Origin of the sequence: Hyphomicrobium sp. (assembly GCF_051860585.1) — a bacterium.
Classification (GTDB): domain Bacteria; phylum Pseudomonadota; class Alphaproteobacteria; order Rhizobiales; family Hyphomicrobiaceae; genus Hyphomicrobium_C.
Map to the genome: position 1 here is coordinate 340,541 of NZ_JBHYDS010000001.1, position 56,847 is coordinate 397,387.

A 56,847-nucleotide genomic window follows, 5' to 3' on the forward strand; every position below is an offset into this window, starting at 1 on the left:
TTACTGGTGCGGACGGAGGGACTCGAACCCTCACGACGTTGCCGTCTCAGGATTTTAAGTCCTGTGTGTCTACCGATTCCACCACGTCCGCGTCCGGGCGGCGCCGCGCCGAGCGGCGGGCGGGCGGCCTTTATGCCTGTAGCCGGGGGGCAACTCAAGGCGGCTCCTCGGCTCGCAGGCACGCTGCCGTGCGTAATCCGTCGCGGCGGCCGTCTCAAGGGTGCGCGACCGCTCAGGTGGAGAGGGTTCGCGCGTCCGGCGGAGGGCTTTCAACCTCCATCGTGCGTAAGGGCGGCGCTCCATAGCGGATCATCGCGCGCAACAGCAGGTAGATGGTCAACGCATTCAGCGTGTGCCAGAGGAAATGCGTGCCGCGCAAATGGCCGCCGAGCGCGGTCAGCTCGCAGAGTTCCAGATCCAGGGTCCGGAAGGTCATCGACAGGAAAAAGACGCCGGCTGCGGCGCCCAAGGTTTTCCAGGCGGGGTGATTGACGAACGCGAGCCCAGCCGTCGTCAGCACAAGCGCCAGGAAGGCGGGAATGTAGCCGATCGTACCGTTGAGACAGCGCGCGCCGGCGCGGGCGGTGATCGGCAGCAGAGCGCCTTGTTCGCACTGCATCGTCTGGGCGTACCGATAGACCACGAAGAACGCGACAAGTCCGAGGGCGATGCCCCACCAATGCATGCGAATGAAGCGCCGCAGCAGCACGCCCAAGTAAACCAGAACGAACGTTGCGATCGGAATCATGTCGGCGAGCTGCGCCCACCGGGTTGCATAGGTGTGGAACAGGAAGCTGCCGACGGCGATGACGTACGTGATCGCAATCAGGCAAATCATGGACAGCCTGCGGCGCTCGGGCGGCACGATGTAATAATCGCGCGTCGCCGCTAAGGCCGCGAAGACGAATGCGCCGTTTGTCAGGGCGTTCAGGGGCTCAGCCCAGAAGGACGGATCCTGCCCGCGCTCGCAATAGATGAAAATCTTTGTTCCGAGGTCCATGCGGATTTTCCATGTCGAACGAGGACAGGTCGCGAGGCCGTGCGGTCAAAAATTGCCTCTACAAAGTGCGGCCTGAAATGCCGTAGGTAACAGCCGTGCGCTCGACGTCGGTCAGTTCTGGGCGCGTTTGTCCGGTGCGGCGGGCGTCGCCTTGGCTGCCTTCTGCATGAGCGTGCGCAGCTCGGCCGGGTCGTCCAGATTGATCGTATGGGGATACTCGGGGTCCTTGCCGCGCAGGTCCGTCATGACATCCCCTTCCGGCGAGTAGAAGATCGTGCGCGGTACGTACGTGCCATCGGGCGAGAAGGCGCCATTCGCGGTCGGCTCGGAGTCGACATCGACCAGGACCATCACCAGGTCGCGCGACGCGGCGACCACGCCGGGATCCTTCCAGACCTCGCGGTAGCGCTTGCACGAGGCGCACCAGGAGGCGTGGAAGACCATCACCACCGTCTTGCCCGTGCGGGTCGACTCCTGGATGCCCGGCCCGACGTTTTGCCAGGCGATTTCCGCGCCGTTCCAAAGCTCGGCCATCTTGGGAGGAGACGCGAGAGCGCCGCGGCCGGATGTCGCAGCGCACGCCAAGGCAACCAGGGCCCCGAGCAGCCGGGCGCGACCGGTCCATGAGGCGGACGGTCGTGCGGGTCCGTTGGTCATCCTGTTCGGCATCGCGGCGGTCTCCTGACCGAAACCTTTTCCCGCGTCTTGTGGGCCAGTGCAAGGCCGTCTGCCGGACGGCCGTAAATTCGGGCTGTCGAGGCGAAATGGGGTTTGCCAATGCCACCGTTCGGCCGCCTCGGCAGAATGCCCCCTCGCCCGGTCAAGACTGCGGATTTCTTCGGAGAAACAGCCCCAGCAAATGCAGCCGCCTCGGCAAGCCTCGGCTCCGATTTCGAGTGCCGGCGAGACACGTGTTTACCGTTTCCTCACCACGTCGAGGCGGGATTCCCTTAAGTTTCTGCGGGCATTGTTCGTCATCAGTCTTTTCTTGATGCCGGACGGAATCCCGTGACCGTATCGCCTTCTTTCCGAAGCTTCGCATCTCCGCAAGATGCTTCGAAAATGTCCGCACCGGCGCGGCCGTTGCGGGGGCTCACCGTCGGTTGCATCCTGATGGTCGGATTGATCGCGCTCCTCGTCGCGAGCTTCGCATTATGGTCAGCCGCCCGCAGCGACCAGCTTGTCCAGAAGCGGCTCGCACAGACCGTCGCCCTGGCACTCGCCAAGAGCGAACAGCAAATTTCCTACGATCAGGAAAGCGTCGCGTACTGGGACGATGCTGTCGTCAACACGCGCAACGCCTTCAACCTCGCATGGGTGGACGTCAATCTCGGCGTCTGGATGTACGACTATTTCAAACACGACCGCGTCTATATCGTCGACGCCAAGGAGCGCGTCACCTACGCGATGACCGACGGGCTTCGGGCGCCCTCAAACGGCGATATTCCCAACGCTGCGATCCGAAACCTCGTCGTTCAACTCCGCCAGTCAATTTCGCGCGGGTCGCTCGACGCGTTCGAAGCCGAAAAGGCTCGTATCCCGCGCGTGGAAGACCTCGGCATCATCGACGGGCGGCCGGTTATCGTCAGCGTCATGCCGCTGATCCCCCACACGAAGCAGATCGTGCAGGACCGCGGCACCGAATCCCTCATCGTCAGCGTGCGCTTTCTCGACCGCGGCTTTCTGTTCGACCTTGCGACGACGTACATGCTCGACGGTGTGCGCTATTCCAGCTCGAACGAACTCGACGCAAACGAGCAGTCGTATCCGCTGGTAAGCCGGGCCGGGGCTGTCATCGGCTATTTGGTCTGGTCGCCCAAACTTCCGGGCGCGACGATCTTGTCCGAACTGCTTCCCGCGCTCGCCGCAGGCCTATTCGGGATCGGCGCGGCGATCGCGCTGCTCATCCGCCGCCTCGGCCAGACCTATTCCGAACTCGCCACCAGCGAAGCTCAAGCCATTCACCTGGCCTTGCATGATCCGCTGACAGGGCTGCCCAACCGGACGTACTTCAACGACCGCCTCGAGGCGGCGCTGGAGGACGTGAGCGCCGGCAAATCGCAGCTCGCGCTGATGTTCCTCGATCTCGACCGTTTCAAGCAGGTCAACGACACGTTGGGCCACGCCGCGGGCGATTCCCTGATCCGCGAGGTTGCAGCGCAACTGAGCGCCACGCTGAAGCCGGGCGACATTGTCGCGCGCATGGGCGGCGACGAATTCGCGCTCGTCATGTTCGACGCCTACAGCCAGCAAGACGTCGAAGACACGTGCCGCGAGATCATCGAACAGGTCTCGAAGCCGTTCAACATCCTCGGCAACCAGGCAGTGGTCGGCGTGAGCATCGGCATCGCGATGGCGCCCGCGTGCGGGACCGAGCGCAGCGATCTGGCCCGCAAGGCCGATATCGCGCTCTATCAGGCAAAACGCGACGGCGGGCAGCGGGCGCAATTCTTCACCGGAGAGATGAGCGAGATTGCCGGGCGCCGTCACGCGCTCGAGGTCGAACTGCGCCACGCACTCGAAACCGGACACGATCTCGAGGTCGTGTATCAGCCGCTCTTTTCGACCGACGGTATGGCGATGTCGGGCGTCGAGGCGTTGGCGCGGTGGAACCATCCCACCCTCGGCGCCGTGCCGCCGCTCGTCTTCGTCTCGCTCGCCGAAGAGTGCGGTCTGATCGACAAGCTTGGCGCATGGGTGCTGGCGAAGGCCTGCGAAACGGCGCGGGCCTGGGATCTCGGCACGCTGGCGGTCAACGTTTCCGCCATTCAATTCCGCCGCCCGGGGTTCGCGAAGCGCGTTCTCGACATCCTCGAGAAGGCCGGCCTGCCACCCCAGCGCCTCGAAATCGAAATCACCGAAAGCACGCTGTTGCAGGAGCACGGCGCATCGAACGGTTGTCTCAAAATGCTCAGGTCGCGCGGCGTGCGCGTGGCGCTTGACGATTTCGGCACCGGATATTCGTCGCTCAGCATGCTTTTGAATCTCGACGTCGACCGCATCAAGATCGACCGCTCGTTCGTGCGCGATCTCGGCCAGTCGGCGCAGTCCAATTCGATCGTGCAGGCGATCGTCACGATGGCCCATGCCGTCGGCGTTTCGGTGACGGCCGAGGGCGTCGAGACGGCTGACCAGCGGGACATGCTGGTCGCCATTGGATGCGACACGCTGCAGGGCTACCTGCTGTCGACCCCGGTCTCCGCGCTTGCGCTGGTGGAGATGCTGCCGCATGTGGCGAAGCCCGACCTCGCGCCGGCCGCGGAACCCGATCGCAGCACGGCGGCGGCGTAGAGTCCGCCGGCCGCACTTGAAGCGCGGACTTCACTCAACACCCAATTCCTGCTTCACGCCCCGTGCCCTACTTCGGACAATCGACGGCAATGGTCGTTTCCGCCGATGGAATGAAGCGACGGCATTCCGTTGCGGCGGCCGCGTGATCCGTGTCGCGCGCCGCCTCCGGAACCGCGGACACAGCGACCTTCGCCGGTGGTTTCGCGACGTCTTCGCCAAGGGCCGAAAGCCTGCCGCGTGCCTTGTCCTGGGACGCGCGCGCATCGATCGACTTCGAACTGATCTCCACCGCGCGCCGATAGCTGGCGATGGCGCCCGACGTATCGCCGCGCTCCTCCTGGACCTCCCCCTTCAAGGTGTGGGCTTGCGGATAGGCCTCTTTGAGAGACATGGCCTTGTCGAGATCGGACCCTGCCGCGGCGAAATTCTTGGCACGAACGGCGAGATAGGCACGCGCATAATAGGCAACGGCCTCGTCCGGCTTGGCGGCGACGGCCTTATCCGCCTCGGTCTGCGCCGGGCCCTGCTCGCCGAGGTCGGACAGAACGATGGCGCGCATCGCCGTCGCCTTCGCGTCGGCCGGGTCGAGCGCGGTCGCGCGCTGCAATTCCGAGAAGGCGCGATCGTTCTCGCCGCGTGCGCGGAACACCTGCGCCCGGTTGCGATGCGCTTCGGCCACCTCGCCCTTCTTTTCGAGATAGAGGTCGAGATCGGCCAGCGATTGGTCGCGCGCGCCGCGTTCGTGCTGGATCACGGCGCGGCTGAAATAGGTATCGGCGTAGGCGGGGTTCGCGGCCACCGACTTGTCGAAGTCAGCGAGCGCCTTCTCGAAGTTGCCCGCATTGAAGTAGGACCAGGCGCGATTGAAGTGGCCGATGTAGACCTGTTCGCGCGGCAAGCGTCCGCTGTTCATCACGCGCGTGCAGGCGTCGGCGCTCGTCTTGCGATCGGCGGAGGTGCAGTCGGCGAGGTCCTGCGTCATGCCGGCCATGGCGGGCGTGGCCAGCAGGCCGAAACAGAGCGTGAGACGCGCATGGCGAAACAATCTCGAACGTGGGGATGGCTGCATCGGGGGTTCGCTCCATTTCGCGGGGACGACCCGCGGTTTGCACACCTTCGATCGAAGCCGCGACTGAACCTCAGCGCGGTTAACGCGGCTGTTCCCGACGGAACACGTCGCCTCAAAGATCACGTCGCGCTCAAAGACCACGCCAGAGCCCAACGACGCGGCCCGAGCGGCCGCATCCGCCCCTGGACGTGGCGGTACAGGCGCCCCACCTAAAAATGCGCTGCGACGGACTTTTTGTTTTCCCGCTTGCGCCCCTCTTGACGCGGCACGCGGTCCGTTCCATCTATGTTAATGTGATAAACATTCACATTTGAGGACCACGGCGATGCACGACATGGTTCTGAAACTCGACGACATCGGCCGGCCTGCGTGGCTGGCGCTGATGGTCATGAGCTTCATTGTCTTCTGGCCGCTGGGGCTGGCTGTCCTGGCATTTCTTTTATGGAGCGGACGCATGGGACGAGGATGGGGACGTAGTTGGGGTTGTAGCGCTCGCGATCGCGACCGGTGGAAGCAGCGCGCTGCCGCCGCCTGGGATTACGGCGGGTCGTCGGGCAACCGCGCGTTCGATGAATACCGCGACGAGACTTTGCGCCGGCTCGAAGACGAACAGCGCGAGTTCCGCTCCTTCCTGGAGCGCCTGCGTCTTGCCAAGGACAGGGCTGAGTTCGACCAGTTCATGACCGACCGTAAGAACCGGCCGGCGGATTCCGGCAACGCTGCCGGCGCGCCGCAGGCATAAAGCTCGCAAAAAACATTGCAGACAAGCGCATACGGGGCCGACTGACGAACCTGTCGGCCCCAATTTGTCGCGGCGTGGCGATTTAGCGTATACGGAATTTAGTAACCCTTTCTAATGAGACAGCCACTAGTTTCGAGTCTCGGGTTGGCAATTCAGCCGACCGTGGGGACGAATTTTCATGTTCGCGCGACGCGCGATCGCAGGCTGGGCGCTGGCCGCGGTTCTCTTGACCGCGACGGCATTGATCTGGACTGGCGATTTAATTGCGCTTTCTGACATCGCGCCAAAAGCCGTCTTTTGGGCCGTCGCGCTGGCGCTTCTCGGCGCCGGAATCGGCTGGGAGATCAAGCACCGGGCCGAGCGGGCGGAAGCCTCCAACGACGAGGCGTCGGCCGAGGCCGACATGCTCGTGCGCATGCTCGACGATGCGTTGGCGAAGGCAGAGCGAAAGCCGCCGTTGCTCGTCGAGCCGATCGACCTTACCGCGCTCATCGCGCACGCGAGCAAGCGTCACGGCAGAACGGATCTGGCCGGCAATCCAGATGCCGTGCATACGCTCGGCGAGCCAGCCGCAATCACCCAGCTGTTCCAGATCCTGATCGCCAATGCGTTGGCTTCGGGTTCGCGCGCGATCGTGCGGATCGATCACGGCACGACGCTTGTCGCCGTGCATGTCGACGACGACGGCCCTGGCGTGCCGCGCGCCGAACGCAGCCAAGTGTTCGAACAGCGCACTTATCGCCGTTTGCCCGCTTCCGAGCGCGCCGCCGAACGCGAAGCGTGCGTAACCGCCCGCCACATCGCGCGCGGCCACGGCGGCGACATTCTCATCTCCTGCTCACCGGAAGGTGGGGCGCGCTTTACTGTTCATCTGCCGCTCCACCTCGAGATGGAAACGGCGCGCCTCACGGTCATGGCGTCGTGACGACAGGCTGAGGTTCCCGCAGACGGCGCGTCTACCGGAAAGCCTTGTCGAGGTTGATCGCCTGATCGATCCCCTTGACGCTCTCGAGCCCTTTGACGCCCGCCAGGTTCGCGCCGTCGAAGTCCGCGCCGGTGACGTCCGCGCCGGCCAAATTCGCTCCCGAAAAATCGACCTTTGAAAGATCCGCTTCGGAGAGGTTGGCGCCTGTCAGATCGGCGCCGACGAGGCTCGAAAACGTCAGCACCGCGCGCGTCAAGTCGGCCCGGCGCAGGGTCGCGCCCGAGAAATTGCACGACTTCAAAACATTGCGCGCGAGCGTCACGAGCGTGCCCTGACCGGGGCGGCCCTCGAGCGGGCTGAAATTCGCCTCGGTAAGATCGGCGCCGCGAAAATCGGCGCCCGACAAATCCGCCTGGACGCGAATTCCGGTGAGATTGGCGCCAGCGAACCGCGGTGCGTCGGCGTAGCTGTTCTGCATGTCGGAATAGACGGTCGGGCGATAGATCGACGTGCCGCTCAGGTTGGCACCCGAGAGATCGGCGCGGATCAGCACGGCGCGGTCGAGGCGTGCGTTGGAGATGTCGGAGCCCTTGAGATTCGAGCCCGTCAGATCGACTCCGTAAAGATCGGAGCGGGCAAGGCTGGCCTGCTTGAAGTCGAGACCGGACAAGTCGAGGTAGGTGAGATCGCGGCCGGCATAATCGAGATGTTCGCCCGCCTTTGCCGCGAAGAGCTGCTGGGTGATCTGACGGACCGTGAAGTCGGCGTCGGGGGACACATTCTCTTGCGCGTTCTCTTGCGCTGCGCGCAGGCTTGGCTCTTGCGCTGCGCGCAGGTCTGGCTCTTGCGCTGCGCGCACGCCTGTCTCGTCGGCCGCGCGCAAGCCCGCCGAGCCACTCACGGATACCGCCAATGCCAGGGCCAAACGCCGTGCCTGCCGTAAAATGACAGCCGCCATGATGTCACGCGCTCCGCCGCAGCCCGCCAGCCGCGGCTCTCTTGCGTGTATGTTCGCTGCTCCGGATGACCAGAGCAAGCAGCGACTTTTCGCGGTGCACACGAGGCGTGGAGAGTGTGGCCTTCCGAACGCTTGGGTCTGGATTCATGCCGCCCCTGCTGTTCGATCCGTTTCCGGCATGCTTTGAAGGCATTGTAGCCTTTCGGCGATCGCTCGGGGCGAGGACTGGTGCGGCTCTCTTTTGCGCAGATGTTGGAGACGAGGGAGTTGGACACGGCGCCCCCCGACCCCATGTTCGTGATCAGCCGACGTTCACCGGGCGGCAACATTCGACTTTATCAACGGAGACTGGATCTGAGCGGACAGCGACGAGCGACAGCGTCACCCCTACTCGTTGGGTCGCTTCAAAGGAAGCTTCGGAGGCCGCTTCGGACGCCTTTCCGCGCCCTCCGTCCCGCGGCTTCGGTGTGCGCATGACCGATTTCTGCATCCAGATTCATACCGATCGCGCGCCGGACCTCGATCTGGCGGCCGTTCGCGAGGCCTGCGCCTTGCTCGCCCAGGACAAGAACCTGGTGAAATGTTTCACCGTCATCGAGAAGGGCTGCGTCGACCACTTCAACATCATGTTCAAGACGGAGCAGCCGCGCGCGTTCTGGGACGTGCTTTCGATGGCCCTGTTCAAGTGCGGCACCCACGGCGCCGCCCTGCGGAACGCGGCGATCATCATGTGCGAGGGGACGTGCGGCTGGGACGATTACCGTCTGTTGCACCATTACGACCCGGCGCAGAACCTGGATCCCGCGCCAACGTGCCAATCGCGCTCCGTTTAGTGAATCTCGTGGATCTCGTCGGTCCAGACGCGGAAATTCTTGAGCACGTTAGGGCCGAATGTCGTGGTGATGGCGACATCGGCTGCGTCGCGTCCGCGAGCGATGAGGACGCGCCCCTGCCGTGGCGTGTTGTTTCTCGGATCGAACATGTGCCACTCGCCGCCGAGAAATACCTCGAACCAAGCCGCGAAATCGCCGGGAGGATACGGCTCAGGCGTGCCGATGTCGCTCAGGTAGCCGGTGCAGTAGCGCGCCGGAATGTTGAGCGCGCGGCAAAACGCGATCGCCAAGTGCGCGTAATCACGGCACACGCCGACACGGTCGTCGTAGGCTTCGGATGCCGAGCGCGTCACGCGGGCGTTGTGGTAGCCGAATTCGATGTGACGATGCACGAAATCGCAGATGTCCTGGACGCGGCCCCAGCCTGTCGCTTTCTGTCCGAACAACTTCCAGGCAAGATCCAGAATTCGGTCACTGTCGCAAAAACGGCTCGCGAGCAGGAAGACCAGCGCATCTTCCGGTAGATTCTCGACGGGGATCTGCGCCGCGCGCGGTGCACTTGGATCCGGCGCGCCGGAATCCCGCACAACGGTATCGGTCGTGATGCGAACCGATCCGGCAGGGGCAACGATGCGGCTGCACCAGTTGCCGAACCCGTCGCGATAGCCCTCGATGGCTACGGCAGGACTGACGACAATATTGTCCGGAGCGACGAGATCGCCGGAGCGCGAATAGTGGACATTGAGCATCAAGATCATGGGGGTGGGCTGCGGAAGCTCGTACTGCAATTCGTAACCGACCCTGAGCTTCATGAATGTCCTTTTCGCCGGCAGCGCCGCAACGAGACGTTGCGATCCGTGAGGTGACGACGCTGCTATCTATAACACCGGCGCCAGGAAATAGCCTCACAAGTCTCGGCCGCCTCGGCTCGGCATACCTGCCGACCAACTCAGGCCTCGCCGACGCCGCCGCCGGTCGGGGTCGAGATCTCAATCGCGTCACCCGCCTCCAATGTCACGCTGGCGCAACCGGGCAGGTCTTCAACCGTGCCGTTCGCCCGCAGGATGGCATTGCGGCCGGCTTCCCCCGGCGCGCCGCCCTTGAGGCCGAAGGGGCGCACTTTTCGGAAGCCTGACAGGATCGCGCAGCGCATCGGCTCAAGGAAGCGCATGACGCGCAGCGTTCCGTCACCGCTGTTCCAACGGCCCTTGCCGCCCGAGCCGCGGCGGATTGCGAAGCGTTCCAGCAGCACGGGATAGCGTGTCTCCAGGATCTCGGGATCGGTCAGGCGCGTGTTGGTCATGTGCACGTGCACGGCGGCCGCGCCGTCGAAGCCCTGGCCATCCGCAGCGAAGCCCGCCGGCGCGCCCGAGCACAGCGTTTCGTAGTACTGCACGCGGTCGTTGCCGAAGGTGAGATTGTTCATCGTGCCCTGCGCCGAGCCCATGGCGCCGAGGGCCGCGAACAAGGCATTCGTGATGACCTGGCTTGTCTCGACGTTGCCCGCGACGACGGCGGCCGGAAACACCGGTTTCAACATCGAGCCCTCGGGCACGACGATCTCGATGGGCCTCAGGCATCCCGCGTTGAGGGGGATCGGCGCGTCGAGGAGAACGCGGAAGACATAAAGCACCGCGGCCCGCGCGACGGGAGCAGGCGCGTTGACGTTCGAGGGCTGCTGCGGCGAGGTGCCGGTGAAGTCCACTTTGGCGGAACGGCGTGCGCGATCGATCGTGACTCTGACCTCGATGCCCCAGCCGTCGTCGGTCTCGGCCCGGAAGTGGCCGTCGTCGAGGCGGCCGATGAGCTGGCGGACGGCCTCCTCCGCGTTGTCCTGGACGTGTCGCATGTAACTCGCGACGCCTTCGGCGCCGAATTCGGAGGCGAGGCGCATGAGTTCGCCCGCGCCACGGGTATTCGCTGCGACCTGGGCCTTGAGGTCGGCGATGTTCTGGGCCGGGTTTCGCGCCGGATAGCGAGCGCCAGTTAGGAGATCCAGTGTTTCGCGTTCGAGGAATGCGCCGCCGCGCACGAGGGGGACGCAGTCGATGTAAACCCCCTCCTCCTCGATAGACGTCGCGTCCGGGCTCATGGAGCCGGGCGCGGTGCCGCCGATGTCCGCGTGGTGGCCGCGGCTCGCAGCGTAGAACGACGGCCTGGTGCTACCTGGCAGAAATACCGGCGTGACCACCGTGATGTCAGGGAGATGCGTGCCGCCGGCGTAGGGCGCGTTCAGCATGTAGATGTCGCCCGGCGCGAAGGCGTGTCCGCGCTCGCGGATGACCGTTTCGACCGCGCTTTCCATGCTGCCGAGGTGAACAGGCACGTGCGGCGCGTTGGCGACGAGCTGGCCCGACGCATCGAAGATGGCGCACGAGAAGTCCAGGCGCTCCTTGATGTTGACGGACTGGGCGGTGGCACGGAGCGCTTCGCCCATTTCCTCCGCTAGCCCCATGAACAGGTTGCCGAACACCTCGATCAGGACGGGATCTGCGCCGGAGGCGACGGCCGTGCGCTCCCGCCGGGTGGTGCGCGTCACGATGAGATCGCGGCTGGCGGTCATCTCCGCCGACCAGCCGGGCTCTATGACGACGGTCTGGTTCGTCTCGACGACGATGGCCGAGCCGCCGATCGTCTGGCCGGCCGCGATGTCGTCGCGCTGCCACACGTCCGCCTCGTGCCAGGCGCCATTCGAGAAAAAGCGCGTCTTTGCCACCGCATCCGCCGGCGCCGCCGGCGTATCGCCGCCCGAAGTCAGCGGCTCGCGCGGCGCTTCGCTCTCGACCTCGATCATCGCGACGTGGATCTGCTTTTCCGGCGACATGAAGCCGAAGCGCTGTGCGTGTGCCGCCTCGAAGGCGCGGCGGAGATCAGCAATTTGAGAGTCGCCGCTACTTATCTCCGACTGTCCTGGATTTCCCCCCTCCCGGGCCCACGAGGGGGGAGGGAATGGTACGGGAAGCGCGACGTCCGTCGCCGCGTAACGCAGATGGAGATGGATCGCCGTGCGGTCCGTCTCGTGCGCGCCTTGCGCGGCAAGTTCGTCCGCGGTCTCCTGGATCATCGCGCCGGCAACCGTCCGCGCGGCCGCGAGGCCCGTCTCGTCGAGCGGGACCTCGAGCGTGCGTTGCCGGCTGGCGCGCACCGCCGAGTGCCCAATCCCGTAAGCCGACAGCAAACCCGAGAACGGATGGATGAGAACCTTGCTCATGCCGAGCGTGTCCGCCATCAGGCAGACGTGCTGGCCGGCCGCCGAGCCGAAACCGTTCAAGACGTAGCGGGCGACGTCGTAGCCGCGCTCGACCGAGATCTTTTTCACGGCCTTGGCCATGTTTTCGATGGCGATGCGGATGAACCCGTCGGCCACCTGCTCCGGAGACCGGCCGTCGCCCACCACATGCGCGAGATCCGTAAAGGCCTGCCGCACAAGCTCCGCGTCGATCGGCGCGTCGCCGTCCGGGCCGAATACCGATGGCAGGAACGCCGGGTCGAGTTTTCCTAGCATGACGTTGGCGTCGGTCACCGTGAGGGGGCCGCCGCGGCCGTAGCAGAGAGGACCAGGGTCGGAGCCCGCGCTTTCCGGTCCGACCTGGAAGCGGCCGGCCTCGTATTTCAGAATGGAGCCGCCGCCCGCCGCGACCGTATGGATGCGCAGCATCGGCACGCGTAAGCGTACGCCCGCGATTTCGGTTTCGAACGTACGCTCGTAGGCACCCTGCGCGTGCGAGACGTCGGTCGAGGTGCCGCCCATGTCGAAGCCGATGACGCGGTCGAAGCCGGCGCGCCGGGCGGTCTCGACGGCGCCGACGACACCGCCTGCCGGGCCGGAGAGGATCGCGTCGCGGCCGAAAAAGTGCGCGCTGGTTTTCAAGCCGCCGGACGACGCCATGAACAGAAGCCGGGTTTCAAGCTCGCCCGTGAACGCGCGCGCGACGCTCGCCGTGTAGGCGCGCAGAACGGGCGACAGGTAGGCATCGGCAACGGTGGTGTCGCCGCGCGGCACGATCTTGATGAGCGGGGCAACCGCGTGACTGACGGAGATCTGCGTGAAGCCCGCTTCGCGCGCGAGCGCTTCGGCGCGCAACTCGTGCTCGGGAAACGCGTAGGCGTGCATGAAGACGATGGCGACGCTTGCATAGCCGTCGCTCCGGGCGGCCGCGAGATCGGCGGCAAGCGCGCGCTCGTCGAGCGGCATCACGACGTGGCCGTCGGCGCGCACGCGCTCCGACGCGGAGATCACGCGGCTGTAGAGCATGTCCGGCTTGACGATGCGGCGGGCAAAAATATCCGGCCGCGCCTGCGTGCCGATTTCAAGCTGATCCTCGAGGCCGGCGGTCATCACGAGCACGGTCGGCTCGCCCTTGCGTTCGAGCAGCGCATTGGTCGCGACCGTCGTGCCGATCTTGACCGCGCGGATCTGGCCGGCCGGGATCGGCGCGGCGGGAGCAAGCCCCAAAACGCGGCGAATCCCCTCGGTTGCCGCGTCGGGGTAGAGGTGCGGGGCGTGCGACAGCAGCTTGAGCGCCGAAAGACGGCCTTCGGGCGTCACCGCGACAATGTCCGTAAAGGTCCCGCCACGGTCTATCCAGAATTGCCAGCCGACGCGCTCGCGCCCCATTCGCCCAACCGCTTTCTCACCGCCGATCAGGCGTGGCTATCGGCGCGATCAGCCAAGGTCAACCGCCGAACATGAAATTTAGTCCATGCCCTTCATCATCGGCCCAGAAGCGGGTAAGGGTTCGTCATGCCTCTCGACAGCCTACCAAATATCATCGAGCAGGAGCGGGTCCGCGGCCTACGCGCCCGCTTCGCTGATCTCGTGGACCGCTGGTGGCCCGGTCTCGGCCGCCTGCTGCGTCCGAAACCGATCCACCAGACGGCCGCCTTCTCGGCTGCCATCATCGCGCTCGCCGCCAAGATGGCGAAGGCGGACGGCGTTGCCGTGAAAGTCGAATGCCAGACATTCGAGCGGTTCTTCGAACCCGCGCCGGAGGAGGTCCCACGCATCCGCCGGCTCTACCAGCTTGCGAGCCAGGATACGGCCGGCTTCGAGCTTTACGCCGAGAGCGTGGCGCGCATGCTCAAGGACGACCACGACCTCAAGGTCAACGTGCTCGAATGCCTGCTGATGATTGCGTGCGCGGACGGCATCATGCATCCGGCCGAGGAGGCTTTCCTGCGCACGGTGGGTCATGTGTTCGGCATCTCGTGCGAGGAGTTCCGCAAGATCAAGGCGCCGTTCCTGCGCGAAATCGACAATCCGTATGACGTGCTCGGGGTCGAGCCGTCGGCGACTCCGCAAGAGGTAAGGACGCGCTACATCGATCTCGTGCAGCGGTTCCACCCGGACCGGCTGATCGCGCGCGGCGCGCAAGCGGCCCTCGTCAAGGCAGCGACGGTCAAGCTGGCCGCGATCAACGCCGCCTACGAAGCGATCGTCGCCGGGCGCCGGCTCCAAGGGGAACGGGCGTGAGTGTCTGCGTCATCGAACGGCCCGACAGCTCGCTCGTCGCCGACCTCCACCCCTCGCCGAATATCGAACCGCGCAAGCCCGGCTTCGCGCCGTCGATCGTAATCCTGCACTACACTGGACTGTTGACGGTCGACCGCGCGCTGGACGTGCTCTCGCGTCCCGATTGCAAGGTCTCGTGCCATTACGTGATCGACGAGAGCGGCCGCATCATCCAGATGGTCGCCGAGGACAAGCGCGCCTGGCATGCGGGCCTCTCCTCGTGGCACGGCGAAACGGACATCAACTCGGCTTCGATCGGCATCGAGATCCAGAACCCCGGCCACATGCACGGCTACCCGGATTTTCCCGATTCCCAGATGCGCGCGGTGGCCGCGCTTTGCCGGGATCTCGCCCTTCGCCACGACATTGCGCCGCAGCATTTCCTGGCTCACTCCGACGTCGCGCCCGGCCGCAAGATCGATCCGGGAGAGAAATTCGACTGGTCCTGGTTGTACGGACAGGGCATCGGGCATTGGGTTGTGCCGGCGCCCTTCGACGAAAACGATGCGGGCGTGGCGCCCGAGTCCCGCGGGGCGGACATCGAGCGGGCGCGGGCGCTTCTCGCCGCATACGGATATAAAATTGATCCCAATGGGCCTTTTAATCCCGACCTCAGGACGGTCGTGCGGGCCTTCCAGCTCCACTTCCGTCCGGCCTGCACGGATGGACGCCTCGACCGCTCGACCCTGGACACCCTGTCGCGCATCCAGCTCCCCGAAAGCCGCAAAGATGGCCGGTTCGTGTGATTAATCCTGACAATTGAATTCACGTCGTAAACGGCTTGGTCTGTGGCTCTCTCGTATACTTTGCAAAGCACATCTGTCGCGGCTCAGGAGACTGGCCCTGCCGCCGGTGTTTGTTGCATTGTGAACCCAAGCCCTACGAAAGTAGAAGCCGGGCACCAAGGGACTGCAAGAGGGGAACCGCCTAAATGAAGATCGTTATCGCCCCAGATTCCTTCAAAGAAAATCTGACCTCCCTCGAGGTGGCGAGCGAGCTCGAGGCGGGCCTGCGCCGCGTTTGGCCCGATGCGGAGTACGTCAAGGTCCCGATGGCCGACGGCGGCGAAGGGACGGTGCAATCACTCGTCGACGCAACCGGCGGGCGCATCGTGAAGTGCGCCGTCACCGGCCCGCTCGGCCAGAAGGTGCTGGCTTCCTACGGCCTGCTCGGAGACGGGCGCACGGCCGTCGTCGAGATGGCGGAGGCCTCGGGCCTTCCTCTCGTTCCCAAGGCTGAGCGCGATCCGCTGCGCGCCTCCACGTTCGGCACCGGCGAACTTGTGGCCGACGCCATTCATCGCGGCGTCGAAGAGGTCATCATCGGCCTCGGCGGTTCGGCCACGAACGACGGCGGCGCAGGGTTCGCCCAGGCGCTCGGCGTTAGGTTCATCGATAAGGACGGCGCGCCGATCACGGAGCCGCTCGGCGGCGGCGGCCTCGAAAACGTGGCCTCGGTCGACACGCGCTGGATCAATCCCGGCCTCGCCCGCGTCAAGGTGAGCGTGGCATGCGACGTCACCAATCCGCTGACCGGCGAGAAGGGCGCATCCGCCGTCTACGGTCCGCAGAAGGGCGCGACGCCCGAGATGGTGCAGGTGCTCGACCGCAACCTCGCGCATTTCGCCGCCATCATCAAACGCGACCTCAACATCGACATCGCCGACAGGCCGGGCGCCGGCGCCGGCGGCGGCCTGGGTGCTGGCCTGCTCGCCTTCACCGACGCGACGATGAAGCGTGGCGTTGAAGTCGTCGTGGCCGCGACCAATCTCGACGAGCACATGAAGGGCGCGTCGCTCGCGCTGACCGGCGAAGGCCGCGTCGACTTCCAGACCGCATTCGGCAAGACGCCTTCGGGCGTCGCCGCTTCCGCGCGCCGTCATGGCGTTCCCGTCGTTGCCATCGGTGGCGGCCTCGCGGACGACGCGAGCGGCGTGTTCCAGCACGGCATCGACGCCATCGAAAGCGCGACGCCGAACGCGATGCCGCTCGACGTTGCGATCAAGAAATCGCGTCAGTACCTGCAGGACGCGGCCGAGCGCGTCGCGCGCCTGATCATGATGGGACAGCGCATGGCAGCGTCCGCCGGTCAGTCCGCGTCGGTTGCGACCGTGGCGGCTGCTCCTCCGGCCGACACCGATACGGCGCCGGCCTACGTCAACGGATCGGCCGGTGCGCCGCTGCTGGCGCACCCGATCGCCCAGCGCAACAAGCCGGTGAAGCGTTTCCTGCGCGCCAAGCGCGTGCAGGGCCTGACGCGCGCCGCCGTGGAGCTGAGCCAGCGCCGCCGCCAGCGCCATCCGACTACCTAGGCCTCGTCGCCTTTGGCGTTTTCCGCCCTTGACGCGGTGCGCGATAGCGCCCTTATGTGCCCGTGTCAGCCGGCTGGACGGCCGCTGCCGCCGAAAGGCGGTGGAGGAAAGTCCGGGCTCCATGGAGACAGGGTGGCGGCTAACGGCCGCCGGGGGCGACCCCAGGGAAAGTGCCACAGAAAACAAACCGCCCGCTGGGCTTCGGCCTGGCGTGGTAAGGGTGAAACGGTGCGGTAAGAGCGCACCGCGCGACTGGCAACAGGAGCGGCACGGCAAACCCCACCCGGAGCAAGACCAAATAGGGGTGGCCACGTGCGGGGAAACCCGGCACGAAGGCGCGTCTTCACGCCAGTCACCCGGGTTGGTTGCTTGAGGCGTCCAGCAATGGGCGTCCCAGATGAATGGCCGTTCCCGACAGAACCCGGCTTACAGGCCGGCTGGCACTTTTCTCATTCGCGCGGTACGCGCCTGATCTCATTCGCGCGATGCGCGCCTGCGGCGATTGGCCAAGGCGCGTGACATTCTTTTGCCAATTCGTTGTATTTCAATGTTTTTTCAATGCTCGCCCGAAGCGCCTCAACCATTTCGCGCAACGGGCGTTAGACCCACGTCGGGACCCAATCTCAAGAGGAGTGAATGATGAAAGCGATCCTTCCTTTGGCCGCTGTGTTCGCGCTTGCCGCGACCCCTTTGATGGCCCGCGACGACAGCTTCTCCGAGCCGGTGGGCCCGCGCGGCCCCGGTCCCGGAATTTACGAGCGGATCAGCGCTCACTACGGCCCCATGGGCCGGGACGTGAAGGAGGAGTTCCGCGACGGTCCCTGCAAGATCGAGCGGGAATGGGAAAAGGACGGCGACTACTACGAGCGCATCAAGTGCAAGGGTCCCCGCCGCTGATCCGACCAGGCGACGATCCGCCCGGTAGGACTTGAGGCGCCAGTGACCTAGGCGCCCGCGTGCAAACAAAGCTTCTGCTTCGTGCACCATGAGACCGCAGTTGATTTGACAGGCCCCGTTTCCGGGACTTTGATCAGGTCAACTGCGGTTCCATTTTTGGAGCATGGTCACATGAAACGCATCGTGGCTGTTCTGGCATTGCTCACCGCCGCTGCTGCGCCTGCCCTGGCCGGCGGAGACTGGGACGGCGGCACTTACGAAGACAGCTATTACGAGCACCGTCACTGGCGCGGCGAGTACAGGGACGTCTACGGCGATCCCTACCGGTCGTCGTCGTACGGGGTCTACATTCCCTATTATGGCGCCTACTTCGCGGACGATCCGGGTTATCCCGGCCCGAACTGCGAGATCGAGCGCAAATGGCGCCACGGCCATTACCGCGAAAAGATCGAGTGCGACGAGGACGATTGAGCGGCGCTGCTGTTCGACGCGCTCAGTAGGCGCGGCCGTCCTTGTGGGCGAACGTCCACGTTCCATCAGGGGCTAGCACGGCCTTGAGATCGTCTGCCGGATAGGTGCCTTCGTCGCCTGGAGAGCGATCGCCGATTTCGAGATACGTCACGTCGGCCTCGCTCCGGTTCACCAGATGGTGGGCGATGCCCTCAGCTGGAAATCCCGCGCACATGCCGGGCGCGAGCACGATCTCTCCCTGATCGGTCACCAGGGTTGGCGTTCCCGACAGTACGTAAATGAACTCATCCTGCTGGCTGTGCCGATGCAGCAGGGCGGATTGCGCGCCCGGCTTCAGGGTCGTCAGATTCACGCCAAAGTTTTTGAGGCCGAACAGGTCGCCCAGCGGACGCTTTTCGCGCCCTGCCATGCGGCTGAAGAACGGCTCCGGATAGTTCGACGGCTTCGTTCTCAACGGTGACGAGGCAGCCTCGATAGCGATGCGTTTCACATCGTTGTCAGCACCCATTGGGGCATCTCCTCCGCGATCTGCGTCCGCGTTCAGAGCGGGCGGCCTTTGCCGGTCAGCAGCCATTTGGGATCGAACCAGCGGTCGGCGGGGCCATCGTAGGGCAAGCGCGTGATGTCCCAGTGCATGATGTATTTCGCGTAGACGTCCCACAGGACCGGTCCGCCGCCGATGAAGACGACGCGATCCTTAGCGAAGGCATCTGCCGGTCCTGAGCGTCCAGTGCGTTTAACTCATAATTCACTATGTCCGCGCACCCTGCATGATCAACGTCCCCATACGCGTGAGTTCCTCAGATGGCATTCTGGACCAAATTGGTGACCTCAATTTCGAAGGATGCGGGTCCCGTTTCGACCAAAGAGCGGCTTACGTCCGATCGCTTCCGACGCCCCCAGCGCCTCAAGGAAGGGTTCATCTGGGCTGACAGCATGATCTTGCCTCGACCATGCACCATCCGAGACCTCTCACCGCTGACGGCCGAAGTGGTTCTTTGGAACGACGACATCAAACCCGCCATTCTCAGGGGCGAACTCAAGCTCTATTCATCTGCTGACCGGAAAGAAGCAGATTGCATTGTCGCGAGCCGGGACGGAAACACCCTGTCGCTTCGCATTATGACTGCGTTTCGTCCGCCGACGCGGAACTACGCATAACGGCTCCCGCGTTTGCACCGAGCTGCCGCCAAATCACTGGTCCCGGACGACATCGCACCGGTGGCGGCATTCCTTGCCTCTGACGACGCGCGCGCGCCGATCACGGTCGCCTCACCTTCCGCGTCTGGAATAGCGGCCCTCGCATTGCTGGCTTTCAGAGCGGGCGGCCCTTGCCTGTCAGCAGCCACTTCGGATCGAACCAGCGGTCGGCGGGGCCGTCGTACGGCAGACGCGTGATGTCCCAGTGCATGATGTATTTCGCGTAGACGTCCCACAGGACCGGTCCGCCACCGATAAAGACGACGCGGTCCCTGTATTCGGCCAGCACGTCTTCGGGATTCTCGTGCGATCGCGCGGCGCGCAGGTTCATTTCCTTGGCGGCAAAATCGGGGACGGCGCCGATGGTCTTCGGCCCGGCGATCAGCACATGGCCGCGCGTGATGTCGAAAAAGCGTTCGACGTCGGCCTTGAACTCCGGCCGCGGATCGCCTTCCCAGGGAAGCTCGCCGTGCAGGCCGAGCTGGCCGCTCAGCCCAATCGCGCAAATGCAGCGGATGTCGCTCATACCGTCTCCTCGGTCGCAGTGTTCAACGGCCTTAGTTCATCTGACGCGCGGGCTCAAGTCTCTCAAGGCGCGGCCTCTCAGGGCGCGCGCGGGGCATCGGCGAATTTCTGGATCAGCCGGATCAGCTCCTGGGGCCGCTCGTGCTGGGGCAGGTGGTGGCACCCCTCCAGAACCGAGAGCTTCGCGCGCGGCAGAGCGGCGACCAGCTTGCGGCCCGCCTTGAGCGGAACGATCGGGTCTTTCCGGCACCAGACGGCGAGCACGGGGACATCGATCGCCTTGTAGCGCTTGGCGACGGCGGCGCGATCCGTTTCGGTCACGATGGCGCGGGCCGTGGCGAAGAATGCGCGCAGGGCGGCGGTCTCGCGATAGGGGGCGGCATAGCCTTCGACGTCGGCGTCGGTCACCTTGGCGTCGCCGCCCATGGCCTCGCTCAACAGCAGGCGGGCCAGAGTTTCGGGCGCCAATCCCGCCGCGAGGGTATCCGGGATCACCGGCGTCTTCACGAGGTCGAGGTAGCGCGCGGTCGATTGGGGCAAGGCCGGCGCGCCAATGACGATGATGCGTGCGATGCGGCCCGACGCTCGCAGGCTCTCGACCAGCGCCGTGCGCAGCGCGACCGTGCCGCCGAACGAATGGCCGATGAGCGTTACGTTCTCGAGGCCGCGCGCGACGATGAAGCTTGCGACGAGGGCCGCCTGGTCGTCGGCGCCGTAGGCGTCGTCGTCCGGCTTGTCGGAGCGGCCGAAGCCTTTGAGGTCGAGCGCGATGACGCGGAAGCGGGCGGCCAGCGCCGGCACGATGTCGTGCCACGTGAAGCTCGACTCGCCCAGGCCGTGCAGCAGCACAAGCGGGGGCCCGCTGCCCTGCTCCTCGAAATGCAGCGTCACGGGCTGCCCGTCCTTGAGCGTCAAGGCAATCCGCTCACCGCTCGTATTGGGGGCTGGTTCGAGAGGCTTGCCGACGGCGGTCGCTGCCGCCGCCGGATCGCACAGGCTCATGGCGGATCCGATGACGACGCAGGCCAAGGCCAGCAGGGCTGGCGCGAGGAAGACCGCGCCCCGCCTTCGCTCTCGCTGCCGTGCGCTCCTCCCGCGAGCCGTTCCTTCGCCGCTGCCGATGGCCAGATCCCCTGCGTGCCCGAGCCGTTGATCCTGTCTTACGCGCCCAGCGTAGCCCCGGCTTTTGTCATTTTTAGAGATAAGCGCGGCGCGCCGAATACGGAGCAAAACGCCATGCGAACCCCCGTAAATCCTTAACGATCCATTGACGCCCATACCGAACCATGTCATCCCATAACTGCCCGACCGCACCGGGCACGGGCCCGTGGTGTTGGCGCCTGCTTCGAGAGAGGGCCGAAGCACGAGCGACCGCCACGGCCCAGCCCCGGACGCGGGCACCCGTTTCGGGGGTCACACCCTCCGTCATCAGAAGATTTGGCAAGCGTTGGTTGGTTCGTTCGTGCTTCCCGCCGGAAAACCGGCGGCCACTTTTCCGGAAGCACTTGTTGCGTTGAAGAGCGAGGCTCGAAAAGGGGATGGATCGCTTTGTCTCGACATTCACCAACAAGATCGACGCCAAAGGGCGTGTCTCAATCCCGGCTCCCTTCCGCGCCGTTCTCGAGCGCGACGGATACAGCACCGGTGGAATCTACTGCTACCCCTCGATCGATGCTCCGGCACTCGATGCTGGCGGCGAGAGACTTGCGAAAAAGATCGACGGGCTTCTCGCGGGCTTGCCGGACTATTCGGACGAGCGAGACGAGCTCTCTGTCGCACTCTACGGCGACGTCCAGGTTCTCGGGATCGATGGGGACGGCCGTATCGTCGTTCCTGAAAGCCTTCGCCGTCATGCCGGTCTTCAAGATCAGGTCACATTTGTCGGCCTTGGCGACAAGTTTCAAATGTGGGCCCCTCAAGCCTTCGAGGACCGGCGCACACGGGCTCGAGAAAAAGCCCAAGAGCACAGAAAACTTTTCGGCGCGGGGAGCGCTCACCGCAGCGGCGGTGACGACGAGAGGGCACGGGAATGACGCCTCGGAACACCGGCGGGGAACCGGTGAGCCGGGACGTGCGGGCACACATTCCCGTGCTTCTTTCGGATGTGCTGGAGCAGCTCCAGCCGGCAGCGGACGAAACCTACATTGACGGAACGTTCGGCGCGGGAGGCTATACCCGCGCCATTCTCGAGGCCGCGCCCTGCCGGGTGATCGCCATCGAGCGCGACCCGAGCGCCTTCGCCAACGGCGCAGGCCTCGTCGCGGAGATGGCCGGGCGGCTCATTCTCGTGCCCACGACCTTCAGCGACATGGAGCAGGCCGCGGCTGACGCCGGGCATCCGGCCGTCGACGGCGTGGTGCTCGACATCGGCGTCTCCTCCATGCAGCTCGACGATCCCCAGCGCGGGTTTTCGTTCATGCGCGACGGGCCGCTCGATATGCGCATGTCGCAGTCCGGACCGTCGGCCGCCGATATCGTCAACACGGCGGACGAGGAAGACATCGCCAACATCCTCTATGAACTCGGCGACGAGCGGCGGTCGCGCGCAATCGCACGCACCATCGTCAAGGCGCGGGGCGACGCGCCGATCACCACCACCAAGGCCCTCGCCGACATCGTGGAGCGCGTGCTCGGCCGCGCGCGCGGCGACGAAAAGCATCCCGCGACGCGGACGTTCCAGGCGCTGCGGATCTACGTCAACGACGAGCTGGGGGAACTCGAGCGCGCGCTCGCCGCCGCGGAGCGCATCCTGAAGCCCGGCGGGCGCCTGCTGGTGGTCAGCTTCCATTCCACCGAGGACCGGATCGTCAAGCGCTTCCTGCAAGAGCGGTCCGGCAAGACCGAGGGCGGCTCGCGCCATGCGCCGGCCCCGATTGCCCCGTCCGAAGCCCCCAGTTTCCGAATTGTTAACACTCGCGGCATTACACCTAACAAAATGGAAACGGACGCCAATCCTCGGGCGCGTTCTGCCCGATTGCGCGTGGGAATTCGGACCGAGGCGCCCGCGTGGGACGCAAAAGACTGAATTCCGCCGTTTCCTCAGTCGAGTGAGTGAGGGGAAATCGTTCATGCATCCGGTCACTGTCTCAGCCGCGTTCCTGGCCATTTCCAGCGCGTTTTTGTTGTATGGACTCTCCTATGAGACGCGTCAGCTCGAAGCGCGCGTTAATCAAGAGCAGCGGCTGGCCGATGAAGCGCGCTCCGATATCGCCGTGCTCAAGGCCGAGCGGGCGCATCTCCTGAGACCGTCGCGCATCGAGCCTTTGGCGCGTGCGCAGGGACTGGCGCCGATCACGGACGGACAGATCGTCGAGGCCGTTCCCGGCGGGACGATCCAGACCGGAGCTATTGCCCGCTAGAGGCAGTCGGGGGCAGCGATGAGCGGCGCGAAGGGGAGGAGCAGCGCAGACAACGCCGGCGCAAGCTGGCGCGGCGCATGGCGGCGCAGCCGTCAGTCCCGCACGCCTGCCCAACATTCCCATCGCGCTGACGTCAACCGTCGCGCGGTCGCCAAACCCCGCACACGCCTCGTTATCGTCGGCATCGGCTTCATGTTCGCCGCCGTGGCCGTGCAGCTCGTGCGGCTGGCCGCGACGCCGCGCCCCGAGATCGTGGCGAGCTTGACCGAACCAATGGCCAAGAGCTTCGCGCGGCCCGATATCGTCGATCGTGAAGGGCGCCTGCTCGCGACCGACATCGAGATGCCCTCGCTCTATGCCGACCCGCTGCTCGTGCGCGGTGTCGACGATGTCGCCGAGCGTCTGTCGTTGGCCTTGCCGGAACTCAACGCGGGCGCATTGCGCCGCGACCTCTCCGACCGTAACCGCCGCTTCATCTGGCTGCGCCGGGGGCTTCCACCGAAGCTTGCCCAGGACATCCACAACCTCGGTCTGCCGGGGCTCGATTTCCGCACCGAACTCCGGCGCGCCTATCCGCTCGAACGGCTGGCGGGGCACCTGCTCGGGTCCGTGAACATCGACAATCGCGGCGCGGGCGGCATCGAACGCGCCATCGACGAGACGGTCGGCGTCGAGCCCGCGCATGGGTCCACGCCCAGAACCGGGATGCCCGTCCGCCTCACCATCGACCTCGGCGTGCAGCACGCGCTCGAAGACGAACTCAGCGCGGCGATGGGGCGATACGAGGCCAAGGGCGTGGCCGGCCTCGTGATGGACGTGCGCACCGGAGAGATGCTGGCGGCCGCATCGTTACCCGGCGTCGATCCGGCTCGCGCCGGCGAGATCCTCGACCCCGACCGCCTCGACAAAATCCAAGGGTCCACCTACGAGCTGGGATCGATCTTCAAGATCCAAACCGTCGCCATGGCGCTCGACAGCGGCAAGGTGAAACCCGACACCGTGATCGACGTCACGAAGCCGCTGACCGCGGGACGATTCACGATCAAGGACCTGCATTCGGCTGGACGGCCGCTGACCGTCTCCGAGGTCTTTCTGCGTTCGTCCAACGTCGGCGCGGGGCTGCTCGCACTCGGCGAAGGGCCTGAGCGCCAGAAGGCGTTTCTCGAGTCGCTCGGTCTTATGGGGTCGATGCGCACCGAGGTCGGTCCCGTGGCCGCTCCGCAGCTGCCCCCCAAGTTCGGACGCGTCGAGCAGATCACCGTCTCATACGGGCATGGCCTCGCCGTCGCGCCGATCCAGTATGCGGCCGCGACCGCCGCCCTCATCAACGGCGGCACCACCATCACCCCAACCTACATGAGCGGGCGCGCGCCGCCCGCCGAAGCCGGCCGCCGCGTCATCAGCGCGGAGACCAGCCGGGCGTTGTGCGTGCTGCTCCGCCGGAACGTCGCCGAGCAGGCTGGCACCGGACGGCGCGCGGACGTGCCCGGCTTCCGCGTCGGCGGCAAAACCGGAACGGCGGAAATGCCCGGACGGGGAGGCTACCAGGAGAAATCGGTCGTCTCCTCGTTCCTGGCCGCGTTCCCGATGGATGCGCCAAAGTACCTCGTGATGATCATGATTTTCGAGCCGAAGGGCACGGCGGATTCGGATGGCGAAGTGCTGGCAGGACGCAACGCCGCCCCGACCGCCGGCCGCGTGATCGCGCGTATCGCGCCCCAACTCGGGATTCGTCCCGACGGGAACGTCGCCAGCCTCGATTGAGGTTTGGTTTACGCAATCCCAACCGTTGATGATGGATAGTCTGCGGGAAACCGCAGTCATCGCCGCGTTGCAGAGGCCCCCAGTCGCGCCATGAGCGATATCGAGATCGTATCGGGCTATGACGCCATTCTGGCCCTCGAGCCGGTGTGGCACGACGTCGGCGCGCGCGTTGGCGGCGCAGGCGCGTTCGAACGGTTCGATCTCGTGCGCCAGGCGGCCGAGTCCATCTCCCGCGAGGGCGGCGAGCCGCTGGTCGCGTCGATCTCGCGCGACGGCGTGGCGATGACGTTCCTGCCGCTGCGGCGCGAGCGCATCATCGGATCGCGCGCCGCCGTGCCGCTCGCCTACCCGCTGGCCCAGTATACCAACACCGTCGGTTGGGCGATCACGCCCAACGACATGCGGCCGCTATGCAACGCCCTCAGCAAGGCCGGCCTCGACATGCTGTTGTTGAGGAAGGTGCGGGAGGACAGCGGCCTCCATGACGCGCTCGCCACCCACGGCCAATCGCAGAACGCGGCGGAGACGGCGCTCTACATCGATCTCAACGCCTACAAGACATTCGCTGCCTACGAGGCGTCGTTCTCAAACCCGACGCGGCGCAACCGGCGTCAGCGGAGGCAAAAACTCGAAGCTGCACGTGGGCCGCTGTCGTTCGAGGTGCTGTTCGGTTCGGAAGCGACGGACGCATTCGACACCGCTCTCGCCTGGAAACGCGATTGGCTCGCCACGCGCGGCATTTCCAGCCCGGTGTTCGATGGAGGTGCGTGGGAACGTCTGTTGCGCTCGACCGTCAATTCGGGTGCGGCTGTCGTGACCGCGCTTCACGCCGGTGGCGCTGCGACCGCCATCGAGGTCGGCTTCTGCGAGCGCGACACCTACGTTTCCTATCTCGGCGCTTTCGATCCGGCCCTCGGCGCGTTCAGCCCGGGGCAGGAACAGATGCTGCGGACGATCGCATGGGCCTTCGAGCAGGGCTTTTCGCGCTACGATCTGCTGGCGCCTTCAGATGGCTACAAGCGCCAGTGGGCGCGCGCTGAAACCGGCGTCGCGATCGACGACTACGCAGTAGCGCTCACCCCCGTCGGCCGGGGCGTCGCGGAGTTGCGCCGTCACGTGCGGCCGCTGGCTCGAGACATCTATTTCCGGCTTTCCCCTGAAGTCCGCGTTGCGGGCGGCCGCTACGGCATGCCGGCCGCCGCGGCCATGGCTGCCGTATGTGCCGGGGCCGTGCTCGCGGCGATCGAATAGCGGTGGCGCCTTTAATGGCGCACATCGCACCGATCTGGCTCTACGGCGCCGCTACGGGCCTGGCTTCCGTCCGTTGGGTGGCAAACACATCTGCGAACAGCGGCTTCAGGCGCTCCGTGCCGTAGATGGACAGGTGATTGTCATCGAAGTAGAGCGGCTTTCCATCCGCGACGGCCAGGCACCTCTCACCCTCGCACAACGCATCCGCCGGCTCGATGATCGTCACCGGCAAACCGGCGAGGGCTTCCCGCATGAACTGGCTGCGTTGGCGATGCTTCTCAGCTTCGATGGCGAATAGGCGATCCGGCGTCTCGCCGCGAATGAGGGCGCGCGCCATGCGATTGGGTACGTCGTAGCCCGCGTACGGCGGTTCCATGACGATCCAGGCGCGGGCGCCGGAAGCGGCGATCGCTGCAAGGGTGGGAGCGAGCGAGCGCGCAATCGCGGCTCTGTTCTCCTCGAGCGAAGCTTCGACCGATTGGGCATCGCGCAAGTAATGCTGCGTGCTGTCGACGGGCGCGACGGTATCGTGGCCGACAACATAATAGTTCCAGCGCGCGACGAGCACGACGTCCCTCAAGCCGCCCTTTTGCAGCAAGCGGGCTGCAGCCGCGTTCAGCTTCTCGCAGGTTTCCGGTCCCTTGCCCCGGCGACGGCCGATGCCGATCAACGGCGGGCAAGCTGCCGTTCCGACGAACGTCACGGATACCTTCGAGGCTTCCGCCAAGTCGCGGAACATGGGCCGTATGACGCTGGCATGGCTATCGCCCCACAACAGCATGGACGGGGCACCAGGGCCTGCGTCCCACACCCGGCACAGATCTCCGGCGTCAACGGCTTCGGCGGTCTGACGCGGGCACGCCTTGTCCTTCGCTCTGCTGGCGAGCCGCTTCCGCGTCAGTTCCTGCATCGCGGGTGGAAACCGCGCGATGAAGCCTTCGGTGGCGTATCCGGATGCGGCCATGGCCACGAGCGCCGCGGTTGCGGCAGACGCGGAGCCGACCGCAAAGCGTCGCGGCTTCCAGAACGCGCCGTGCCGCACGGGCTGCTCGAGGTAACGCCACGATACGACGGCCAGCGCGAACGAAAGCAAGATCAATCCGATGGTCTCGGGCGGCGTCAAATCGCGCTCGACGCTATAGCGGTAGAGCACGAGCAGCGGCCAATGCCACAGGTACCACGCGTATGAGACGAGGCCGACAAACACGACCGGGCGCCACGACAGCGCTTGGCCCACGCGCGTTGCATTGCCCACGCCGGACCAGATGATCAGCGCCGCGCCTAGCACCGGTGCGACCGTCGCCACACCGGGAAATTTCGTCTGATCGTCATAGCCGAAGACGGCAAACAAGATCAGGCCGAGCCCCAGCACACTCGCGGCCTCCAGCAGCCCCTGCGGCAGTACGCGACGCGCCTGAGGCACGCTCAGCGCGAGACCGCAGCCGGCGAGCAGCTCCCAAATCCGCGTGTGAGGATAGAAGAAAGCTCCCGAGCCTTGGCTGTCACCAAGCATGACCGCCGCCGCAAACGACAGAGCGAGCAGAAGTATAGTGATCGGCAACGTCCACCGTGGAAGGAACCGCGACACCGTCAGAAGCAGGATCGGCCAGACGATGTAGAATTGCTCTTCGACGGCGAGCGACCACGTATGCAGGAGCGGCGCATTTTCGAGCGAGGCGCTGAAATATCCGCCCTGCTCCGCAAAGAAAAGATTTGCGGCGAAGATCAGCGCGTAGAACATGCTCCGGCAAAACACCAGGATGTCCTGTGGCGTCATGACAAGCACGGCAAGCAGGAACGTCGTGCACAGGACGATCGCAAGCGACGGGAGGAGACGGCGCGCACGCCGCTCATAAAAGCGGGCGAAGCTAAACGTACCCTTCCGGACATCGGGCAGCACGATGCTCGTGATGAGGTATCCGGAGATGACGAAAAACACGTCGACGCCGACGAAGCCGCCGCCAAAATAGGGCACGTCAAAGTGATGAAGGACGACCGCGACGATCGATAGCGCCCGAAGGCCGTCGATATCCGGCCGGTACGGAGAGGATGCGCCTGCAGTACTCATCGGCAGCAGTGCCTCTGGCCGCATGGCAACACGCCGCGAAAATTCATCGAGATTGCCCGCCGAACCCTACCCACCCCACACGTGCCTTGCTCCCTACCATGGAGGGGAAATTGTTGCGAGGCTGGGCCGGGGGGCCGCACGCGGCGCAGCGTTGCAATGAATTCGATCCGCCTCGTCGCCTCGCTCCGGAATTCCGGGCGCAATCCAATGGGTTCGGCCAGGGTGCGAAGATCGCGGCCGCCGGGCCTCTCGGCCCTAGATGGGATCGATATTGAAGCCGACCGGCTATCTGCAGTTGCAATCCCTCAGGCACGGCTCGCAACGACATCGCGGCCGAGCGCGGCGAGCGCCGTACTGACGATGTTGGGCGCCGTCAGCCCTGCCTGCTCGTACATGCGGGCGGGCGCATCGTGATCGATGAAGGTGTCGGGCAGCACCATGGTGCGGACTTTGAGGCCGCGGTCCAGGAGCCCCTGCTCCGCCAGTTCGTGAAGCACATGAGCGCCGAAGCCACCGACGGAGCCTTCCTCGATCGTGATCAGCACCTCATGCTCCTTGGCGAGACGCGCGATCAACTCACGGTCGAGCGGCTTCATGAAGCGCGCATCCGCGACGGTTGCGGACAGGCCCATGGCGGCCAACTGGTCGGCCGCTTTCATCGCTTCGGCCAATCGCGTGCCCAGCGACAGGATGGCGACCGTCGTGCCTTCACGCACGATGCGTCCCTTGCCGATCGGAAGCGGGACGCCTTCGACCGGAAGATCGAGGCCCAAACCTTCACCACGCGGATAGCGGAATGCGCACGGGCGATCGTCGATGGTGGCCGCCGTCGCGACCATGTGCACGAGCTCGGTTTCGTCCGCCGCCGCCATGATGACGAAGTCGGGCAGGCAGCCGAGGTAGGCGAGATCGAACGATCCGGCGTGGGTCGGGCCGTCGGCGCCGACGAGGCCGGCGCGGTCGATCGCGAAGCGAACCGGAAGGCGCTGGATCGCCACGTCGTGCACGACCTGATCGTAGGCGCGCTGGAGGAACGTGGAATAGAGGGCGCAGAACGGCTTCAAGCCCTCCGTCGCGAGGCCGGCGGCAAACGTCACCGCGTGCTGCTCGGCAATGCCGACGTCGAAGGTGCGGTCGGGAAATTCCTTGCCGAACAGGTCGAGGCCCGTGCCGTCCGGCATCGCGGCTGTGATGGCGACGATACGCTTGTCCTTGTGGGCCTCCTTGATCAGGCTATCGGCAAACACGCGCGTATAGCTCGGCGCATTCTGCTTCGGCTTGACCTGGGCGCCGGTGACGACGTTGAAGCGCGCGACGCCGTGATACTTGTCGTCGGACGCCTCGGCCGGGCCGTAGCCCTTACCCTTCTTCGTGACGACGTGGACCAGGATAGGACCTTGCTTGGTCTCGCGCACATTCTTGAGCACGGGCAGAAGCTGGTCGAGATCGTGGCCGTCGATCGGGCCCACGTAATAGAAGCCCAGCTCCTCAAACCACATGCCGCCCTGCCAGAGGTGGCGCGTATATTCCTCCATGCGCGCGGCCCGGCGTTCCCAGCTTTTCGGCAGGCGCTTGGCGAGCTGCTTGGCGAAGTCGCGGAGTTGCAGGTACGTGCCGCTCGACGTGACGCGCGCGAGATAGGACGAGAACGCGCCCGTGGGCGGGGCAATCGACATGTCGTTGTCGTTCAGGATGACGATCAGGCGCTCGTCGCGGGCGCCCGCGTTGTTCATCGCCTCATAGGCCATGCCGGCGCTCATGGCGCCGTCCCCGATCACGCAGATGACATTGCTCTTCTCGCCCTTGAGATCGCGCGCCACCGCCATGCCGAGGCCGGCGGAGATCGAGGTGGAAGAGTGCGCGGCGCCGAAGGGGTCGTAGTCGCTCTCGGCGCGCTTGGTGAACCCGGAAAGGCCGCCGCCCTGGCGCAGGGTGCGAATGCGGTCGCGCCGGCCGGTCAGGATCTTGTGCGGATAGGACTGGTGGCCGACGTCCCAAATCAACCGGTCACGCGGCGTATCGAACACCCAATGGAGCGCAACCGTCAACTCGACGACGCCGAGGCCCGCACCGAGATGCCCACCTGTCACGGAAACCGCTTCGATCGTCTCGTGGCGCAGCTCGTCCGCAATCTGACGGAGCTCGGTCTCGGGATGCCGGCGCAGATCCTCAGGCGTAACAATCGTATCGAGAAGCGGAGTTTTACTCACGATCGGGCTTTTTCCATGATCACGGGACGCTGCCGCCAATCAAGGCTCGAAGCCGCGCAGCCGCCTTTTTTCTGCGGTTAGTCTAGCGCCTAACGTGCGGCGGATGAAGGGCGGATGTCCCGCAAACTGGGCCGGCGGCTGCGGCAGAACGTACAGCGCGCGGTGAGCCGGGTTCCAACGTCCGCCAACCGGAGCATTCAGGCCGCAGGGGCTGGCGCTATTCCGGATCGAGAGGCTCTATCCCCCGCGGGACGCCGTTGCCGACGGTCAGCTTCTCGACGCGCGCTTCGGCCTGCTTCAGCAGCCGGTCGCAATGCTCGCGCAGAGCTTCACCGCGCTCGTAAATGGTGATGCTTTCCTCGAGCTCGACATCGCCGCGCTCCAGGCGGCTGACGATGGTTTCCAGCTCCTTCAGAGCGCGCTCGAAGCTCAGTTCCTTGATGTCGGCGTTCTTGCTCGGCGGTTTGTTCATTCCGTCTCGGCCTTTTGATTCCATGCGGCGAATTTAGTGCCTCGGGCCGCCCGGCGCACGAACTCATTCGCCGCATCGAATCAATCTGTTAGCTGCCGATGTCCATCAGCGTCCGGACATGCACGGCCACCGATTTCGCCAGAGCGTCGAGATCGTACCCGCCCTCCAGCATCGACACGATGCGACGCCTGCCGTGGGTTTCGGCCGCCTTGCCCAGCTGCTCGGTCGCCCACATGAAGTCAGCCTCGACCAAGCGGAGGCCGCCGAGGGGGTCGCGCTTGTGGGCATCGAACCCGGCCGAGATCACGATCAGGTCCGGACTGAAGTTGTGCAACGGGCCCAGGATGCGGCTCGTGAACGCGTCGCGAAACGTCTCGCCGGCATCGCCTTCCCGCAGGGGAGCGTTCCAGATATTGCCGACGCCGGTTTCGGACAGCGCGCCGGTGCCCGGGAACAGCGGCATCTGGTGCGTGGAGCCGTAGAACAGGTTCTTGTCGGACCAGAAGATGTCCTGCGTGCCATTGCCGTGGTGGACGTCGAAATCGACGACGGCCACGCGCTCGGCCCCGTGACGGGCGCGTGCATAATGGGCCGCGATGGCGGCGTTCGAGAACAGGCAGAAGCCCATGGCGCGGTCGGCTTCGGCGTGGTGGCCCGGGGGACGAACCTGGCAGAACGCATTGGCGACGCGTCCGCTCATGACTTCATCGACCGCTTCGAGACCGGCGCCGACGGCGCGGATCGCGGCTTCGTACGTGCCCGGTGACATGACGGTGTCGCCGTCGAGATGAACGCTCCCGTCGCGCTTCTTCGCCAGCTCCGCCGCGCCTTTGATCTTGTCGAGGTGCCCGGCCGGATGCACGCGGCGGATCTCCTCCTCCGCATCGAGACGCATTGGCGCTTCGGCGCGCTCAAGCGCATTGTAGCTCTCGTGGGCGAGGACCTTATCGATCGCGCGCATGCGGTCGGCGCGTTCGGGATGTCCTGGGCCGGTGTCGTGTTCGATGAACGCAGGATGGGTCAGCAGCAGTGTCGCCATGCATCAGGCCTCGGACGTTTCCTCAGTTTTTTATTGAGGCCATGATAGCCAAGGCGATCCAGGTGGCCAGAGGTTTGAACGCCGGCAGTCGTCAGCGTGGTTGGGTCAGGCGTGCGCGCAGCCATCCGAAGGCGCGGAAGGGCGCGGTGATCGCATCGCGCAGCATCAAAAGGCAGGTCCAGGCGAACGCGGGCATGCCGGCGACCGGCAAGAAAATCATGATGAATGCGAGCCAGCGGACCGCGCGCGCCGCGTAGAACCCTATCCGGCCGGCATACTCCGCCCGGCGCTCCTGCGGCCAGAGACGCGACCACCAGCCAAGCGAAACCGGCAGGCTCAACACGCCGGCTGCGACCGCGCACAGATAGAAGATCTGCAAGCCGCTCGGAATTCCCGGGACGATGCGGCTGTCCAGCTCCCGCTCGCGGGCCGCATCGCGCGCGAAGACCTCCACCGTCTTGACCGCGACGTGGCCGGTGATCTCCCCCATCCATTCGCCGAGGGTATCGCCCAGCGGCAGGGCGGAAGCGGATTGCGGTGTCGCCGACAGCACGACGCGCCCATGGGAGCCGGGCGATGCCTTGAGCATGAGTTCGGTCGCGCCGTCTCCCAGCGACGCCAGAAAGTCGGCAAACGTGGCGCGCTGCAACGCATCGTCGAGACCGGCCACGGCCACGCGCTGCCAAAGCCAATTGCGGCCGCCCGGCTGGTGCGAGGCGCCCGCGCCGATGACCACGAGATTGACGTCCGCCGCCTCCGCGGCTTGGACGAGCGCGGCTATATCGAGGCTTTGCTCAGGTCCCTTCGAGGGACGGAACTTAAGCGCGGGGCCTTCGACGCGCCCGGAAATGACGGCGGTCTGGCCCTTCAGGCCAGCGAGCGCCTGCTGCAACGCCGACGGGTCGACCTGATCGACCAGCGCGGCTTTCGTCGCGGGATCGAAACGCGGCACGGAGGAGAGTGTGCGAGGGCCACCCGTTTCGAGCGCCAGCACGCGGATGTCCGAACGGTTGAGGGGACGGGCTAGGCGGTGGACGGCCTCCTCGAACAGGGTGCGATCGGTGAGCGTTAGGACAATATTCGGCCGGACCTCTGCGACGACGTCCGCCGGTGTCGCGCCGCGGCGGAGCCGGTAGGCGCTTTTGTCGACGACAACGTGGAGATCGGCCTCGACCGGCAGATCCTTGAGCGCCGTGCGGTTGGCGAAAACCGTGTCCTCGCTCAGATAGAGCGCGAGCTTCTCTCCTGCCTGTGCTTCGGGCGCGAGCGTGGCGCTGACGCGGGCCAACTCGTCGGGTGTTGCGGCCGTGAAGATCTGGCCGTCACGGTTGGCGAATTTCCAGTGGCCTTCGGGGGTGATGTGGGCGGCGAGCGCGGTGCCTTTGCCGAGTTTCGGAAGTGCCGCGACGTGCGCCGCGGCGTTATCGAGCGCACCGAGCCCGAGCTTTCCGACCTTGCCAAGGCTGGCGCCGCCGCCTGTTTCCGCGGCCTCGCGCGCGATGCGCGACAGCCACCCGGCCGCCGCCTGCTCCGCCATCCAAGGGGCGGCAGCGAGGAGCATCATCGCAAGGCCGGCCGCCCAGTGCATCCGCCGCATCGGTCGTCCTCGTTTAAAACTCCGGACCATTCCCACGCGGCCCGTCAACGTCCGGCCGCACAGAACTGGCCGATCAGGCCGGCATCAATTCGGGCAGCGCCCCGATCACGGATTGGCCGCCGCTCATGACCATCGCTGCAAGTCCCGGCCCCGTCACCGAAATGTTCTCGGCGAAGAAGCGGGCCAGCGCAATCGACTCCATGGCGTGCGGGCCGCCCTGCTCGAGAGCGTGCAATGCGCCCTTGGCCAGATAGTGGCCGCCGGCCGCGAGCGCGAACAAGCGGAGATAGGGCGTCGCCCCGGCGAGGGCGAGGTTGGGCGTGTGCTCGATGGCTTCCACCATCCAGTCGGTGGCCTCCGTGAGCGCCACGACGGTCGAGGCCAAACGCTGGCCCATGCGGCCGAGCTCGAGCCGTTCGATGCCTTTGACGCGGCGCGCCAGGGTCTCGTATTCGGAGATGACTTTCTTCACCAGATGGCCACCCGCCAGCGGCAGCTTGCGTGTAATAAGGTCGATCGCCTGAATGCCGTTGGTGCCCTCGTAGATCGGAAGAATGCGCGCGTCGCGGTAATATTGCGCGGCGCCGGTTTCCTCGATGAAGCCCATGCCACCGTGCACCTGGATGCCGAGCGAGGCGACCTCGCAGCCGATATCGGTCGAGAAGGCCTTGGCGATCGGGGTCAGCAGGGCGGCGCGGTCGGCAGCAGCGCGGCGGTCGGGCTCTGTCTCGCCATGCCGGGACATGTCGATCTCGCCGGCGGTGGCATAACAGATCGCGCGGGCGGCCCGGGTCAGCGCCTTCATGGTGAGCAGGGTGCGGCGTACGTCGGGGTGCGCGGCGATCGCGACTATGCCGGCGTCTTTCGAGGATGGCCCGCGGCCCTGGCGGCGCTCCTTCGCATAGGTCACGGCGACTTGCGTCGCCCGTTCCGCGATCGCGACGCCCTGGATGCCGACGGCAAGGCGCGCGGCATTCATCATGATGAACATGACGTTGAGGCCGCGGTTCTCCTCGCCGACGAGGTGGCCGATGGCGCCGTCCTTCTCGCCGAACTTCATCACCGCAGTCGGGCTGCCGTGAATACCGAGCTTGTGCTCGAGGCCCGCGCAGACGACGTCGTTCTCCGCGCCGGGCGCGCCATCGGGTCCCACCAGATACTTCGGGACCACGAACAGCGAGATGCCCCGCGTGCCCGCCGGCGCATCCGGGAGCCGTGCCAGAACGAGATGGACGATGTTCTCGGTGAGGTCGTGGTCGCCGTACGTAATGAAAATCTTGGTGCCGAAGATGCGGTAGGTGCCGTCCGCGTTGGGCTCCGCGCGTGACTTGATGACGCTCAGGTCCGATCCGGCATGCGGCTCGGTGAGATTCATCGTGCCGGTCCAGTCGCCGCTGATCATGCGCGGGAGATAAAGCTGCTTCAGCTCGTCCGAGCCGCCCGCGTGGAGTGCATCGATGGCCCCCTGCGTCAGCAGCGGGCAAAGACCGAACGCCAGGTTGGCTGCGTTCCACATCTCGCAGACGGCCATCGCGACCGTCTCGGGCAAGTCCTGGCCACCGAATTCCTCGGGACAGGGCAGCGCACTCCAGCCCGCCGCGCGGAAGGCGGCGTAGGCTTCTTTCCATCCGGGCGACGACACCACCTGGCCGTTTACCCAACGCGCGGGGGTCTTGTCGCCAGCCTTGTTCAGGGGCGCCAATTCCTCGGCCGCGAATTTCCCAGCCTCTTCCAGGACGGCACGCAGCGTATCCTCGTCCAGGCCGCGCTGGTCGCCGGAAAAATCGGTGGCCGTCTTGAGCGCAAACAGGATGTCGTCTACTGGAGCCTCGTAGCTCATGGCATGTCCTTTCCGGGCATCCGGCGAATCAGGGTTCGGCCGCGGTGCGGCATCATCAAGCGGAAGCCCGGACGGCGCAACGGACGACGCACCTGTCGATGGGGCCGCTGTTTATAAATCCTAGCGAAAGTCACAGCTCATGACGGTCCGACCGGCCGATCCGATGGCACTTGCCGAAGCCGGCCGCCTGCTCCGGGACGGCGCGCTCGTCGCCTTCCCGACGGAGACGGTCTATGGCCTCGGCGCGGACGCCACGAACGGACGAGCGGTGGCCGGCATTTTCGCGGCGAAGGGACGGCCGCATTTCAATCCCCTCATCGTGCACGTGCCGGATCTGGCGGCGGCCGAGCGGATCGCACACTTTACACCCGTTGCGCGCCACCTGGCGCAGGCGTTCTGGCCGGGGCCGCTGACGCTGGTGGTCGAGCGGCATGCGGAGGCGGGGCTGTCCGATCTGGTGTCGGCCGGGCTTTCCAGCATTGCCTTGCGCGTGCCGGCGCATCCCGTTGCGCAACAACTTTTAGCCGCTGCGGGGCGGCCGCTCGCGGCTCCCTCCGCCAACCGCAGCGGACGTGTCAGCCCGACCCGGGCGGCGCATGTCGCGGAGGATCTCGGCGACAGGGTCGCCATGATCATCGACGGCGGGGCGACGGCGCATGGGCTCGAAAGCACGATCTTGGACGGGCGAGGCGAAGCGGTGGTGCTCTTGCGGTCTGGCGCCGTTCCACGCGAAGCGATCGAAGCCATCCTCGGCGCCTCACTCACGCGCGGGCCTGCGAGCGACGATGTGCATCCGACGGCGCCGGGACAGCTCGCAAGCCACTACGCGCCCAACGCGCTTCTGAGACTCAATGCGCGGGATGTGCAGCCGGGAGAAGCGCTGCTGGCCTTCGGATCGGACGTCCCTGATACGGCGGGGCCGACCTTAAATCTCAGCGCGGAGGGCGATCTGATCGAAGCGGCGGCCGCGTTGTTCGCGGCGTTGCGCGAACTCGACCGCCCCGGCGTGAACGCCATCGCCGTGATGCCGATCCCCGAGCACGGGCTGGGCGAGGCCATCAACGACCGGTTGCGCCGCGCTGCCGCGCCACGGCCGTAAGCCCAAGCCGTAGGCTCACGCGGTCGGCAGCGGCGATCAACACCGGGACGAGCAGGTGACGCGGCACTGCTGCCGCGCGACCGTGCATTCGGTCACGCTCCTGCCCGAGCAGGACACCAGCTGACATTGCGAGCCGCAACTCGCTCGGCAATTCCAGTTTTGGTTCGCGGGCTGGTTGAAGCCGGAACCAACGCCGGACCCTGGCGTGGTCGATGGCAAAGGAGCCGGCGACAGGCGGGGCGCCGGCATTTCGCGCGGCGCGGGCATGGCGCGCGGCATCGGAGCCCGAGACGCAGCGCCCGGGGGCGTTCGCAGCGGCCCGGGAGACGGTTTCCAGGCCGATTGCGCTGCGGCCTGCGGGTATGTCCCCACGCCGCCGGTCTGAACCGCGACGAACGCAAAAAGCGCAACGACGAGCCCGAATGCAGCCCGTCCCATGGTGCGCATTAACTGCGATTTTTGCGTCATGGCGCCAAACCCTGATATGTGACGTGTCGATTGCGACCGCCGCGGCGGCCGCTTCCTTTTTTTCCGATTGCCGGCAGTTCGTCCATGACGTCGATACCCGATCGCTCCGCCGTACTCGATGACGCCCTTATCCAGCGTTTCGCGGAGATCGTGGGGGCCGAGAATGCCATTACATCTCCCGATGACCAGGCCCCGTATCTCCGCGAATGGCGCGACCTTTATGTGGGGCGGACGCCGCTTGTCGTAAAGCCCGCGAGTACGGAAGAAGTTTCACGGCTGCTCGCCCTCGCCCATGCGGAAGGCGTCGGCGTTGTGCCTCAAGGGGGCAATACGGGCCTTGTCGGCGGGCAGATCCCCCGCGAGAGCGGCCGCGACATCCTGATTTCCCTCACGCGCATGGGGCGTATCCGGAGCATCGATCCGGCGGGGGAAACGTTAACGGTGGAAGCCGGCGCGACGTTGCATGCCGTCCAAACGGCGGCGCGAGACGCGGGGCGCCTCTTTCCCCTCAGCCTCGCCTCGGAAGGAAGCGCCACCATCGGCGGCAACCTCGCGACCAACGCGGGCGGTGTCGCCGTTCTCTCGTACGGCACAATGCGGGCGCTGGTGTCGGGTGTCGAGGTGGTGCTGGCCGACGGCGCGGTGTGGGACGGCCTCAAGGCGCTTAAGAAGGACAACACCGGTTACGACCTGCGCGATCTGTTCATCGGCTCCGAAGGCACGCTCGGCATCATTACGGCGGCGACGCTGAAGCTCTTCCCGCTGCCTGTCGAACGCGCCGTGGCGCTCGTCGCGCTGCCGCGGCTCGACGCGATGCTGCCGTTCTTCCAGCTGGCGCAGGCGCGCGCCGGGCCGACCATGACGGCGTTCGAATTCCTGTGCGGCGACCTCATGACGTTTGTAACTCGCCATATCCCGGGAACGCGCCTGCCGCTCGCGGAGGCCGCGCCTTGGTATGCGCTCATCGAAATTTCGGGCATGGCGGCAGGCACGGCGTCCCCGATGCTCGATGCCATCCTCGCCGATGCTCTCGCCGCAGGCCTCATGAGCGATGCGGCGGTGGCGGGCTCGCTCGCGCAGGCGGCGGAGCTGTGGCGGTTGCGTGAGGCCGCGTCGGAAGCGCAGAAGGGCGAAGGCGGGTCGATCAAGCACGACATCTCGGTGCCGGTGGCGCGGATCGCCGAGTTCATCGATGCGGCCCGGCATGCCGTCGCGCGTGTCTGCCCCGGAGCGCGGCCCGTGCCGTTCGGCCACTTCGGCGACGGCAACGTCCATTACAACGTCTCGCAGCCGGCGGGTATGGCGCGCGCGGACTTCATCGCGCTGTGGGAACCGATGTCACGCGCCGTGCACGATGTCGTCGTGTCCTTCGGCGGATCGATCTCGGCCGAGCACGGCATCGGCCAGCTTAAGACCGGCGAGCTTCAACGCGTGAAAAGTGCCGTCGAGATCGATGTCATGCGGCGCATCAAGTCGGCGCTCGATCCGAAATGCATCCTGAACCCGGGTAAGGTGCTCGGACTCTAGAGCCTTCCGTTAGCGGCAGGGCCGCGCCTCGACCTGGCAATCGTAGCCGCTGCCCGATTGAGAGCAGCTCATGCGCTTGCCGACGGCCTTGCTGAAGCGCGCCCAGTCGCTGCCGTACTCGAAATCCGTGAAGCTTTGCCACGAGCCGATCGCAGCACGCTGCGCCGCCGCCTTGCTGGCGCCCTTGCCGCTGCCGTAGTGGTAGTGATCCGTCATGCACATCTTGCCGCCGACGCGGGCCATGTCGTGCATCGCGGCAAAGCCGGTCTGATCTGCCGCAGCGGGCGCGGCCAATGCTGCGATCATCACTCCCGCCAAGCCGAACGAAAAGCGTCGTTTCATGAAATCCTCCCATCGCCTGCCGGCGATTTTCGCCGATTCACACGATGCGCTCGACTTACAATTTCGAAATTTCCAGGACTGAGGCGCCGCAACCTCCCTCGGTAACTCCGCTTCGGTTCCGTTATTCGAGGCCAAGCGCCATGCTCATGCGCACAAGGTCGGCAATCGATCGCGCCGACATTTTCGTCATTACCCAGGTGCGATGAATTTCCACCGTGCGGGGGCTGATGCCGAGTTTCTGTCCGATCTCCTTGTTCGACAGTCCTTGCACGAGCAATTGCATGGTGTCGCGCTGGCGGTCGGACAGGGACTGGAACTTGCCTTTGAGGTCTTCGAGCTCGAGGCGCGATTTGAGCGACGATTCCGATGCGACCAATGCCTGCTCCACGCTCGCCACGAGGCGTTCGTTGCTGAATGGCTTTTCCACGAAATCGAATGCGCCGAGCTTGATCGCCTGAACGGCCAGCTCGACGTCGCCGTGGCCGGTCATGAGGAGAAGCGGGCGCGGATCGCCGGCGCTTTGCAGTTGCCGCAGAAGATCCAGGCCGGAAATTTCCGGCATGCGGACGTCGCTGACGATGCAGCCTGCCGCAAAGGGCGCCGCGAGAAAGGCCCCAGCGCCTTCGAAACACGACACGTTCATGCCGTGCGTTTCGAGAAGCATGGCGACGGCGTCGCGAACCGACGCCTCATCGTCAATCACGCTGACGGTCTTGCTCATCATCCTCCCTTTCGATCGGCAGTCTCATCAGGACACGCGCGCCGCGCGGCGAGGTGGCAATCACGAGACTTCCACCGTGCGCTTCTGAAATGGAACGCGCCACGGCAAGACCCAGGCCGGACCCTTCCGGCTTCGTGGTCGTAAACGGCGCCGGCTCGTTGACATCGAAGCCGGGCGGAAAACCAGGGCCGTCGTCCTGTACCTCGATTTCGGCCTCATCGTAAGACGTCAGCGTGACGTGCACTTTTATCGCGCCGGCGCGCGAAGCGGCCAGAATGGCCTCAGCGCCGTTCACGATCAAGTTGTGTATGGCCTGCTGCAACTGGATGCCGTCGGCGCGGATGACCGGAAAATCGGGCGTGATGCCGATGACGAGGCGAATGCCTTTTTTCTGCAGATCCTCGGAGAGAAGGTCGTCAAGCTCCTGGAGCTTGGCTTTGAGATCGACGGGGCGTTTCGTCAGCGTGCCCTGACGCAGGAGTTCGCGAATGCCCTGCAGCACGTCATTGGCGCGCGCGCTCTCACTCCTGATCTTGTCGACCGCGCGTGCGAGCAGATCCAGCCGGCCGTCCTGCATCGCCTTGGCGGCAATGCCTGCATACGTCGTGAGCGCCGTCAGCGGCTGATTGATTTCGTGCGCGATGGTTGCAGCCACCTCACCGGCCGAGCGGATGCGCAGGGCGCGGTTGATGGCCGCCTGCTGATCGCGGAGACGCGCGGCGGTATCCTCGCGCTCGGCGACGATGGTGCCGACGATCAGACCGGTGATCGTGAGCGCCGTCATCAGGACCTGCAACGCGCCGAGGCCGGGGTCGGGCCCGAAGCGGATCTCGGCGCCGATGATGAGGCCGACTTGGATGAGGAGGAGTCCGACCGCGGCGCCCGGCGGACCGTAGCTCAACGCAATCCAGAGCAGCGGCAGGAACAACAGATAGAAGAGCTGGAACGCGGTGGCGTCCTGGTAGCCGAACACCACCCCGAGCGAACAGATCAAGGCCACGAACTGCGCCACGACCAGCGGCTCCAGGCGCGGCCACGGACGATAGGTCACGGCCAAAAGCACGAGCGGGGCGATGACGAGGATGCCGATAATGTCTCCGACCGCGGCGCGCCAGGCCACCACGACCACCTCGTTCTGGAAGATGGCGCCGGCGGACAGAAGGATGACGACATACGCGGCGGCGGCGACCAAGGCCGCCGCGGTCCCGACGCCGATCAAGGTCAGGGCATCGCGCACAAGCCGAAAGCGCGGGTCGAACGTCGCGATATGCTGCAGCGCGAAACCGCCGGCGACGTAGGTGGCGCCGATGGCGATCGAAAGGCCAAATTCGAGACCCACTCCGAGCGCCGAGCCCCGCACCACGGCGTCGGCCAAGGCGGGGGCAATCAGCACGAACGGCGCATAGAACCAGCCGCCCAGAAATACGACGGCGATGCTGAGGCCGGGGGGCGGGTTCCACGGCGTGATGCCGAGGCCCCGGTAAGGCTTCACATAGCTCACGTAATCGAGCGCAACGTAGGTCACGAGGAAGAGGCACCCCAGGGCAAGGCGTCGATAGAGGCGGTCATCGTTCATCTTTGGCCCTGCAAATCCAGCCCTTTGACGAGCCTTTTCAAGGGTGAAGCCCGTCCATTATTCAACGATTTCAATAATTTACAGATACGTAATACTCCCTAGGGGCTCCTTCTACGTACTGAAGCCAATTGCGGCACTGGAACATTCGCCGCAGGTTGGAGCTTACAAGCCTGCTCGACCACTATCGCTAACAGAAGCTGACGGAGGACCCGATGATCGACGCCACCGCCGAAAACGAGTCTGCCCTGCGGCTGCCTGCTGCGTATTCGCAGGGATTCGCTCATGTCCGCGTCATCACCGCGATGACGAATTTGGACGACCCAGGCCCGCTGGCCGTGCCGGCGCGCTGTGAGCGTGCAGCCAATGACGAGTCCATTCTTGGCTCTTCCACGACGCAAACCAACGACTGCGTCGAGTTGAAGCCCGTCGCCTGAATCCGCCGCGCGGGCACAATAACAAGGCGAGATCCGACCATGCCCACCGGAACGAAATTGTTCGATATTTTCCTTGTAGCGTCCGCCCTGATCATCATGGTGATCTTGCAGACCGCATAAAATCGGGAGGCCGTGGTTTTGGCCTCCTGCCCCGGCCGCCGCGCACCCGATTTGCCGCATGACCGACATCAGGACACGCCGCGAGCCTGGCTCTCTCTAAATCTGCAAATCTGCAAATCTGCAAATCTGCAAATCTGCCGATTGCGAAATCGCTAGTGTCCAGCGCCATTTTCGGCGTCGGCCTGCAGGATGCCCGCCACGATGGCGCGCGCCGCGTATTCGGCCATGCACCTGTAGCCGAGATCGTTCAGGTGGAACCGATCGGATGACAGGTACGATGCGCCGGGATGCTGGCGCGCCAGATCGGCCATCGACTCATATCGATTGACCAGCAGCACGCGCTTCTCGCTCGCCACTGTCGCGATCTCGTTGACGATGCTCATATAGCGCGTGTCCTTCGACAGGCGCTCGACGTATTGGGGATCAATCAGCACGACGTCGATCTTGTGCGATGCAAGCCACGTCAGCGTCTCGCGCAACTCCTGGCCGAATACTTCCGGGTCGATGCGCGCGACCGCATCGTTGGTGCCGACCTGCCAGACGATCAGGTCCGGCTTGATCGCCGCGACCTCGGCCTTCAGACGTTCGGCCGCGCCTTCGGCAACTTCGCCCGATTGGCCGCGCGGAAACATCTCGACAGACAGGCCCTCGATGACGCCTTCGAGGTCGTTCTCCAATCGCACCGGATAACTGGCAAGCGGCGACGATGCGCCGACGCCGACGGTGGACGACGAGCCGAGCGCGATGACGCGCACCGGACGCTTTTGCAACAGAGCGCGCCTGACGTAGCGAAGCGGCGAGCGGCCTTCGTAAGACGGACTTTTGACTTTGCATTCGACGGAGGCATTCGGGACGTCCGCACGGATCATTGCGCGATGCGCCGCCTGGGGGCGATGTTCGCCCTGGACGGGCGGCGCAATGGCCGGCGCGGCGACCGGCACCGCCGCGGGCTTCGGATTGGGTCCGGTGGCGCCGGCTTCGTTTGCGGCAAAGCCCGCGGCCAGCGCGCACGCTAGGCTGAAGACGACCGGAATTCGGCGATCCATGCTGTCACCCCCAACACAACGAGACCAATCACCAAGATCGCCGTATCGAACAGCAGCGTCGGCTGGCCAAGATAGCGCGCGATCTGTCCGCCCAGCGCCACCAACGATGCCATGCAGAACACGGCCAGCGAGTTGCGCCCTAGGCTGCTGCAGTAGCGCACTACAGGTCCCATACGCCGCGAAAGTAAAGGAAATGCTGGATAGAAGGCAATTGCGATCGCCAACATGCTCACAATTCGAGCGGGGGAGAGATAGGCCTTGTCGAACAGGAAGACGTATCGAGGATTCGGTACCGCCATGGGATCGGGCCGATAGCCTATCCAAACGATGGTTGCTCCGAGCAGAACGAGCGCCACAGCCCAAGGCCAGGCCCGTTTCAGAAGATCCTCGGCGGCCGGGCGTTCGCGCTTCACCGACATGGCGACGTAGCCAAGCACGATCAGCAACTGCCAAGATAACGGATTGAAGAACCATGCGCCCTCGGCGGGCCAACTCGGCAGGCCGAGTTGAAACGTCAGCGTGGCGGCATACAGCGCCACCGATGCGGCAAGCGCGAGCACGAGTGAAAAACGCGCGATGACGACGAACACCGTCGCGATCAGCAACAGCACCACATAGAGCGGAAGGATGTTGAAGTAGCCGATCTGGTAGGTCAGCAGCACCATTCCGATCGACGCGCGCACGGTATCGACGAAGGCCGGGCCTGCGCCGTGCCATTCGAGAAACAGAGGATCGTTGAAGACCAGCGCGGCCGCTCCGAGCATCGCCACCGCCACGGAGATCGTGACGATCTGCGCCTGCCAGATTTCGAATGCCCGCAACAGCAACCGCGAGACGGAATGGCCCAAGGGCTTTTTCGACGTGCGGCCGTTGACGACGAACGCCATCGAGCAGCCGGCCAGGAACACGAACAGTTCGGCTGCGTCCGAGATGGCGTAGTTCCGCAACGTCAGGATGGAGTAGTCCATCCCCGGAATATGGTTGATGAAGATCATGACGAGCGCAACGCCACGCCAGAAATCGATCGCATTGGGGGGTCGCATCGTGCGTCTCGTCGGCGTTCTTTGCGCGGAGGGTGTTCGGGTGGGCTGTGTCATAAAGCCCGCGCCGCGGGGTCTAGACAAGCAATGATCGCAGCCGCCCGGCAAAATCGGCAGCGGTCGAACGCCGCGCGCAAGAGCGATTTTTGCAGTGCACCTTGAGCTTTCCCGGCTCCTCCCCCATGTGCACCCCACAGATAAACGTTGGGAGCGAACTATGATCGACGCCGCGAAGCTGCTTGATTTGGTGATGGGTGGAGTTGGAGGCGCACAAGACCAAACAGCGACTGGGTCCGTGCCGGCGACGCAACCGCGCGCGGGACCTGGAGCAAACACGACGCCGGGCGGCGATCTCATCGAACAGGCCAAAGGCTTTTTGAGCGGCCAGGGCGGCGGCATCCTGGGCGGGGCGGCAGCCGGCGCACTGGCGACGCTGGTGCTCGGCAGCAAGGGCGGCCGCGAGATTGCCGGCGATGCCCTCAAGCTGGGAGCGACGGCCGCGCTCGGCGGATTGGCCTACAAAGCGTACACCAACTATCGCGATGGCAAGCCGTTGATCGGAACACGCGCCGCCGAATTTCTCGCAGCCGCTCAGAGCGGGGCAACCGCGCCCGCGGCACCGCCCAAGGACGAGCATGCGCTGCTGCTGCTGCGCGCCATGATCGCGGCGGCGCTTTCCGACGGGCTGATCGACGAGACCGAACGCCAGCGGATCATCGGACGCCTTGCGGCGGCCGGCATCAATGCCGAAGAGCGCCAGTTCCTCGATCGCGAGATCGCGGCGCCGTGGTCACCGCAGCAATTCGCGTCGCTCGCATCGACGCCGGAGGCGCGCAGCGAAGTCTATCTCGCCTCGGCCATCGCGATCGACGCGGATACGCCGGCCGAGCAAGCCTATCTCCGCTATCTGGCGGCGACGCTCGGGCTCGAAGACGGTCTGGTCGCGCATCTCGAAGCGGCGGTGCAATCGGCCAAGGGCGACGTTGCGATCGCGCCGCAAGCGCGGTCCGCGTAGTCAGCTTCTCAAGGTGATGCGGCGGCGGACGGGGGCAGATCCTCGTCCGCCTTGACCTCGACGATCCCCTCGTCCGGATCGATCACGTAAATCGCGCGGTCGGGCTTTTCGCGAGCCAAGCGGATCGCAAGCGGACGCGCCATGGCCGCATGGGCCATGTGTTCGGCCTCCGTCCAGCGGCTTTCGGATGGATCGTCGAGATCGAGCGAGTCCGAAAACGCGTCAGCCCAGGCGATCAGATCGCGCGTCAGTTCGGGAGAGAGGTCCAGCACCTCGGGATTGATGTCTCCGTAGATGTCGTCATCGAGCGCCCAGAGCGCGTGCGTTCCGTAGTCGGCCATAACCTTGATCGAGTGGGATGTGGCCGGATCGACTCCCGGCGTCGGGTCCCAGTCGGCCTCATCATCCGACGGAGGGAACAGGCCACCGGAGTGGCCTCGGGATCCGGCCGAGGATCCGAAGCCGGCGAGGAACCGGATAACATATCCGGCATGGAGCAGGAGCGTTGCGCCGACTGCGGCCAGCGCCAGGGGATGTGCGAGCCATACGCTTTCGAGCTTGCCCGCCGACAACGCCCACACGACGAAAGCGGTCGCCGCAAGATAGATGATGAACGCGTTGGTCGATTGCCGACGGCCGACCTCGTCGGGCGGATCCTGGGCATCGAGCATGCGCGGGGCCAGAACGAAGAGATACACGGCTTGTCCCACCGCGGATGCGAGGAATAGCCAGGCCGCGATATCCAGCACCGCCATCAGGGTTGCGCCGCCCGCCAATACGAGCGCGGCTGCACCTAGCAGCCAGTAACTTCGCGCGAGCTCCGCCTGCTTCGGTTTGGTTGCGCCGATGGCGGCTATGGCGCGATCCAGAAAAAGCGACATGAGAGTCGCGCGCGTCGCGACGTAGCCTGCAAAGACGTAGAACGCTCCCACGAGGCGCAACGCGATTTCGGTTCCGTCCACGCCCCGTCACTCCCCGGCCCAAGCGAGACGTGACTAAACCATGTGCATTTCTCGGGTGTCGACTAAATTTTCCGCCTACGCATAGACAGAACTTTCTCCGGCGCCGTCGCTTGCCGGAGCTGCGTGTCGCCACGGAACTCCCTACGCCGGCGACTGCATGTAGAAGTACGCATAAACGAGAACAGCGGCGGCGAGCGCTAACAGAAGCGACCGGGTGAGGACGCGATAGTTCATACGCTGCGGAGTCGCTTGACGTGCTTCCGTTGGAGTAACGATTTCGCGATCTGCCATTGATATCTCTCCCTATCTCGGCCGGTCAGGTGTTCGGTCACGTGGCAGAAAAACGCGACCGGGCCGAGATTTGTTCCGGGAGCGGCGCCGGCGCTACGGCGCGAGCAGCGTCAGCGGCCACACGTAGGCCTGACCCATCACCAGCATGCCGACCATGACCGCGAGCGCGACGGAGTGGAAAAAGACGAAGCGTAGAATGGACCCTTCGTGGCCGTACCACCGTGTCGCCGTGGACGCGACGACGATCGACTGGGCATCGATCATCTTGCCCATGACGCCGCCGGAACTGTTGGCGGAGGCCATCAGGACGGGATGGATCCCGACCTGCTCGGCCGTGACGCGCTGCAGGCCGCCGAACAGCACGTTCGACGCCGTATCCGATCCCGTGAGCGCGACGCCGAGCCAACCGATGAGCGTGCCGAAGAACGGGTACAGCCAGCCGGTGTTAGCCAGCGCCAAGCCGAGGGTCGCGTCGGTGCCTGAATAGCGTGAGACGAATCCGATCGCGAGCATGCAGGCGATGGTGACGAGCGAGTAGCGGACGAGCCAGAGCGTGCGCGCATACATACGCAGCAGCTCGCCGGGCCGGTAGCCAAGGAAGAACCCGGCGATGATCGCCGAGACTAGAATGCCGGTGCCGGTCGCCGAAAGCAGGTTGAGAGAATAGACGGCCTGCTCGACGTGCGGCGCGGCGACGACCGGAGGCATCTTCTGGACCTGGCCATCCAGGCCGACGATCGGGATCTTCGCCGCCCAGACGGCATCAAGAGCGCTGCGAACCTGCGGCGTTCCCCAAGCGAATACGAAAACCGAGAGCACGATCCACGGCGTCCAAGCACGCCGCACGGCGGCCGCGGGCAGTGCGGCCGTGACCGGCTTCGCCGCCGAGGACGGCGTCGCTGCCGGCTGATCCGCGACCGTCGTCATGGGTGTGGCGGGCTGCCAGACGCGCAGGAACGCGGCCAGCGAGGCCATCGACACGAGCGCCGCCACGATGTCCACCAGCCAGGGACCGTGAAAATTCGAAACAAGATATTGCGGAATGGCGAACGCCGCGCCTGCGACGAGGATTGGCGGCCAAACCTCGATCATCTTCCGGAAGCCGACGAAGGCCCAGACGAGCCAGAACGGCACGATGATGGAAAAGAACGGGAGCTGCCGCCCGATCATGCCGCTCAATTCATGCAGATCGAGGCCGGTGACGGCGGCAAGCGCGATGACGGGCGTGCCGAGGGCGCCGAATGCGACTGGCGCGGTATTGGCGATCAGGGACAGGCCCGACGCGGCCAACGGGGTGAACCCGAGCCCGATCAGCATGGCCGCCGTGACGGCAACCGGCGTGCCGAACCCGGCCGCGCCTTCGAAGAAGGCGCCGAGGCAAAACGCGATGAACAAGAGCTGGAGGCGGCGGTCGTCGCTGATGGTGCTGATGGACCGCTGGAGAATGGCGAATTCGCCCTTCTCGCTCGTCATCTGATAGAGGAAAATGACGTTGAGAATGATCCAGCCGATGGGCAGCAGTCCGAACGCGGCGCCGTATGCGGCGGCCAGGCCCGCCATGTGCGGCGGCATTCCGTAAGCGAAGATCGCGACCAGGAGCGCGGCGACGAGCCCCAGAGCCGCGGCCAGATGGGCGCGGATCTCGAGGATCGCGATGCCGCCGAGGAGCACGACGACGGGAATCGCGGCGACGGCGGTCGACGCCAGCATGTTGCCGAATGGGTCATATGTCTGCGGCCACATGCATCCCCCAATGCGCCCACCCGATATCCGCCTCAGCTATACCACCCCTGCGGCGAACGGAAACGGATTGTGCCGCACTTGCCCCCGTCCCGATTTATCCGCCACCGGACAGCAACCTTGCTGATTTTTAGTTTCCACTTTCTGGCCCGCCGCACTAGCGTGCTCGCTCACACACAAACAATTCTGGCACTTCTGGCCGAAACACTTCTGGAACGCGCGTGCTGAAGCTTGGCTATCTCGTCATCGGAAGCATCGCGACGCTGCTGGCGATTGCGGGAGCCATGCTGCCCGGTTTGCCGGCGACCCCCTTCCTGCTCGTGGCGCTCTGGGCCTTTGCGCGCTCGAGCCCGCGCCTCATGCGCGAACTGGAGCGCATTCCCGTCCTTCGCCAAGCGCTGGCCGAGGCGCAGCGCTTCGAGGAGCGGCGCACGATCCGGCTCGAGGTGAAGCTGTTTGCGCTGGCCATGGCGTGGGGGTCGGTGCTGTTCACCGCCATCGCAGCCGGGTTTTCGAGACCGGTCCTGCTCGGGTTCGTGATCGCGGCCGCGCTTGGCGGCTCCTTCGCCATGTGGTGGTTTCCGACCGAGACCTGATCGATCTGGGCGATGCTTCCTCCGCTGCCGGAGGATAATGTGCACGCGCGGGTTGTTTTCCAACCGCCATGCCTATTATGGGGAACCTTAATCGCCTTCGGCCGTTGAGGGAGGTTGATCGAGCGGCGGAATGACCACACAACCACAACTCATGCAGGCGACTATTAACGACGACGAGCGCTATCGCCTCCTCGTCGAAGGGGTGGTCGACTACGCGATCTACATGCTCGATCCCAATGGAATTGTCGTCAGCTGGAACAACGGCGCCCGGCGGTTCAAGGGTTACCAGGACTGGGAAATCATCGGCCGCCACTTCTCCACGTTCTACCGGCCGGACGATCAGCAATCCGGATTGCCGGAGCATGCGCTCAAGACCGCGCGGGTCGAAGGAAAATACGAAGCCGAGGGCTGGCGCGTCAGGAAAGATGGCACTCAGTTCTGGGCGCATGTCGTCATCGACCCTATTCGCGACGCCGCGGGCGGGCTGATCGGTTACGCGAAAGTCACGCGCGATCTCACCGAACGCCGCCAGGCCGCCGAACAATTGAGGCACCGCGAAGAGCAATTCCGGCTGCTCGTGCAGAGCGTCACCGACTACGCCATCTACATGCTGGATGTGAACGGGAACGTCACCAACTGGAATTCCGGTGCGCAACGCATCAAGGGCTACTCCGCCGACGAGATCGTCGGGCAGCATTTCGGCGTTTTCTATACGCCGGAGGAAAGAGCACTCGACGGTCCGCGCCAATCGCTGGCCGTCGCGGCGCGCGACGGCCGGTTCGAAAAGGAGGGCCTGCGCGTACGCAAGGATGGCACGACGTTCTGGGCGCACGTCGTCATCGATCCGATCCACGGCGAGACCGGCGACATCATCGGCTACGCCAAGATCACCCGCGACATCACCGAGAGGAAGCTTGCGCAGGAATCGCTCGAACGAACCCGCGAGCAGCTGATGCAATCGCAGAAGATGGAAGCGATCGGCCGCCTCACCGGCGGCGTGGCGCATGACTTCAACAATCTCTTGATGGCCATCACCGGCAGTCTCGAACTCATTAAGAAGCGGTTGCCGCCCGATCCCCGGCTGACCCCATTTCTCGACAATGCCATGATGGGCGCGCAGCGCGGCATTACGTTGACTCAACGCATGCTCGCCTTCGCGCGACGTCAGGAACTCGTCGTCAAGCCGACCGATCTTGCCAGCTTGATCCGCGGGATGCACGAATTGCTGCAGCGCTCGCTTGGCCCGAGCATCACCATCGAAACCGATTTTCCGCGCGAGCCCCTGTTTGCGCGCGTCGACCCGAACCAGCTCGAACTCGCGATCCTCAATCTCGCCGTCAACTCCCGCGACGCAATGCCGGGGGGCGGCACGCTGACGTTTACGCTGCGTAAGGTCACGCAGCCGGGCAGCACGGGCGTGGCGCCTCACGACGCCGTTTCCCTTTGCGTCAGCGACACTGGTGAAGGAATGGATGCGGCCACGCTGGCGCGCGCCTCCGAGCCGTTCTTTACGACCAAGGGCGTCGGCAAGGGCACGGGACTCGGACTTTCGATGGTGCACGGCATGGCGGACCAATTGGGAGGCAGCCTTGTCCTTCGCAGCCGCTTGGGCGAGGGAACGACGGTCGAACTCTATTTCCCGATGGCGGACCCCGTTTTGGAAGGAGCGCCCACGGTCGCGCATGCTTCCGCGTCGGAGGGGAAACGCTTCACAATTCTCGTTGTCGACGACGATCCGCTCGTGCTGTTGAATACCACGGCGATGCTTGAGGAGCTCGGACATACGCCCGTCCCCGCGCATTCCGGGGCAAAAGCGCTGGAGCTACTGAAGATCACCGACGTCGATCTGCTGATCACCGACCACGCCATGCCGAAAATGACCGGTGCTGAACTTGCAAAGGTCGTCGCGAGCGAACGCCCCGGTCTTCCGATCATCATTGCCACCGGCTACGCGGAACTCCCGAAAGGCGAAGGCCCCGAGCTCCGCAAGCTGCAGAAGCCGTTCGACCTCCGCGCGCTTGAGCGCGAAATCTCCAAGACGATCCCAGCGACGTAGCTGCCGCTCCTGGAGTGGAAGCGTTTCGGGTCTACTCGCCGTATGCGCGGATCAGCTCAGACCGCAGTATAGACAGACGTCGCACATGCAGACGTCGCACGGATTCCGAATCTGTCATCAGACGAATTTTTTGCGAACGACCTGCGTTCCTTGCCGACCCAACGGATTGAATTTTCGGTTGTTACACGCTAGTGGCGAATGAGGGCCATTCGGCTGCGGTCATTGGTTGTTCCTTCTCCTTGTCCGACGTTCAGCACTCAGAGCGTTTCGACGAGGGGGAAACTGTGAGCCGCACAACCATCATTCATCAGCCGCGACTTCCTGGTAGCATCCTGGCGCTGGCAGCCATGGGTGGCGTGCTCGCGTCCGCGGCGCCGGTGCGTGCACAGGATTTCATTGTCGGCTCGGGCCAGACGGTTGGCAGCCAGGCCATGACGGGCGCGGGCGATATCGGCCGCATCGAACGCGGCGGAACGATCACCGGCGGCGCGACGGGCGTCGAGATGCGCGGCGCCGACCAAATCCTCGACAACGGCGGCGCAATCAACGTCACGGGAGCTTCCTCCTACGGCGTTGACGCAGACGGCGCCAATGCCAGGATCACGAACAGCGGTACGGTGCTCGCGACCGGAGATTTCTCAATTGGCATTCTTTCGGCCGGGGCCGATAGCCTGGTCGACAACAGCGGTGACGTCTCCGCCACAGGGAGATTCTCCGCGGCCATTTCCGCTCGAAACGTCATCAACACCGGGGTGATTACGACCACCGGGCTGGGCTCCAGCGGTATCTATTCCTTCGGCGCCAATGCCACGAGCATCAATCGCGGGTCAATCGTCACCTCTGGGACGAACTCGGTCGGCATGTATTCAGATGGCGCCGAAGCGGCGGTCGTAAATTACGGCACGATTACTACGACGGGAAATTCTTCGGACGGCATTCGTACGTTCCAAGATGGCGCGGGGGCCATCAATTTCGGAACCATCACGACCAGCGGACGGGACGCTCACGGCATTTTCGCGGTCGATGCCTCTACCCGAATTGAAAACAGGGGAACGATTACGACCACCGGGGTGCTGGGCAAGGGAATGTCCTCGGAGAGCGACAACAACCAGATCATAAACGGAGGAACGATTTCCACGGCCGGCGATAGCGGCGTCGGCATCTCATCGTCGGGCGCCAACGCGAATATCCGCAACAGCCACACGATTTCGACAACCGGAGACTTTTCCGTCGGCATCTTTTCCGAGGGCGCGAATGACATCATCCGCAACAGCGGTAAGATCGAAACGACCGGAATGGAAGCGTACGGCATCGTCGCGCACGGCCCGGGTGCCCAGATCACCAATAGCGGCGTCGTCTTCACGACCAGCATGCTGACCGACGCCATCGTGTCCGACGAGGCCGATGCGCGGATCGACAACCGCGGGGCGATTATTACCATCGGCCTCTTGGCTTCCGGCATCCGCTCGGAGGGTGCCGGCGCGGAAATCGCCAACAGCAGCGCGATTGTGACGTCGGGGATGCAGGCGCACGCCGTCTACACGACGGGAGATGACGTGCGGATCACCAACAGCGGGACGATCGCGACGACCGGATCGCGCGCGCAGGGCATCGTGTCCGCGGGCGTGGGCGCCCGGATCGACAACAGCGGGGCGATCGTCGTTTCGGGATCGCAGGCCATGGCCATCCTGTCGTCGGGCGCGGACAGCCAGGTGACCAATTCGGGGCGCATCCTCTCCGATCAGTTCACCGCCATCGCCTTCTTCGGCGCGCAGGACAACGTCCTGACCCTCAAAACGGGCTCCGTCATCGGGGGCGCCATCGCGTTCGGCGGCGGCGCGGACACGCTCGTCGTCGATCGCGGCATCTCCCTCGTCTACACATTCGATAAGGCGCCCGAGACGCTCGATGCCGGCGGCGCACCCGTCGCGGTTTCGGGCGCGCGGGTGGCCGTGCTCGACCCGACGACGCTGGCGGCCGAGGACGTCGCGTTCGCGGATCTCACCGGTGGAATTTCATCTGCGGTCACGGGCCGGTTGAGCGGGCTGCGCTATGCAGACGGAGCGAAGCCGCACCGCGATGCGTGGATCCAGGGCTTCGGCGGATTCCGCGAGCCGACAGGGGATGGTGCCGCCACCGAAACCGATAGCCGTGTTGCAGGCGTGGTGTCCGGCGTCGACGCCCCGGTGTCCGCCAGCACACGCGCAGGCTTCTTCCTCGGCGGCTCCGGGGGCGAGATCGCAAACGCGCTCGACACGCAGAAGACCACCATCGACAGCGTCTTTGGCGGCGTCTACGCCTCGACCGCTTTTGGCAGCACCGCATTCGATTTCGTGTTCACGGCGGGCTACTCCGACTACGATCGCGAACGGGAGGTCGGCAACAACCTCGCCGTCGGCGGTATCGAGACGGCAACGGCCGGGTACGGCGGCGTTTTCATCTCGCCGGAACTCACCATCACGCAACCGGTCTCTCCCTTCGGCATTCGCCTCGAGCAGGTGCTCACCTTGCGCTATGCGGGCTTGTTCCTCGATGGTTTCTCCGAGCGCGGCGCGGCGGACGGATTTTCCACCGACGATCGGGACATCCATCTCGGTGTGGCGCGGGCGGCTCTGGCGTTGCCTTTCGAAAGCCGTTCGGCCGACGGCGCCTATGGACGGCTGACGCTGTCCGGCGGCATCGAGGGTCGCGCTCAGTTCGGTGACGGCGATTTTTCCGGCGCGCTTTTGGGACAAGCCATTGTGTTCGACGCGGGCGGCGATGACAGTGCGGTTGCTGGCTTCGTGAGCGCCAGGGGCGAGCACACGACCGCCGACGGCCTCACCGCCTTCATATCGCTCGAAGGCAAGGCGGAGGACACCGGAAGCCACTTCGGCTCAGCTTCCGGCGGGCTCATGTGGCGCTTTTGAGGAGCGCTTCGTTCAGCCGACGGCCCGGTCAGGCGCGCTCACGGGTAACGCCCTTCCGTTCGGTGCAGGGTCGCGAAGAGCGAGCGTCGCCATGCAGAATGACGGTTATTCGGAACCGTGGCAGATACCGATGGCAGAGAACGGACGCGAAGGCGGGATCCGCGGGAAGAGAGAGACGAGCGTCTTCCGCTTCCGCAGCGAGCGCGATGGCCGGGTTATTTCGAGACGGCGTCCGCCTGGATCGTGCCGTTCTCGATTGCGGCCCGTACCGCGCATCCGGGCTCGCTCTGATGGCGGCAATTGCGGAACCGGCACTGCAGCGCGAGTTCGGCAATATGATCGGGAATGGTTTCGACCTCCGGCGCCGCATTCCAGAGCTCAAGACCTCGAATGCCGGGCGTATCGATAATCGCTCCCCCGTGCGGCCGGACAAAAAGCTGCCGATGCGTCGTCGTATGACGGCCCCGGCTGTCATGGGCGCGGACTTCCTGCGTCGCTTGCAGGCTTTGTCCCATCAGGCGGTTGGTCAGCGTGGATTTACCAACGCCGGATGAGCCGACGAGCACGATCGTTCGATTTCCCTCGAAGTACGCTTCCAGGACATCCATGCCGCTTTCGCCCCGCGCGCTGATGGCGTGCATGGCGATACCGGGCGCGATTGCAGCGATCTGATCGATGAAGCTCGCGGCATTTTCCGTGAGGTCCGACTTGTTGACGATGATAACCGGGTCGGCGCCGCTCTCCTCCACCAGCCGGAGATAACGCTCCAGGCGGGGGAGATTGAAATCGCCGTCGGGTGCGGTCACGATGAAGACGGCATCGACGTTTGCCGCGAGAAGTTGAGGGCGACGTTCGCTTGCCGCCTTGCGGACAAGCGCGCTGGTCCTGGGCAGTACGGCCTCGATGCTTGCCGGGCCATCGTCCGGAGAAAGACGGATGGCCACGAAGTCCCCGACGCCCGGAAGGTCGGACCGTTGCGCGGCGGACTTGCGGAGCCGGCCGGTGGCCTCCGCCGAGAGTTCGGTCAGGTGAGTTGCGACCTGAAAATGCGTTCGATGCTCGCCCATCACGCGGCCAGGCACCAGGCCGTCGGCGGCGTAAGGTTGGAATTTCTCTTGCCGGAGCTCGCTCCAGCCCAACGTTTCGAGCGTCATTCCGCTGCCTCCGCAGGGGCATCTCGCTTGGTCGCTGCTATCAACATTTTTGCGCCTGCATCCGCCGACGCTGAACAAGCAAAAATGGCCGCCCCGCGAGGGACGGCCAACTCTGCCGGCGCGTAAAGTTTCGCGCCATGGCGCTTAGGCAGCGGCGATCGTGCCGACTGCGATCTTGCCTGTGCGGCGATCTTCCTGCGTGTCGAACGAGACCTTCTGGCCTTCGTTCAAGCCGCTCATCCCTGCGCGCTCAAGGGCAGTCGCATGGACGAAAACGTCCTTGCTGCCGTCGTCCGGCTGAATGAAGCCGAAGCCTTTTTGAGCGTTGTAGAATTTAACGGTACCGGTGTTCATCGTGAGTTCCTTAGTCTGGATAGGCAATAAGCGTTTGCGCGCGCATATGTACGCGGCAAATGCGGCTATACGATTTTGAGATTGTCTGAGCGCAGGCCCAACATGGTGGGCAAACGGCCTGATTGTCTGGCCAAAACCGATGGAGGTATTAACACCATTTAAGTCGCAACGGCAAAGTATTTATCTTGCCGGGACCGGCACGACCGGCGCCACGTGCCTGAGTTGATCAATTAAGGCGGCGGGATGGCCGATGACGGGCCGCGAAATCCGCACATCGGCGGGCCTAAGCTCCACGGATCCGGGCTTTAACCTCGGTCGCCCGGCCCGTTCACACTCAAGCCCATCGTCCTCGCGGCGCCTGCCCGTGACGAGCGGCACACATGACATCGCCCCCCTCGCCGAACGCCGAGGCAGACTATTTCTCCGATATTGCCGGTGCGGATCTGCCCGACGCTCAACAGTGAAGGCGAGAGATCAGGTGCCGGCTCACGGTGGTCAAACGTGGTTGCCGTCCGCCATTCATCGATCGCATCACCCTCGACGATGGCTCGATTCGCCGCTGCTGAGAGAACCTCAGTGCAAGCGGCTACGAGCGTCATGACTACGCGGAGGGACGGATGTGAGTCCGCCTCGCTTGAGGTGCTCAACGCATCGATAAAAGCAGCCAATGGACTGACGGATTCGACAAGCCAACTCCGACGCGGTTGAATCTTGCGCACAAGTCACAACGGCATTACCGCTATATCCGTTCAAGCATAGCGGAGCGCGCTGATGTCGATCAATGTCAAAGAAATGACGACCTATGCCATCAGCGATGATGGAAAGACCGTCACGCTCAGCCTCGTGGATGAGGACGGCAAGCCCGCATCGCTGCGGTTTCAGATTCCCGACATCGGCAATCTGTCCATGACCTTGCCGAGCCTCATCGAAGCCGCGTTGCGCCGCCAGTTGCGAGACGGTTCGTTCCGATACGCCTACCCCATCGGCTCCTGGTCCATCGAGCAGGCCACGGATCCGGCTTCCCTCATCGTGACACTGCGCACGAAAGACGGGTTTGGCGTCAGCTTCTCGATGCCCCGCGGGAACGCTCTGCTGCTCGCCGATTCCTTGTCAGAAGTCGATGCAAGGCCGACAGCCATGCTTGCGCATTAACAAAACTATACTATTTTAGTATAGATATATTGGGCATGTCGCTACCTATGGAAGATCGATGTTCATTCGCCAGATGACGTACCTCGTCGCTCTCGCGCGCGAAAAGCACTTCGGTCGCGCGGCCGAGGCGTGCAATGTCACACAGCCCACGCTGTCGTCCGGTCTCAAGGCGCTGGAACGCGAGCTCGACATGCGGCTCGTGCATCGCGGACCGCGATATATCGGCCTCACGCCGGAAGGCGCGCGCGTTGTCGATTGGGCCAGCCAGATCATCTCTGACTACCAAAGTCTGAAGCAGGATGTGGAGGTGTTTCGGGGCTGCCTCAAAGGCACCCTCAAACTCGGCGTCATCCCCGCCGCGATGCCAGCCGTGGCCGAGCTTACGACGCCATTCTCGACCAAGCATGTGCAGGTTTCGATCGAGGTCCACTCCATGACCTCGGCCGAGATCCAGCGTGCACTTGATAAGTTCGAGTTGGACGCCGGCGTCACCTACCTCGAGAACGAGCCGCTTCAGCATGTGCGCAAGGCGGCGCTCTATCGCGAGCGATACCTTTTCGTGACGAGCCGGTCGTCTCGAAGAGACACCGATGCCGTCATCACGTGGGAGGAGGCAGCCGCAAGCAACCTTTGCCTGCTCAACGAGAGCATGCAGAACCGCCGGGTCCTGAACAACCTGGCCCGCTCCGTCGGTCTGGATCTCACGCCGACCGTCACGACGAATTCTTTCCTTGCGGTCTGCTCCCACGTCTGCAGCGGAAAGTGGTCGAGCATCATTCCACACACATTCGCCTACATCTTCGCAGGCTGCGAGGATCTCATCTTTCTCCATCTCATCGATCCCGTGCACACGCAGACGATCGGCATCGTCACCACCGATCGCGATCCGCTGCCGCCGCTGGCGCGTGCGT

At 64.9% G+C, this 56,847-nt stretch carries 48 protein-coding genes, 1 tRNA gene, 1 other RNA gene and 1 pseudogene (1 of these 51 running past the window's edge); 25 read left to right on the plus strand and 26 right to left on the minus strand.

Annotation, left to right across the window (positions count from 1 at the left end; translation table 11 throughout):
* Positions 1-4 precede the first annotated feature (4 nt).
* From ACTIFK_RS01530 to ACTIFK_RS01540, 3 genes are all read right to left on the minus strand, one after another.
* A tRNA-Leu gene (locus ACTIFK_RS01530) sits at positions 5-91 on the minus strand.
* A 141-nt stretch (positions 92-232) separates the two neighbouring features.
* Positions 233-1,000 (minus strand): ceramidase domain-containing protein, encoded by a 768-nt coding sequence (locus ACTIFK_RS01535; RefSeq protein ID WP_439541272.1) that lies wholly within the window; start codon positions 998-1,000, stop codon positions 233-235.
* Positions 1,001-1,111: 111 nt separating this feature from the next.
* On the minus strand, positions 1,112-1,669 hold the full coding sequence (locus ACTIFK_RS01540; RefSeq protein ID WP_439541273.1) for a thioredoxin family protein: 558 nt from the start codon (positions 1,667-1,669) through the stop codon (positions 1,112-1,114).
* A 393-nt stretch (positions 1,670-2,062) separates the two neighbouring features.
* On the opposite strand from ACTIFK_RS01540, the gene ACTIFK_RS01545 reads away from it, so the two are divergent.
* A complete protein-coding gene (locus tag ACTIFK_RS01545) occupies positions 2,063-4,291 on the plus strand; it encodes a putative bifunctional diguanylate cyclase/phosphodiesterase (protein WP_439541274.1) in 2,229 nt (742 codons plus the stop codon).
* A 67-nt stretch (positions 4,292-4,358) separates the two neighbouring features.
* Here the strand turns inward: ACTIFK_RS01545 and ACTIFK_RS01550 are convergent, their stop codons facing one another.
* Positions 4,359-5,360, minus strand: coding sequence for a tetratricopeptide repeat protein (locus tag ACTIFK_RS01550; RefSeq protein WP_439541275.1), 1,002 nt, complete (start codon positions 5,358-5,360; stop codon positions 4,359-4,361).
* Positions 5,361-5,685: 325 nt separating this feature from the next.
* On the opposite strand from ACTIFK_RS01550, the gene ACTIFK_RS01555 reads away from it, so the two are divergent.
* Together ACTIFK_RS01555 and ACTIFK_RS01560 are read left to right on the plus strand one after the other, a co-directional pair.
* Positions 5,686-6,102, plus strand: a complete 417-nt coding sequence (locus ACTIFK_RS01555; protein WP_439541276.1) for a DUF2852 domain-containing protein — start codon at positions 5,686-5,688, stop codon at positions 6,100-6,102.
* Between the two features lie 178 nt (positions 6,103-6,280).
* Complete coding sequence (locus tag ACTIFK_RS01560; protein WP_439541277.1) at positions 6,281-7,027, plus strand: ATP-binding protein; 747 nt, start codon at positions 6,281-6,283, stop codon at positions 7,025-7,027.
* 31 nt (positions 7,028-7,058) lie between these two features.
* On the opposite strand, the gene ACTIFK_RS01565 is transcribed toward ACTIFK_RS01560, so the two are convergent.
* Positions 7,059-7,928 carry a pentapeptide repeat-containing protein gene (locus ACTIFK_RS01565; protein ID WP_439541278.1) on the minus strand — a complete coding sequence of 290 codons (870 nt, stop codon included), beginning with the start codon at positions 7,926-7,928 and terminating at the stop codon, positions 7,059-7,061.
* A 530-nt stretch (positions 7,929-8,458) separates the two neighbouring features.
* Here ACTIFK_RS01565 and ACTIFK_RS01570 point away from each other — a divergent pair.
* Positions 8,459-8,818, plus strand: coding sequence for a hypothetical protein (locus ACTIFK_RS01570; RefSeq protein WP_439541279.1), 360 nt, complete (start codon positions 8,459-8,461; stop codon positions 8,816-8,818).
* Here ACTIFK_RS01570 and ACTIFK_RS01575 read toward each other — a convergent pair.
* Both ACTIFK_RS01575 and ACTIFK_RS01580 read right to left on the minus strand, forming a co-directional pair.
* Complete coding sequence (locus ACTIFK_RS01575; protein ID WP_439541280.1) at positions 8,815-9,630, minus strand: transglutaminase-like domain-containing protein; 816 nt, start codon at positions 9,628-9,630, stop codon at positions 8,815-8,817. The two genes, ACTIFK_RS01570 and ACTIFK_RS01575, sit on opposite strands and share 4 nt — an antisense overlap.
* 137 nt (positions 9,631-9,767) lie before the next feature.
* Positions 9,768-13,436, minus strand: a complete 3,669-nt coding sequence (locus tag ACTIFK_RS01580; RefSeq protein ID WP_439541281.1) for a hydantoinase B/oxoprolinase family protein — start codon at positions 13,434-13,436, stop codon at positions 9,768-9,770.
* Positions 13,437-13,562: 126 nt separating this feature from the next.
* Here ACTIFK_RS01580 and ACTIFK_RS01585 point away from each other — a divergent pair, with 126 nt between their 5' ends.
* From ACTIFK_RS01585 to ACTIFK_RS01610, 6 genes are all read left to right on the plus strand, one after another.
* Complete coding sequence (locus tag ACTIFK_RS01585; protein WP_439541282.1) at positions 13,563-14,291, plus strand: TerB family tellurite resistance protein; 729 nt, start codon at positions 13,563-13,565, stop codon at positions 14,289-14,291.
* Complete coding sequence (locus ACTIFK_RS01590; RefSeq protein ID WP_439541283.1) at positions 14,288-15,076, plus strand: N-acetylmuramoyl-L-alanine amidase; 789 nt, start codon at positions 14,288-14,290, stop codon at positions 15,074-15,076. The genes ACTIFK_RS01585 and ACTIFK_RS01590 overlap by 4 nt, the downstream gene beginning before the upstream one ends.
* Positions 15,077-15,261: 185 nt before the next feature.
* On the plus strand, positions 15,262-16,641 hold the full coding sequence (locus ACTIFK_RS01595; protein ID WP_439541284.1) for a glycerate kinase: 1,380 nt from the start codon (positions 15,262-15,264) through the stop codon (positions 16,639-16,641).
* A gap of 65 nt (positions 16,642-16,706) precedes the next feature.
* An RNA gene (rnpB, locus tag ACTIFK_RS01600) (RNase P RNA component class A) lies at positions 16,707-17,086 on the plus strand.
* A gap of 191 nt (positions 17,087-17,277) precedes the next feature.
* Positions 17,278-17,538: a hypothetical protein gene (locus tag ACTIFK_RS01605; RefSeq protein ID WP_439541285.1), complete on the plus strand. Its 261-nt coding sequence runs from the start codon at positions 17,278-17,280 to the stop codon at positions 17,536-17,538.
* 171 nt (positions 17,539-17,709) lie between these two features.
* Positions 17,710-18,009, plus strand: a complete 300-nt coding sequence (locus tag ACTIFK_RS01610) for a hypothetical protein (protein WP_439541286.1) — start codon at positions 17,710-17,712, stop codon at positions 18,007-18,009.
* 22 nt (positions 18,010-18,031) lie between these two features.
* Here the strand turns inward: ACTIFK_RS01610 and ACTIFK_RS01615 are convergent, their stop codons facing one another.
* Both ACTIFK_RS01615 and ACTIFK_RS01620 read right to left on the minus strand, forming a co-directional pair.
* Positions 18,032-18,517 carry a cupin domain-containing protein gene (locus ACTIFK_RS01615; protein WP_439541287.1) on the minus strand — a complete coding sequence of 162 codons (486 nt, stop codon included), beginning with the start codon at positions 18,515-18,517 and terminating at the stop codon, positions 18,032-18,034.
* Between the two features lie 32 nt (positions 18,518-18,549).
* Positions 18,550-18,705: pseudogene (locus ACTIFK_RS01620) on the minus strand (diacylglycerol kinase); the annotation flags it as partial.
* A 108-nt stretch (positions 18,706-18,813) separates the two neighbouring features.
* Between ACTIFK_RS01620 and ACTIFK_RS01625 the strand changes: the two are divergent.
* Positions 18,814-19,170 carry a hypothetical protein gene (locus ACTIFK_RS01625; RefSeq protein ID WP_439541288.1) on the plus strand — a complete coding sequence of 119 codons (357 nt, stop codon included), beginning with the start codon at positions 18,814-18,816 and terminating at the stop codon, positions 19,168-19,170.
* A 154-nt stretch (positions 19,171-19,324) separates the two neighbouring features.
* Here the strand turns inward: ACTIFK_RS01625 and ACTIFK_RS01630 are convergent, their stop codons facing one another.
* On the minus strand, positions 19,325-19,735 hold the full coding sequence (locus ACTIFK_RS01630; protein ID WP_439541289.1) for a diacylglycerol kinase: 411 nt from the start codon (positions 19,733-19,735) through the stop codon (positions 19,325-19,327).
* 77 nt (positions 19,736-19,812) lie between these two features.
* Positions 19,813-20,736, minus strand: coding sequence for an alpha/beta fold hydrolase (locus ACTIFK_RS01635; RefSeq protein WP_439541290.1), 924 nt, complete (start codon positions 20,734-20,736; stop codon positions 19,813-19,815).
* A 536-nt stretch (positions 20,737-21,272) separates the two neighbouring features.
* On the opposite strand from ACTIFK_RS01635, the gene mraZ reads away from it, so the two are divergent.
* The 5 genes from mraZ (at position 21,273) to ACTIFK_RS01660 (ending at position 26,108) form a co-directional block, all read left to right on the plus strand.
* On the plus strand, positions 21,273-21,767 hold the full coding sequence (gene mraZ, locus ACTIFK_RS01640) for a division/cell wall cluster transcriptional repressor MraZ (RefSeq protein WP_439541291.1): 495 nt from the start codon (positions 21,273-21,275) through the stop codon (positions 21,765-21,767).
* Positions 21,764-22,759, plus strand: a complete 996-nt coding sequence (gene rsmH, locus ACTIFK_RS01645; protein WP_439541292.1) for a 16S rRNA (cytosine(1402)-N(4))-methyltransferase RsmH — start codon at positions 21,764-21,766, stop codon at positions 22,757-22,759. The genes mraZ and rsmH overlap by 4 nt, the downstream gene beginning before the upstream one ends.
* A 43-nt stretch (positions 22,760-22,802) precedes the next feature.
* Entirely contained in the window at positions 22,803-23,093 is a 291-nt protein-coding gene (gene ftsL, locus ACTIFK_RS01650; RefSeq protein WP_439541293.1) for a cell division protein FtsL, read from the plus strand.
* 18 nt (positions 23,094-23,111) lie between these two features.
* Positions 23,112-24,857 (plus strand): peptidoglycan D,D-transpeptidase FtsI family protein, encoded by a 1,746-nt coding sequence (locus tag ACTIFK_RS01655; RefSeq protein ID WP_439541294.1) that lies wholly within the window; start codon positions 23,112-23,114, stop codon positions 24,855-24,857.
* A 90-nt stretch (positions 24,858-24,947) separates the two neighbouring features.
* Positions 24,948-26,108 (plus strand): GNAT family N-acetyltransferase, encoded by a 1,161-nt coding sequence (locus ACTIFK_RS01660; protein ID WP_439541295.1) that lies wholly within the window; start codon positions 24,948-24,950, stop codon positions 26,106-26,108.
* Positions 26,109-26,148: 40 nt separating this feature from the next.
* Here ACTIFK_RS01660 and ACTIFK_RS01665 read toward each other — a convergent pair whose 3' ends face one another.
* The 6 genes from ACTIFK_RS01665 to ACTIFK_RS01690 form a co-directional block, all read right to left on the minus strand.
* Positions 26,149-28,200, minus strand: a complete 2,052-nt coding sequence (locus ACTIFK_RS01665; RefSeq protein WP_439541296.1) for an acyltransferase family protein — start codon at positions 28,198-28,200, stop codon at positions 26,149-26,151.
* Positions 28,201-28,481: 281 nt separating this feature from the next.
* The gene (gene dxs, locus ACTIFK_RS01670) at positions 28,482-30,386 is read right to left on the minus strand and encodes a 1-deoxy-D-xylulose-5-phosphate synthase (RefSeq protein WP_439541297.1); all 1,905 of its coding nucleotides are present in this window, start codon (positions 30,384-30,386) and stop codon (positions 28,482-28,484) included.
* 217 nt (positions 30,387-30,603) lie between these two features.
* A complete protein-coding gene (locus tag ACTIFK_RS01675; RefSeq protein ID WP_439541298.1) occupies positions 30,604-30,858 on the minus strand; it encodes an exodeoxyribonuclease VII small subunit in 255 nt (84 codons plus the stop codon).
* 88 nt (positions 30,859-30,946) lie between these two features.
* Positions 30,947-31,897, minus strand: a complete 951-nt coding sequence (locus ACTIFK_RS01680; RefSeq protein ID WP_439541299.1) for a histone deacetylase family protein — start codon at positions 31,895-31,897, stop codon at positions 30,947-30,949.
* A 91-nt stretch (positions 31,898-31,988) separates the two neighbouring features.
* Entirely contained in the window at positions 31,989-33,494 is a 1,506-nt protein-coding gene (locus ACTIFK_RS01685) for a hypothetical protein (protein WP_439541300.1), read from the minus strand.
* Positions 33,495-33,567: 73 nt separating this feature from the next.
* A complete protein-coding gene (locus ACTIFK_RS01690) occupies positions 33,568-35,334 on the minus strand; it encodes an acyl-CoA dehydrogenase (RefSeq protein ID WP_439541301.1) in 1,767 nt (588 codons plus the stop codon).
* 139 nt (positions 35,335-35,473) lie between these two features.
* Here ACTIFK_RS01690 and ACTIFK_RS01695 point away from each other — a divergent pair, with 139 nt between their 5' ends.
* Both ACTIFK_RS01695 and ACTIFK_RS01700 read left to right on the plus strand, forming a co-directional pair.
* Positions 35,474-36,433: an L-threonylcarbamoyladenylate synthase gene (locus ACTIFK_RS01695; protein WP_439541302.1), complete on the plus strand. Its 960-nt coding sequence runs from the start codon at positions 35,474-35,476 to the stop codon at positions 36,431-36,433.
* Between the two features lie 552 nt (positions 36,434-36,985).
* Positions 36,986-38,428 (plus strand): FAD-binding oxidoreductase, encoded by a 1,443-nt coding sequence (locus tag ACTIFK_RS01700; protein WP_439541303.1) that lies wholly within the window; start codon positions 36,986-36,988, stop codon positions 38,426-38,428.
* Between the two features lie 9 nt (positions 38,429-38,437).
* Here ACTIFK_RS01700 and ACTIFK_RS01705 read toward each other — a convergent pair whose 3' ends face one another.
* The 3 genes from ACTIFK_RS01705 to ACTIFK_RS01715 all read right to left on the minus strand — a co-directional run bounded on the left by ACTIFK_RS01705 (position 38,438) and on the right by ACTIFK_RS01715 (position 41,067).
* Entirely contained in the window at positions 38,438-38,770 is a 333-nt protein-coding gene (locus ACTIFK_RS01705) for a hypothetical protein (RefSeq protein WP_439541304.1), read from the minus strand.
* A 121-nt stretch (positions 38,771-38,891) separates the two neighbouring features.
* Complete coding sequence (locus ACTIFK_RS01710; protein ID WP_439541305.1) at positions 38,892-39,491, minus strand: response regulator transcription factor; 600 nt, start codon at positions 39,489-39,491, stop codon at positions 38,892-38,894.
* Positions 39,466-41,067: an ATP-binding protein gene (locus ACTIFK_RS01715; RefSeq protein WP_439541306.1), complete on the minus strand. Its 1,602-nt coding sequence runs from the start codon at positions 41,065-41,067 to the stop codon at positions 39,466-39,468. Before ACTIFK_RS01715 ends, ACTIFK_RS01710 begins: the two co-directional genes overlap by 26 nt.
* A gap of 212 nt (positions 41,068-41,279) precedes the next feature.
* Here ACTIFK_RS01715 and ACTIFK_RS01720 point away from each other — a divergent pair, with 212 nt between their 5' ends.
* Complete coding sequence (locus ACTIFK_RS01720; RefSeq protein ID WP_439541307.1) at positions 41,280-41,501, plus strand: hypothetical protein; 222 nt, start codon at positions 41,280-41,282, stop codon at positions 41,499-41,501.
* Between the two features lie 272 nt (positions 41,502-41,773).
* On the opposite strand, the gene ACTIFK_RS01725 is transcribed toward ACTIFK_RS01720, so the two are convergent.
* Positions 41,774-42,667 carry an SGNH/GDSL hydrolase family protein gene (locus ACTIFK_RS01725; RefSeq protein ID WP_439541308.1) on the minus strand — a complete coding sequence of 298 codons (894 nt, stop codon included), beginning with the start codon at positions 42,665-42,667 and terminating at the stop codon, positions 41,774-41,776.
* Positions 42,634-43,710 (minus strand): OpgC family protein, encoded by a 1,077-nt coding sequence (locus ACTIFK_RS01730; RefSeq protein WP_439541309.1) that lies wholly within the window; start codon positions 43,708-43,710, stop codon positions 42,634-42,636. The genes ACTIFK_RS01725 and ACTIFK_RS01730 overlap by 34 nt, the downstream gene beginning before the upstream one ends.
* 214 nt (positions 43,711-43,924) lie before the next feature.
* Here ACTIFK_RS01730 and ACTIFK_RS01735 point away from each other — a divergent pair, with 214 nt between their 5' ends.
* Positions 43,925-44,722 carry a tellurite resistance TerB family protein gene (locus tag ACTIFK_RS01735; RefSeq protein WP_439541310.1) on the plus strand — a complete coding sequence of 266 codons (798 nt, stop codon included), beginning with the start codon at positions 43,925-43,927 and terminating at the stop codon, positions 44,720-44,722.
* 8 nt (positions 44,723-44,730) lie between these two features.
* On the opposite strand, the gene ACTIFK_RS01740 is transcribed toward ACTIFK_RS01735, so the two are convergent.
* Together ACTIFK_RS01740 and ACTIFK_RS01745 are read right to left on the minus strand one after the other, a co-directional pair.
* On the minus strand, positions 44,731-45,684 hold the full coding sequence (locus ACTIFK_RS01740; RefSeq protein ID WP_439541311.1) for a hypothetical protein: 954 nt from the start codon (positions 45,682-45,684) through the stop codon (positions 44,731-44,733).
* 384 nt (positions 45,685-46,068) lie between these two features.
* Positions 46,069-47,718: an L-lactate permease gene (locus tag ACTIFK_RS01745; RefSeq protein WP_439541312.1), complete on the minus strand. Its 1,650-nt coding sequence runs from the start codon at positions 47,716-47,718 to the stop codon at positions 46,069-46,071.
* A gap of 218 nt (positions 47,719-47,936) precedes the next feature.
* Here ACTIFK_RS01745 and ACTIFK_RS01750 point away from each other — a divergent pair, with 218 nt between their 5' ends.
* The 3 genes from ACTIFK_RS01750 (at position 47,937) to ACTIFK_RS01760 (ending at position 53,276) form a co-directional block, all read left to right on the plus strand.
* Positions 47,937-48,311, plus strand: a complete 375-nt coding sequence (locus tag ACTIFK_RS01750) for a YbaN family protein (protein WP_439541313.1) — start codon at positions 47,937-47,939, stop codon at positions 48,309-48,311.
* A 130-nt stretch (positions 48,312-48,441) separates the two neighbouring features.
* Positions 48,442-50,367, plus strand: a complete 1,926-nt coding sequence (locus ACTIFK_RS01755; RefSeq protein WP_439541314.1) for a PAS domain S-box protein — start codon at positions 48,442-48,444, stop codon at positions 50,365-50,367.
* A 284-nt stretch (positions 50,368-50,651) separates the two neighbouring features.
* A complete protein-coding gene (locus ACTIFK_RS01760; protein ID WP_439541315.1) occupies positions 50,652-53,276 on the plus strand; it encodes an autotransporter outer membrane beta-barrel domain-containing protein in 2,625 nt (874 codons plus the stop codon).
* Between the two features lie 215 nt (positions 53,277-53,491).
* Here ACTIFK_RS01760 and rsgA read toward each other — a convergent pair whose 3' ends face one another.
* Both rsgA and ACTIFK_RS01770 read right to left on the minus strand, forming a co-directional pair.
* Positions 53,492-54,430 (minus strand): ribosome small subunit-dependent GTPase A, encoded by a 939-nt coding sequence (rsgA, locus tag ACTIFK_RS01765; protein WP_439541316.1) that lies wholly within the window; start codon positions 54,428-54,430, stop codon positions 53,492-53,494.
* A 144-nt stretch (positions 54,431-54,574) separates the two neighbouring features.
* Positions 54,575-54,784: a cold-shock protein gene (locus ACTIFK_RS01770; protein ID WP_439541317.1), complete on the minus strand. Its 210-nt coding sequence runs from the start codon at positions 54,782-54,784 to the stop codon at positions 54,575-54,577.
* A 771-nt stretch (positions 54,785-55,555) separates the two neighbouring features.
* Between ACTIFK_RS01770 and ACTIFK_RS01775 the strand changes: the two genes are divergently transcribed.
* Both ACTIFK_RS01775 and ACTIFK_RS01780 read left to right on the plus strand, forming a co-directional pair.
* Positions 55,556-55,936 carry a hypothetical protein gene (locus tag ACTIFK_RS01775; RefSeq protein WP_439541318.1) on the plus strand — a complete coding sequence of 127 codons (381 nt, stop codon included), beginning with the start codon at positions 55,556-55,558 and terminating at the stop codon, positions 55,934-55,936.
* 58 nt (positions 55,937-55,994) lie between these two features.
* On the plus strand, positions 55,995-56,847 hold the 5' portion of the coding sequence (locus tag ACTIFK_RS01780) for a LysR family transcriptional regulator (RefSeq protein WP_439541319.1). It continues 68 nt past the right edge of the window; only the first 853 of its 921 coding nucleotides appear in the window; the start codon lies at positions 55,995-55,997; the stop codon falls past the right edge of the window.

Excerpts from the sequence above, each read along its gene's own strand:
- ACTIFK_RS01535 (WP_439541272.1), bottom strand. The coding sequence starts at position 1,000 with ATGGACCTCGGAACAAAGATTTTCATCTATTGCGAGCGCGGGCAGGAT.
- ACTIFK_RS01540 (WP_439541273.1), bottom strand. The coding sequence starts at position 1,669 with ATGCCGAACAGGATGACCAACGGACCCGCACGACCGTCCGCCTCATGG.
- ACTIFK_RS01545 (WP_439541274.1), top strand. The coding sequence starts at position 2,063 with ATGTCCGCACCGGCGCGGCCGTTGCGGGGGCTCACCGTCGGTTGCATC.
- ACTIFK_RS01550 (WP_439541275.1), bottom strand. The coding sequence starts at position 5,360 with ATGCAGCCATCCCCACGTTCGAGATTGTTTCGCCATGCGCGTCTCACG.
- ACTIFK_RS01555 (WP_439541276.1), top strand. The coding sequence starts at position 5,686 with ATGCACGACATGGTTCTGAAACTCGACGACATCGGCCGGCCTGCGTGG.
- ACTIFK_RS01560 (WP_439541277.1), top strand. The coding sequence starts at position 6,281 with ATGTTCGCGCGACGCGCGATCGCAGGCTGGGCGCTGGCCGCGGTTCTC.
- ACTIFK_RS01570 (WP_439541279.1), top strand. The coding sequence starts at position 8,459 with ATGACCGATTTCTGCATCCAGATTCATACCGATCGCGCGCCGGACCTC.
- ACTIFK_RS01575 (WP_439541280.1), bottom strand. The coding sequence starts at position 9,630 with ATGAAGCTCAGGGTCGGTTACGAATTGCAGTACGAGCTTCCGCAGCCC.
- ACTIFK_RS01580 (WP_439541281.1), bottom strand. The coding sequence starts at position 13,436 with ATGGGGCGCGAGCGCGTCGGCTGGCAATTCTGGATAGACCGTGGCGGG.
- ACTIFK_RS01585 (WP_439541282.1), top strand. The coding sequence starts at position 13,563 with ATGCCTCTCGACAGCCTACCAAATATCATCGAGCAGGAGCGGGTCCGC.
- ACTIFK_RS01595 (WP_439541284.1), top strand. The coding sequence starts at position 15,262 with ATGAAGATCGTTATCGCCCCAGATTCCTTCAAAGAAAATCTGACCTCC.
- ACTIFK_RS01605 (WP_439541285.1), top strand. The coding sequence starts at position 17,278 with ATGATGAAAGCGATCCTTCCTTTGGCCGCTGTGTTCGCGCTTGCCGCG.
- ACTIFK_RS01610 (WP_439541286.1), top strand. The coding sequence starts at position 17,710 with ATGAAACGCATCGTGGCTGTTCTGGCATTGCTCACCGCCGCTGCTGCG.
- ACTIFK_RS01615 (WP_439541287.1), bottom strand. The coding sequence starts at position 18,517 with ATGGGTGCTGACAACGATGTGAAACGCATCGCTATCGAGGCTGCCTCG.
- ACTIFK_RS01625 (WP_439541288.1), top strand. The coding sequence starts at position 18,814 with ATGGCATTCTGGACCAAATTGGTGACCTCAATTTCGAAGGATGCGGGT.
- ACTIFK_RS01630 (WP_439541289.1), bottom strand. The coding sequence starts at position 19,735 with ATGAGCGACATCCGCTGCATTTGCGCGATTGGGCTGAGCGGCCAGCTC.
- ACTIFK_RS01635 (WP_439541290.1), bottom strand. The coding sequence starts at position 20,736 with ATGAGCCTGTGCGATCCGGCGGCGGCAGCGACCGCCGTCGGCAAGCCT.
- mraZ (WP_439541291.1), top strand. The coding sequence starts at position 21,273 with ATGGATCGCTTTGTCTCGACATTCACCAACAAGATCGACGCCAAAGGG.
- rsmH (WP_439541292.1), top strand. The coding sequence starts at position 21,764 with ATGACGCCTCGGAACACCGGCGGGGAACCGGTGAGCCGGGACGTGCGG.
- ftsL (WP_439541293.1), top strand. The coding sequence starts at position 22,803 with ATGCATCCGGTCACTGTCTCAGCCGCGTTCCTGGCCATTTCCAGCGCG.
- ACTIFK_RS01655 (WP_439541294.1), top strand. The coding sequence starts at position 23,112 with ATGAGCGGCGCGAAGGGGAGGAGCAGCGCAGACAACGCCGGCGCAAGC.
- ACTIFK_RS01660 (WP_439541295.1), top strand. The coding sequence starts at position 24,948 with ATGAGCGATATCGAGATCGTATCGGGCTATGACGCCATTCTGGCCCTC.
- ACTIFK_RS01665 (WP_439541296.1), bottom strand. The coding sequence starts at position 28,200 with ATGCGGCCAGAGGCACTGCTGCCGATGAGTACTGCAGGCGCATCCTCT.
- ACTIFK_RS01675 (WP_439541298.1), bottom strand. The coding sequence starts at position 30,858 with ATGAACAAACCGCCGAGCAAGAACGCCGACATCAAGGAACTGAGCTTC.
- ACTIFK_RS01680 (WP_439541299.1), bottom strand. The coding sequence starts at position 31,897 with ATGGCGACACTGCTGCTGACCCATCCTGCGTTCATCGAACACGACACC.
- ACTIFK_RS01685 (WP_439541300.1), bottom strand. The coding sequence starts at position 33,494 with ATGCGGCGGATGCACTGGGCGGCCGGCCTTGCGATGATGCTCCTCGCT.
- ACTIFK_RS01690 (WP_439541301.1), bottom strand. The coding sequence starts at position 35,334 with ATGAGCTACGAGGCTCCAGTAGACGACATCCTGTTTGCGCTCAAGACG.
- ACTIFK_RS01695 (WP_439541302.1), top strand. The coding sequence starts at position 35,474 with ATGACGGTCCGACCGGCCGATCCGATGGCACTTGCCGAAGCCGGCCGC.
- ACTIFK_RS01700 (WP_439541303.1), top strand. The coding sequence starts at position 36,986 with ATGACGTCGATACCCGATCGCTCCGCCGTACTCGATGACGCCCTTATC.
- ACTIFK_RS01705 (WP_439541304.1), bottom strand. The coding sequence starts at position 38,770 with ATGAAACGACGCTTTTCGTTCGGCTTGGCGGGAGTGATGATCGCAGCA.
- ACTIFK_RS01710 (WP_439541305.1), bottom strand. The coding sequence starts at position 39,491 with ATGAGCAAGACCGTCAGCGTGATTGACGATGAGGCGTCGGTTCGCGAC.
- ACTIFK_RS01715 (WP_439541306.1), bottom strand. The coding sequence starts at position 41,067 with ATGAACGATGACCGCCTCTATCGACGCCTTGCCCTGGGGTGCCTCTTC.
- ACTIFK_RS01720 (WP_439541307.1), top strand. The coding sequence starts at position 41,280 with ATGATCGACGCCACCGCCGAAAACGAGTCTGCCCTGCGGCTGCCTGCT.
- ACTIFK_RS01725 (WP_439541308.1), bottom strand. The coding sequence starts at position 42,667 with ATGGATCGCCGAATTCCGGTCGTCTTCAGCCTAGCGTGCGCGCTGGCC.
- ACTIFK_RS01730 (WP_439541309.1), bottom strand. The coding sequence starts at position 43,710 with ATGCGACCCCCCAATGCGATCGATTTCTGGCGTGGCGTTGCGCTCGTC.
- ACTIFK_RS01735 (WP_439541310.1), top strand. The coding sequence starts at position 43,925 with ATGATCGACGCCGCGAAGCTGCTTGATTTGGTGATGGGTGGAGTTGGA.
- ACTIFK_RS01745 (WP_439541312.1), bottom strand. The coding sequence starts at position 47,718 with ATGTGGCCGCAGACATATGACCCATTCGGCAACATGCTGGCGTCGACC.
- ACTIFK_RS01755 (WP_439541314.1), top strand. The coding sequence starts at position 48,442 with ATGACCACACAACCACAACTCATGCAGGCGACTATTAACGACGACGAG.
- rsgA (WP_439541316.1), bottom strand. The coding sequence starts at position 54,430 with ATGACGCTCGAAACGTTGGGCTGGAGCGAGCTCCGGCAAGAGAAATTC.
- ACTIFK_RS01770 (WP_439541317.1), bottom strand. The coding sequence starts at position 54,784 with ATGAACACCGGTACCGTTAAATTCTACAACGCTCAAAAAGGCTTCGGC.
- ACTIFK_RS01775 (WP_439541318.1), top strand. The coding sequence starts at position 55,556 with ATGTCGATCAATGTCAAAGAAATGACGACCTATGCCATCAGCGATGAT.